Annotated in this window: 62 protein-coding genes and 1 other RNA gene (2 of these 63 only partly in view); 52 read left to right on the forward strand and 11 right to left on the reverse strand. The window is 37.9% G+C overall.

The window, feature by feature from the left end:
• From aroC to ACRX5O_RS03370, 16 genes are all read left to right on the forward strand, one after another.
• A protein-coding gene (gene aroC / locus ACRX5O_RS03295; protein ID WP_433904593.1) for a chorismate synthase crosses the window boundary here: on the forward strand, positions 1-182 show its final stretch. Its footprint begins 982 nt before the window's first position; 182 of the gene's 1,164 nt are visible here — the last part of the coding sequence; its start codon lies off the left edge, out of view; it ends in the stop codon at positions 180-182.
• Complete coding sequence (gene aroB, locus ACRX5O_RS03300) at positions 182-1,270, forward strand: 3-dehydroquinate synthase (protein ID WP_433904594.1); 1,089 nt, start codon at positions 182-184, stop codon at positions 1,268-1,270. The genes aroC and aroB overlap by 1 nt, the downstream gene beginning before the upstream one ends.
• Positions 1,267-1,629 (forward strand): chorismate mutase, encoded by a 363-nt coding sequence (gene aroH / locus ACRX5O_RS03305; protein ID WP_433904595.1) that lies wholly within the window; start codon positions 1,267-1,269, stop codon positions 1,627-1,629. The genes aroB and aroH overlap by 4 nt, the downstream gene beginning before the upstream one ends.
• A 28-nt stretch (positions 1,630-1,657) precedes the next feature.
• Positions 1,658-2,752 (forward strand): histidinol-phosphate transaminase, encoded by a 1,095-nt coding sequence (gene hisC, locus ACRX5O_RS03310; RefSeq protein WP_433904762.1) that lies wholly within the window; start codon positions 1,658-1,660, stop codon positions 2,750-2,752.
• Positions 2,753-2,773: 21 nt separating this feature from the next.
• Positions 2,774-3,880 carry a prephenate dehydrogenase gene (locus ACRX5O_RS03315; protein ID WP_433904596.1) on the forward strand — a complete coding sequence of 369 codons (1,107 nt, stop codon included), beginning with the start codon at positions 2,774-2,776 and terminating at the stop codon, positions 3,878-3,880.
• 181 nt (positions 3,881-4,061) lie between these two features.
• Positions 4,062-5,348, forward strand: coding sequence for a 3-phosphoshikimate 1-carboxyvinyltransferase (gene aroA / locus ACRX5O_RS03320; protein WP_433904597.1), 1,287 nt, complete (start codon positions 4,062-4,064; stop codon positions 5,346-5,348).
• 113 nt (positions 5,349-5,461) lie between these two features.
• The gene (locus ACRX5O_RS03325; RefSeq protein WP_433904598.1) at positions 5,462-6,364 is read left to right on the forward strand and encodes a hypothetical protein; all 903 of its coding nucleotides are present in this window, start codon (positions 5,462-5,464) and stop codon (positions 6,362-6,364) included.
• Between the two features lie 23 nt (positions 6,365-6,387).
• Complete coding sequence (locus ACRX5O_RS03330) at positions 6,388-7,650, forward strand: tetratricopeptide repeat protein (protein WP_433904599.1); 1,263 nt, start codon at positions 6,388-6,390, stop codon at positions 7,648-7,650.
• 56 nt (positions 7,651-7,706) lie between these two features.
• Positions 7,707-8,255, forward strand: a complete 549-nt coding sequence (locus tag ACRX5O_RS03335) for a ReoY family proteolytic degradation factor (RefSeq protein ID WP_119708939.1) — start codon at positions 7,707-7,709, stop codon at positions 8,253-8,255.
• Positions 8,256-8,345: 90 nt separating this feature from the next.
• Complete coding sequence (locus ACRX5O_RS03340; protein ID WP_433904600.1) at positions 8,346-8,810, forward strand: YpiF family protein; 465 nt, start codon at positions 8,346-8,348, stop codon at positions 8,808-8,810.
• 150 nt (positions 8,811-8,960) lie between these two features.
• Positions 8,961-9,467: a QcrA and Rieske domain-containing protein gene (locus ACRX5O_RS03345; protein ID WP_119708937.1), complete on the forward strand. Its 507-nt coding sequence runs from the start codon at positions 8,961-8,963 to the stop codon at positions 9,465-9,467.
• 3 nt (positions 9,468-9,470) lie between these two features.
• A complete protein-coding gene (gene qcrB / locus ACRX5O_RS03350) occupies positions 9,471-10,145 on the forward strand; it encodes a menaquinol-cytochrome c reductase cytochrome b subunit (protein ID WP_119708936.1) in 675 nt (224 codons plus the stop codon).
• Between the two features lie 54 nt (positions 10,146-10,199).
• On the forward strand, positions 10,200-10,967 hold the full coding sequence (locus ACRX5O_RS03355) for a menaquinol-cytochrome c reductase cytochrome b/c subunit (RefSeq protein ID WP_119708935.1): 768 nt from the start codon (positions 10,200-10,202) through the stop codon (positions 10,965-10,967).
• 62 nt (positions 10,968-11,029) lie between these two features.
• Complete coding sequence (lhaT, locus tag ACRX5O_RS03360) at positions 11,030-11,626, forward strand: lipoprotein heptaprenylglyceryl N-acetyltransferase LhaT (RefSeq protein WP_433904601.1); 597 nt, start codon at positions 11,030-11,032, stop codon at positions 11,624-11,626.
• A gap of 79 nt (positions 11,627-11,705) precedes the next feature.
• Complete coding sequence (gene ypjB, locus ACRX5O_RS03365; protein WP_391559012.1) at positions 11,706-12,500, forward strand: sporulation protein YpjB; 795 nt, start codon at positions 11,706-11,708, stop codon at positions 12,498-12,500.
• A gap of 60 nt (positions 12,501-12,560) precedes the next feature.
• Positions 12,561-13,241 (forward strand): zinc metallopeptidase, encoded by a 681-nt coding sequence (locus ACRX5O_RS03370; RefSeq protein WP_433904602.1) that lies wholly within the window; start codon positions 12,561-12,563, stop codon positions 13,239-13,241.
• A 29-nt stretch (positions 13,242-13,270) separates the two neighbouring features.
• Here ACRX5O_RS03370 and ACRX5O_RS03375 read toward each other — a convergent pair whose 3' ends face one another.
• Positions 13,271-14,143, reverse strand: a complete 873-nt coding sequence (locus tag ACRX5O_RS03375) for a YitT family protein (protein ID WP_433904603.1) — start codon at positions 14,141-14,143, stop codon at positions 13,271-13,273.
• Between the two features lie 247 nt (positions 14,144-14,390).
• Between ACRX5O_RS03375 and ACRX5O_RS03380 the strand changes: the two genes are divergently transcribed.
• The 19 genes from ACRX5O_RS03380 (at position 14,391) to ACRX5O_RS03470 (ending at position 31,578) form a co-directional block, all read left to right on the forward strand.
• Positions 14,391-14,714, forward strand: a complete 324-nt coding sequence (locus ACRX5O_RS03380) for a nucleotide pyrophosphohydrolase (protein WP_433904763.1) — start codon at positions 14,391-14,393, stop codon at positions 14,712-14,714.
• 2 nt (positions 14,715-14,716) lie between these two features.
• On the forward strand, positions 14,717-15,514 hold the full coding sequence (gene dapB, locus ACRX5O_RS03385) for a 4-hydroxy-tetrahydrodipicolinate reductase (protein WP_433904604.1): 798 nt from the start codon (positions 14,717-14,719) through the stop codon (positions 15,512-15,514).
• A 17-nt stretch (positions 15,515-15,531) separates the two neighbouring features.
• The gene (mgsA, locus tag ACRX5O_RS03390; protein ID WP_433904605.1) at positions 15,532-15,954 is read left to right on the forward strand and encodes a methylglyoxal synthase; all 423 of its coding nucleotides are present in this window, start codon (positions 15,532-15,534) and stop codon (positions 15,952-15,954) included.
• Complete coding sequence (gene bshB1 / locus ACRX5O_RS03395) at positions 15,944-16,651, forward strand: bacillithiol biosynthesis deacetylase BshB1 (protein WP_433904606.1); 708 nt, start codon at positions 15,944-15,946, stop codon at positions 16,649-16,651. Before mgsA ends, bshB1 begins: the two co-directional genes overlap by 11 nt.
• Positions 16,652-16,653: 2 nt before the next feature.
• The gene (gene bshA, locus ACRX5O_RS03400; protein WP_433904607.1) at positions 16,654-17,814 is read left to right on the forward strand and encodes an N-acetyl-alpha-D-glucosaminyl L-malate synthase BshA; all 1,161 of its coding nucleotides are present in this window, start codon (positions 16,654-16,656) and stop codon (positions 17,812-17,814) included.
• On the forward strand, positions 17,798-18,997 hold the full coding sequence (locus ACRX5O_RS03405; protein WP_433904608.1) for a CCA tRNA nucleotidyltransferase: 1,200 nt from the start codon (positions 17,798-17,800) through the stop codon (positions 18,995-18,997). The genes bshA and ACRX5O_RS03405 overlap by 17 nt, the downstream gene beginning before the upstream one ends.
• Positions 18,982-19,962, forward strand: coding sequence for a biotin--[acetyl-CoA-carboxylase] ligase (locus tag ACRX5O_RS03410; RefSeq protein WP_433904609.1), 981 nt, complete (start codon positions 18,982-18,984; stop codon positions 19,960-19,962). Before ACRX5O_RS03405 ends, ACRX5O_RS03410 begins: the two co-directional genes overlap by 16 nt.
• 243 nt (positions 19,963-20,205) lie before the next feature.
• Entirely contained in the window at positions 20,206-21,042 is an 837-nt protein-coding gene (gene panB / locus ACRX5O_RS03415; RefSeq protein ID WP_433904610.1) for a 3-methyl-2-oxobutanoate hydroxymethyltransferase, read from the forward strand.
• Entirely contained in the window at positions 21,039-21,884 is an 846-nt protein-coding gene (gene panC, locus ACRX5O_RS03420; RefSeq protein WP_433904611.1) for a pantoate--beta-alanine ligase, read from the forward strand. The genes panB and panC overlap by 4 nt, the downstream gene beginning before the upstream one ends.
• Positions 21,885-21,914: 30 nt before the next feature.
• Positions 21,915-22,298, forward strand: a complete 384-nt coding sequence (panD, locus tag ACRX5O_RS03425; RefSeq protein WP_119708924.1) for an aspartate 1-decarboxylase — start codon at positions 21,915-21,917, stop codon at positions 22,296-22,298.
• Between the two features lie 118 nt (positions 22,299-22,416).
• Positions 22,417-25,215 (forward strand): ATP-dependent DNA helicase DinG, encoded by a 2,799-nt coding sequence (gene dinG / locus ACRX5O_RS03430; protein ID WP_433904612.1) that lies wholly within the window; start codon positions 22,417-22,419, stop codon positions 25,213-25,215.
• A 76-nt stretch (positions 25,216-25,291) separates the two neighbouring features.
• Positions 25,292-26,146 (forward strand): ComEC/Rec2 family competence protein, encoded by an 855-nt coding sequence (locus ACRX5O_RS03435; protein WP_433904613.1) that lies wholly within the window; start codon positions 25,292-25,294, stop codon positions 26,144-26,146.
• 179 nt (positions 26,147-26,325) lie between these two features.
• Complete coding sequence (locus ACRX5O_RS03440; protein WP_119708921.1) at positions 26,326-26,496, forward strand: YpmA family protein; 171 nt, start codon at positions 26,326-26,328, stop codon at positions 26,494-26,496.
• A gap of 15 nt (positions 26,497-26,511) precedes the next feature.
• Entirely contained in the window at positions 26,512-26,985 is a 474-nt protein-coding gene (locus ACRX5O_RS03445; RefSeq protein WP_433904614.1) for a cell wall elongation regulator TseB-like domain-containing protein, read from the forward strand.
• A gap of 18 nt (positions 26,986-27,003) precedes the next feature.
• Positions 27,004-28,194: a pyridoxal phosphate-dependent aminotransferase gene (locus tag ACRX5O_RS03450; RefSeq protein ID WP_433904615.1), complete on the forward strand. Its 1,191-nt coding sequence runs from the start codon at positions 27,004-27,006 to the stop codon at positions 28,192-28,194.
• 208 nt (positions 28,195-28,402) lie between these two features.
• The gene (gene asnS / locus ACRX5O_RS03455; RefSeq protein ID WP_433904616.1) at positions 28,403-29,698 is read left to right on the forward strand and encodes an asparagine--tRNA ligase; all 1,296 of its coding nucleotides are present in this window, start codon (positions 28,403-28,405) and stop codon (positions 29,696-29,698) included.
• A 119-nt stretch (positions 29,699-29,817) separates the two neighbouring features.
• Positions 29,818-30,525, forward strand: coding sequence for a DnaD domain-containing protein (locus ACRX5O_RS03460; protein ID WP_433904617.1), 708 nt, complete (start codon positions 29,818-29,820; stop codon positions 30,523-30,525).
• Between the two features lie 62 nt (positions 30,526-30,587).
• Positions 30,588-31,250 carry an endonuclease III gene (gene nth, locus ACRX5O_RS03465; RefSeq protein ID WP_433904618.1) on the forward strand — a complete coding sequence of 221 codons (663 nt, stop codon included), beginning with the start codon at positions 30,588-30,590 and terminating at the stop codon, positions 31,248-31,250.
• Positions 31,240-31,578: a YpoC family protein gene (locus tag ACRX5O_RS03470; protein WP_433904619.1), complete on the forward strand. Its 339-nt coding sequence runs from the start codon at positions 31,240-31,242 to the stop codon at positions 31,576-31,578. Before nth ends, ACRX5O_RS03470 begins: the two co-directional genes overlap by 11 nt.
• Before the next feature lie 13 nt (positions 31,579-31,591).
• On the opposite strand, the gene ACRX5O_RS03475 is transcribed toward ACRX5O_RS03470, so the two are convergent.
• Together ACRX5O_RS03475 and recU are read right to left on the reverse strand one after the other, a co-directional pair.
• Entirely contained in the window at positions 31,592-34,186 is a 2,595-nt protein-coding gene (locus tag ACRX5O_RS03475; protein WP_433904620.1) for a PBP1A family penicillin-binding protein, read from the reverse strand.
• 30 nt (positions 34,187-34,216) lie between these two features.
• The gene (gene recU / locus ACRX5O_RS03480) at positions 34,217-34,825 is read right to left on the reverse strand and encodes a Holliday junction resolvase RecU (RefSeq protein WP_433904621.1); all 609 of its coding nucleotides are present in this window, start codon (positions 34,823-34,825) and stop codon (positions 34,217-34,219) included.
• 167 nt (positions 34,826-34,992) lie between these two features.
• Here recU and ACRX5O_RS03485 point away from each other — a divergent pair, with 167 nt between their 5' ends.
• From ACRX5O_RS03485 to ACRX5O_RS03495, 3 genes are all read left to right on the forward strand, one after another.
• A complete protein-coding gene (locus ACRX5O_RS03485) occupies positions 34,993-35,922 on the forward strand; it encodes a DUF2515 domain-containing protein (protein ID WP_433904622.1) in 930 nt (309 codons plus the stop codon).
• Positions 35,923-36,279: 357 nt separating this feature from the next.
• Positions 36,280-36,510 (forward strand): hypothetical protein, encoded by a 231-nt coding sequence (locus tag ACRX5O_RS03490; protein ID WP_433904623.1) that lies wholly within the window; start codon positions 36,280-36,282, stop codon positions 36,508-36,510.
• Between the two features lie 63 nt (positions 36,511-36,573).
• Complete coding sequence (locus ACRX5O_RS03495) at positions 36,574-36,945, forward strand: YppE family protein (RefSeq protein WP_240390593.1); 372 nt, start codon at positions 36,574-36,576, stop codon at positions 36,943-36,945.
• Positions 36,946-37,006: 61 nt separating this feature from the next.
• On the opposite strand, the gene yppF is transcribed toward ACRX5O_RS03495, so the two are convergent.
• On the reverse strand, positions 37,007-37,198 hold the full coding sequence (gene yppF / locus ACRX5O_RS03500) for a YppF family protein (RefSeq protein ID WP_433904624.1): 192 nt from the start codon (positions 37,196-37,198) through the stop codon (positions 37,007-37,009).
• 204 nt (positions 37,199-37,402) lie between these two features.
• Here yppF and ACRX5O_RS03505 point away from each other — a divergent pair, with 204 nt between their 5' ends.
• Positions 37,403-38,005, forward strand: coding sequence for a YppG family protein (locus ACRX5O_RS03505; RefSeq protein WP_433904625.1), 603 nt, complete (start codon positions 37,403-37,405; stop codon positions 38,003-38,005).
• 52 nt (positions 38,006-38,057) lie between these two features.
• On the opposite strand, the gene ACRX5O_RS03510 is transcribed toward ACRX5O_RS03505, so the two are convergent.
• Positions 38,058-38,528, reverse strand: a complete 471-nt coding sequence (locus ACRX5O_RS03510; protein WP_433904626.1) for an Hsp20/alpha crystallin family protein — start codon at positions 38,526-38,528, stop codon at positions 38,058-38,060.
• 190 nt (positions 38,529-38,718) lie between these two features.
• On the opposite strand from ACRX5O_RS03510, the gene hcp reads away from it, so the two are divergent.
• The gene (gene hcp, locus ACRX5O_RS03515; RefSeq protein ID WP_433904627.1) at positions 38,719-40,020 is read left to right on the forward strand and encodes a hydroxylamine reductase; all 1,302 of its coding nucleotides are present in this window, start codon (positions 38,719-38,721) and stop codon (positions 40,018-40,020) included.
• 47 nt (positions 40,021-40,067) lie between these two features.
• On the opposite strand, the gene ACRX5O_RS03520 is transcribed toward hcp, so the two are convergent.
• A complete protein-coding gene (locus ACRX5O_RS03520; RefSeq protein ID WP_433904628.1) occupies positions 40,068-40,757 on the reverse strand; it encodes a Crp/Fnr family transcriptional regulator in 690 nt (229 codons plus the stop codon).
• Positions 40,758-40,912: 155 nt separating this feature from the next.
• Between ACRX5O_RS03520 and ACRX5O_RS03525 the strand changes: the two genes are divergently transcribed.
• From ACRX5O_RS03525 to ACRX5O_RS03570, 10 genes are all read left to right on the forward strand, one after another.
• Positions 40,913-43,204, forward strand: coding sequence for a DEAD/DEAH box helicase (locus tag ACRX5O_RS03525; protein WP_433904629.1), 2,292 nt, complete (start codon positions 40,913-40,915; stop codon positions 43,202-43,204).
• Positions 43,201-44,463 carry a ribonuclease H-like domain-containing protein gene (locus ACRX5O_RS03530; RefSeq protein ID WP_433904630.1) on the forward strand — a complete coding sequence of 421 codons (1,263 nt, stop codon included), beginning with the start codon at positions 43,201-43,203 and terminating at the stop codon, positions 44,461-44,463. Before ACRX5O_RS03525 ends, ACRX5O_RS03530 begins: the two co-directional genes overlap by 4 nt.
• 326 nt (positions 44,464-44,789) lie before the next feature.
• Positions 44,790-45,203: a CotD family spore coat protein gene (locus ACRX5O_RS03535; protein ID WP_433904631.1), complete on the forward strand. Its 414-nt coding sequence runs from the start codon at positions 44,790-44,792 to the stop codon at positions 45,201-45,203.
• Between the two features lie 79 nt (positions 45,204-45,282).
• Complete coding sequence (locus ACRX5O_RS03540; protein WP_433904764.1) at positions 45,283-45,846, forward strand: SLOG family protein; 564 nt, start codon at positions 45,283-45,285, stop codon at positions 45,844-45,846.
• Positions 45,847-45,938: 92 nt separating this feature from the next.
• The gene (gene gpsB, locus ACRX5O_RS03545; protein ID WP_433904632.1) at positions 45,939-46,244 is read left to right on the forward strand and encodes a cell division regulator GpsB; all 306 of its coding nucleotides are present in this window, start codon (positions 45,939-45,941) and stop codon (positions 46,242-46,244) included.
• Between the two features lie 71 nt (positions 46,245-46,315).
• An RNA gene (gene rnpB, locus ACRX5O_RS03550) (RNase P RNA component class B) lies at positions 46,316-46,712 on the forward strand.
• A gap of 117 nt (positions 46,713-46,829) precedes the next feature.
• The gene (locus ACRX5O_RS03555; RefSeq protein ID WP_433904633.1) at positions 46,830-47,972 is read left to right on the forward strand and encodes a THUMP domain-containing class I SAM-dependent RNA methyltransferase; all 1,143 of its coding nucleotides are present in this window, start codon (positions 46,830-46,832) and stop codon (positions 47,970-47,972) included.
• Positions 47,973-48,047: 75 nt separating this feature from the next.
• Positions 48,048-49,958: an ATP-dependent DNA helicase gene (locus ACRX5O_RS03560; protein ID WP_433904634.1), complete on the forward strand. Its 1,911-nt coding sequence runs from the start codon at positions 48,048-48,050 to the stop codon at positions 49,956-49,958.
• 100 nt (positions 49,959-50,058) lie between these two features.
• A complete protein-coding gene (locus ACRX5O_RS03565; RefSeq protein ID WP_433904635.1) occupies positions 50,059-51,582 on the forward strand; it encodes a carboxypeptidase M32 in 1,524 nt (507 codons plus the stop codon).
• A gap of 46 nt (positions 51,583-51,628) precedes the next feature.
• Positions 51,629-52,537, forward strand: a complete 909-nt coding sequence (locus tag ACRX5O_RS03570; protein WP_433904636.1) for a DMT family transporter — start codon at positions 51,629-51,631, stop codon at positions 52,535-52,537.
• Positions 52,538-52,553: 16 nt separating this feature from the next.
• On the opposite strand, the gene ACRX5O_RS03575 is transcribed toward ACRX5O_RS03570, so the two are convergent.
• The 4 genes from ACRX5O_RS03575 to ACRX5O_RS03590 all read right to left on the reverse strand — a co-directional run bounded on the left by ACRX5O_RS03575 (position 52,554) and on the right by ACRX5O_RS03590 (position 55,384).
• Positions 52,554-54,203, reverse strand: coding sequence for a b(o/a)3-type cytochrome-c oxidase subunit 1 (locus ACRX5O_RS03575; protein WP_433904637.1), 1,650 nt, complete (start codon positions 54,201-54,203; stop codon positions 52,554-52,556).
• On the reverse strand, positions 54,203-54,679 hold the full coding sequence (locus tag ACRX5O_RS03580) for a cytochrome c oxidase subunit II (RefSeq protein WP_391557429.1): 477 nt from the start codon (positions 54,677-54,679) through the stop codon (positions 54,203-54,205). Before ACRX5O_RS03580 ends, ACRX5O_RS03575 begins: the two co-directional genes overlap by 1 nt.
• Positions 54,680-54,704: 25 nt before the next feature.
• Entirely contained in the window at positions 54,705-54,854 is a 150-nt protein-coding gene (locus tag ACRX5O_RS03585) for a cytochrome c oxidase subunit 2A (protein ID WP_119708897.1), read from the reverse strand.
• A 314-nt stretch (positions 54,855-55,168) separates the two neighbouring features.
• Positions 55,169-55,384: a methionine aminopeptidase gene (locus ACRX5O_RS03590; protein ID WP_433904638.1), complete on the reverse strand. Its 216-nt coding sequence runs from the start codon at positions 55,382-55,384 to the stop codon at positions 55,169-55,171.
• A gap of 468 nt (positions 55,385-55,852) precedes the next feature.
• On the opposite strand from ACRX5O_RS03590, the gene ACRX5O_RS03595 reads away from it, so the two are divergent.
• Complete coding sequence (locus ACRX5O_RS03595) at positions 55,853-56,626, forward strand: SDR family NAD(P)-dependent oxidoreductase (RefSeq protein WP_433904639.1); 774 nt, start codon at positions 55,853-55,855, stop codon at positions 56,624-56,626.
• A 25-nt stretch (positions 56,627-56,651) separates the two neighbouring features.
• Here ACRX5O_RS03595 and ACRX5O_RS03600 read toward each other — a convergent pair whose 3' ends face one another.
• Positions 56,652-57,107 carry a chemotaxis protein CheX gene (locus ACRX5O_RS03600; protein ID WP_251514798.1) on the reverse strand — a complete coding sequence of 152 codons (456 nt, stop codon included), beginning with the start codon at positions 57,105-57,107 and terminating at the stop codon, positions 56,652-56,654.
• A 303-nt stretch (positions 57,108-57,410) separates the two neighbouring features.
• Between ACRX5O_RS03600 and ACRX5O_RS03605 the strand changes: the two genes are divergently transcribed.
• Positions 57,411-57,671 carry the 5' portion of a type III polyketide synthase gene (locus ACRX5O_RS03605; protein WP_433904640.1) on the forward strand. The gene runs 831 nt beyond the window's last position, so only the first 261 of its 1,092 coding nucleotides appear in the window; its start codon is at positions 57,411-57,413; its stop codon lies off the right edge, out of view.

Below are 57,671 nucleotides of genomic sequence, written 5' to 3' on the forward strand. Positions count from 1 at the left end.
AAGCATTTACTGCTAGTATTGAAAGATCAGATAGCTGTGCAGTACCTGCAGCTGCTGTTGTTGCTGAAAATGCGATTGCATGGGAGCTTGCTTCAGCAATTACTGAACAATTCTACGCAGATCGCTTAGATACATTAATTAAATCAATTGAAGATCAACGAGCATATGCGAGGGAGTTTTAATGGAGACGATTCAAATCCATACCACTTCTAAGGAGTATCCTGTAGTTTTAGGGGCTGAGGCAGTAACAGCCATAGCCCCTTTTTTAAAGGAAAATCTTTCGAACGTTACAAAGATCATGATTATAACTGATAGTAATGTTGGTGATAAGTATTTATATAAAGTGAAAGAACAATTACGTGAATTCGAAGTTGTTTCACATATTGTTCCTAATGGAGAAAAAGCAAAGACTTTTGACGTTTTTTATGATTGTTTAACAGCGGCATTACAGGAGAAACTTGACCGTAAATCATTGTTTATCGCTCTTGGTGGAGGGGCGATTGGTGATTTATGTGGGTTTGTTGCTGCTTCTTTTATGAGAGGCGTCCCTTTTATTCAGCTGCCTACTACCATTCTGGCACACGATAGTGCAGTTGGCGGAAAGGTTGCAATTAATCATCCCCTAGGTAAAAACATGATAGGTGCATTCTATCAACCTGAAGCTGTTATATACGATATTGATTTTCTACAAAGTCTTCCAGCAATGGAACGTCGTTCAGGCTTTGCGGAAGTAATGAAGCATGCTCTAATTGATAATCTTTATTTTTATCAATGGCTGTTATCAGATGTAGAAAATCTTCAAACGATAACAACCGAGCAATTACAAGAGTGTTTGTCAAAGGGAATAAAGGTAAAAGAATCTGTTGTTTCAAAAGATGAAAAAGAGCTTGGTATACGAGCATTTCTGAATTTTGGACATACACTTGGTCACGCTATTGAAGCGGAGGCTGGGTATGGCTCCATAACACATGGGGAAGCAGTTGTAGTCGGGATGGTATACGCATTACGGTTAAGTAAAAAACTTTTACATTTACAGTTTGATCTCCAAGAGTTTGTCGATTGGCTACATATACTTGGTTACTCAACAAAAGTTCCTTCTCAGCTATGTGAAGAAAAGCTAATCGATCGAATGAAGCAGGATAAGAAGACCATTGGTCAAGTGATACAATTTGTTCTATTAGAGGAAGTTGGGAAACCAGTCCTTTATAAAATCGACGAAAATGTCCTATTAGAAGAACTAAAACAATTTATGAAGGAGGAGAGCCGATGATTAGAGGAGTTAGAGGTGCTATTACGATCCAAGAAAATAAAGAGGAAGAAATTATAGCATCCACCAAGAGGCTACTCGATGAAATGATTCAAGCTAATCAAATCTCTCCAGAGTCAGTCGCATCCGTATTTATTTCTGTTACTGATGATGTTACAGCAACATTTCCAGCTAAAGCTATGCGTCAATTAGAGGATTGGACATATGTTCCTGTCATGTGTATGAAGGAAATCTCTGTTCCGACTGGAATCAAATTATGTATCAGGGTCATGATGCACGTAAATACTGAAGTAGCACAAACGGATATTGAACATGTTTATTTGGAGGAAGCAGTTCTTTTACGACCGGATTTAAAGAAATAGGATATTTATACGTAAGAGGTGATGGATGATGAGATGGAAGGATCAAATTAAGTCGTTAGCCCCTTATCAGCCGGGGAAATCAAAGGATGAAGTAAAAAGGCAGTATGGGTTGGAAGAAATCATTAAATTAGCATCCAATGAAAATCCTTTTGGTTGTTCAAAAAAAGTGAGTGAAGTAATGTCTAAAGAATCAGGCTATTTCGCTCTTTATCCAGATGGCTATGCCACTAACTTACGCGATGTGTTAGCAAAGCATGTGGGAGTGACAAAAGATCAATTAATCTTTGGAAACGGTTCAGATGAATTGATTCTAATTATTGCCCGTGCCCTTCTACGACCAGGCTATAATACTGTAATGGCTACGCCAACCTTCCCGCAGTATAAGCACAATGCCATTATTGAAGGTGCAGAAACTCGCGAGATTCCTTTGGTAGATGGTCACCATGATTTAGATCAAATGCTTGCTGCGATTGATGAGAAAACAAATGTGGTTTGGGTGTGTAGTCCGAATAATCCAACAGGTACATATATTCCAAAAGAAAAGTTGGAAAGTTTTCTTGCTAGAGTTCCAAAAGAAACACTTGTTGTATTGGACGAAGCCTACTACGAGTATGTAGTAGCGGATGATTACTATAATTCTGTGGAACTGGTAGAGCAGTATTCAAATTTGATTGTTCTTAGAACCTTCTCAAAAATATATGGGCTAGCCAGCTTGCGCGTGGGATATGGATTTGCTTCCAAAGAAATAATTCGTGCGCTGGAGCCGGTGAGAGAGCCATTTAACGTGAATAGCTTCGCACAATTAGCGGCTATTGAAGCTTTAGGTGATCAAGAGTATGTGGAAAACTGTCGTACCTTAAACCATCAAGGATTAGAACAGTTTTACAAGTTCTGTGAGGAGCGTAATCTTTCTTATATGCCTTCCCAAGGGAATTTTATCTTAATAGATTTTAAGACTGATGGCAATGAAGTATTCCAGTTCTTATTAGAGAGAGGGTATATCGTTCGGTCAGGAAATGCCCTTGGTTTTCCGACATCCGTCCGAGTTACGGTTGGCTCGAAGGAACAAAATGCTGGCATTATTGAAAAAATGTCACAATACATGAAAGTTAAAGCTCATTAAGTAACTTTAGGCGGTGATTTCTTGAAAGGGCGTGTGCTAGTCATTGGACTAGGGCTAATTGGGGGGTCATTAGCTCTTTGCATAAAGAAAAGACACCCAGAGGCAACACTAATAGGTTTAGACATAAATTTAGAACAATGCCGTCTCGGAAAGATGCTTGGCGTAATAGATGAGATTTGTGTCAATCTGGAAGAAGAAGCAGTAAACGCAGATCTAATTCTTATTTCAACTCCAGTTATAGAAACAGAAAAAATGATCGAGAAGCTTTGTGAACTTCCGCTAAAGCAAGATGTCATCATTAGTGATGCGGGAAGTACAAAAGAAGCAATTGTGTTAAAAGCTCGGTGTTTAAAGGAGAAAAACATTACGTTTATTGGTGGGCATCCGATGGCAGGCTCACACAAAAGTGGGGTTGCTGCAGCCAAGGAAATCCTATTTGAAAATGCTTTTTACTTATTTACACCGGAGCCACATATCTCACATGATAAGGTGGATTTATTAAAGAGTTGGCTTGAAGGAACTAGAGCGAAATTTATTACTATATCACCTGAAGAACATGATTACTTAACAGGTGTTATTAGTCATTTTCCACATGTGATTGCGGCCTCTCTCGTACATCAAGCTGAGCAAACAAGTAGAGACCATCAGCTTATTACAAGGTTGGCTGCCGGTGGTTTTAGAGATATTACTAGAATTGCCTCAAGCAGCCCAGCGATGTGGAAGGATATTTCCCTTCATAACAAGAAGGTACTTCTATCTTTGTTAGATCGTTGGAAGGATGAGATGGATAAGTTCTCAAAAATATTATCAGATAACAATGAGGAACAGCTGTTTGATTATTTTGCCGAAGCCAAAAATTTTCGGGATGATCTTCCTAGTAAGGAAAAGGGTGCTATCCCTGCATTTTACGATCTATTTGTTGATGTTCCGGATTATCCAGGTGTAATCTCGGAAATTACAGGTTATTTAGCAAAAGAGCGTATTTCCATTACCAATATCCGTATTTTAGAAACTAGAGAAGATATAAACGGTGTACTTGTTATCAGTTTTCAAACAGAGGCCGATATGGCGAAAGCAGAGGAATGCATACAGCGTTATACCAATTATGGCACCTCAACCGGCCTATAGGTTTTGTTAAAAGATAAGAAGTATTACTAAATGAACTTTGAACAGTGTCTAGCTGCAGCGCCTAGCTCCTCGGGTCATAAGCCAAAGCCCTACAGAGGTCAGGACCTCTCTCGGTCTCCGTCTTATGCCTGTCGGAGCTTACCAAGGCGCTTATGCTTTTCTATTCGAAAGGAAGGATACAATGACAACGGTGTTAACGTCACAAGTAAAGAGACTGGTAGGCGAACTCTCTATCCCAGGAGATAAGTCTATTTCTCATCGTTCTGTTATGTTTGGAGCGATTGCTCATGGTACGACCACAGTATCTAATTTTCTAACAGGTGAAGACTGTCTTAGTACGATTGCTTGTTTTCGAAAATTAGGGGTATCGATTCACCAGCATGAAGATACAGTTGAAATCGTTGGGAATGGCTTTGAAGGATTAGTAGAACCTAATGAACGACTAGATGTTGGAAACTCGGGAACAACGATTCGATTAATGCTTGGTATTTTATCAGGCAGACCTTTTTATGCAGCATTGGAAGGAGATTCTTCAATCGCCAAACGTCCTATGACAAGGGTTACGAATCCACTGAGCCAAATGGGGGCAATTATTGACGGCAGAGAAAATGGGAAGTTCACTCCTATTTCTATTAGAGGTGGAAATTTAGAAGGATTTACGTACGAGCTTCCAATGGCAAGTGCGCAAGTAAAATCAGCAATTATACTTGCAGGCTTACAAGCAAATGGAACAACAACGGTCATTGAGCCATCGAAAACAAGAGATCATACGGAAAGAATGATTCGCCAATTTGGCGGGGAAGTGTCTGTTGATGGTTTAAAGGTTTCTGTAACTGGTGGACAAACACTTCAGGCAACTCATGTTCATGTTCCGGGTGATATCTCTTCTGCTGCCTTCTTTTTAGTAGCAGGTGCGATTGTACCTAATAGTGAAGTGACATTGCGCAATGTTGGTATTAACCCTTCTCGGACGGGGATTATTGACGTGATGCTTCAAATGGGTGCCTCTCTTCATGTTTCTGATGAAGGTAAGGATGCGGCAGAGCCTGTAGCAGACTTAACTATTACAACCTCAAGTCTAAAGGGAATAACGATTGAGGGGGATATGATTCCTCGCTTAATCGATGAAATTCCTATCATTGCCTTATTAGCTACACAGGCTAAAGGAACAACGGTTATTAAGGACGCTGAGGAATTAAAGGTAAAAGAAACAAACCGAATTGACACAGTTGTAAATGAGTTGAAGAAATTAGGAGCGTCGATTGAAGCAACGGACGATGGTATGATTATTCACGGTGGAAGCAAACTTCATGGAGGCCAAGTGAATAGCCATGGAGACCATCGAATCGGAATGATGCTAGCCATTGCAAGTTTAATCAGCAGTGGGGAAGTAACCTTAGAAAATGAAGAAGCCATTTCTGTTTCTTATCCAATGTTCTTCTCTCACTTAAATAAATTAATTAAGTAATAAATGACACTGGCACGTATTTGATACGTGTCAGTTTTATATTTTCTATAAATATGTATGAATGTCCATTTTGTCTCATAGTTTGTCATAAGACCCTAAGAAGAGGTGGTTTTATGGCGTATATTATAGAGAATATAAACCTTTTAAAGAAGGACAAGCTGGAGAAAATATCGATTCTTGTGAAAAATGAGCGTATTTCCTCGATCACTAGTGAAATGAAAAACTATTCTTATGTAAAAATGAATGCCAGCGGCTATATTACGACAAATCCCCATGTCATCTTTGACCCGAAAGTACCAGCACTCACAACCTTTTCAGAAATGAAGTCATATATGACGGAAAGGTTTCTTAAAAAGGGCTGTACCACATTTTTAACTTATGTGTCAGTATCTCAAGAAAAGAATTTAAAAACAAGCTTGAAACAGGTGAAAATGGGGTTATTAAGCAGTCCAATTGACTATGTTATTGGAGTAAAGATTCCTATCTCAGCATTGACTCCATCCTTTATACGAACGGCCAAACGAGAAAAGGTACCTGCTGTTTTTATTGAGTTTTCTTCAGTAGATGAATTGAAAGAGAAGCCTTGGGGATGGATTAAGGAAGCCATGTTTCCATATAATAGTCCTTTAATTCCATGTATTCTTATGGACGGAGAACGCGAGAAGAAGCGTGCCAGACAAGTATGGAATGAAATCATGGGTAAACATAACATCGCAAGTATAAGAGAAGAGCTGATGGAAGGGGAACCTATCACACAGGAAGCCCTGCATAAAATGGGAATCCTACCTGTTAAATCTCATTTACATCCAGGAAGTGAAGTGAGTTATAATTTCTATTTGAAATCATCTGAAATCATAAATATTGATGAAAAGAGCCTATTTTTATATCATAGTGATAGACTACTAGTAACCGTTCATAAAGGCGAAGTGATTCGTGCAGGCGATAAGGTATGGTTTCGGTCCGGATATGGAGAACATGTCATAATAAAGACTCCTAGTTTTTTTGCAGGGGAATAGATTAAAGTAAGAAGGGATACAAGATGGATAAAGTAGAAAAGATCCTTTCTCTATTAGAAAGTGGTCAACATGAGGAAGCAATAAAAAGTTATAAAGATATTTTATTAAATGGATCAAATGAAGAAAGATTTGTTCTTGGTGAGGAACTTCTTCAGCTAGGTTTTCTTGAGGAAGCAAAAGAACTTTTTGAAACGCTATTAATTGCGTACCCGGAAGAAGGGGAATTGCTTGTGTTATTAGCAGAGGCTTGTATCGAGCTTGGGAATGAGGAGGAGGCAATGCTAGCTCTCGAAAAAATTCACTCTTCTGACCAGAGCTATCCTCAGGCCTTGCTTCTTGCAGCTGATTTATACCAAATGCAGGGCTTATTTGAAGTAAGTGAACAGAAGCTTTTAACAGCTAAAAAAGTTCTCCCTGATGAAGTATTGATAGACTTTGCTTTGGCTGAGCTTTATATGGAACAAGGAAGATTTACAAACGCGATTCAATTGTACGAGGGTGTGCTTAAAAAGGAAAAAGAACTTGCTGGGACAAGTATTCACCAACGTTTAGCAGAGGCGTACAGTGCAGGTGGAGCGTTTGAAGAGGCATTACCCCATTATGAACAAGCACTAGAGGACAGATTTGAAGTGAATACATTGTTTGGGTATGGTTTTACAGCCCTTCATGCGGGATACTACCAAACGGCGATCGAGAAACTTACAGAATTGAAGAATATTGACCGTGAGTATAACTCTCTTTACTTATCTCTAGCTAAGGCGTATGAGCATGAAGAAGAGCTATCGAATAGTCTCGAGGTTATTAAAGAAGGCATTCAATATGACGAGTTTAATAAAGACCTCTTCTTCTACGGTGGAAAAATTGCATTAAAATTAAATCTTGAGGATGAAGCAGAGAGGCTGATTAGGGAAGCGTTAGCGCTTGATCCGGAGTTCGTTGAAGCCGCACTTACCTTAAATAAGCTGTTTTTTCACCAAGAAAAATATGATGATGTGTTAGAGATTATTGATATTATGAATGAGCATGGAGTAGAAGAACCGCAGTTATTGTGGGATGAAGCGAATGCTTTGGCGAATGTTGAAAGATATTCAGAGGCATTAAACAAATATCAACTTGCATATAATTTCTTTAAGAATCAACAAGAATTTTTAACAGACTACGGTTATTTTTTAATTGAAGAAGGAAAAACGCATGACGCTGCAGAAATTTTTAGTATACTTCTTCAAATGGATCCAAGTAATGAAGAGTTTGCAGAATTGGTGCAAAGATTTTCTGAAGACGTGTAAGTGAAAAAAACAGGTGTTTAATCGAAATTAGTTGTATGCAGAGGAGGGAAGCAACGATGACGACCCCTGTATCTGTCAACGAGAAAAAAGATTTTATTCGCTGGTTTTTAAATCATTATCAACTAAAAAGACGAGAATGTGTATGGATTTTAAATTACTTAATGAGCCATGATCAATTAATGGAGAAAGTGCACTTTGTTGATCAAGCGCAATATTGCCCACGTGGTCTCGTTATGTCTACACATTGCGTTGATGAAGTACCATTTCGTTTTTATAAGGAAAATGTGATGACAACGGATGCTGAAAAATCATTCCATGACATTCGCCTTAACCGAGATGAAGAGATTTATATTCAGTTGAATTTTCACGCATCAAATCAAGCGCATCAATATGTGATTGTGCTAGAGGACAATCCATTTATGCCAAACAGTCTGCAAATTAATGAAAAGGATCGTATCCTTGCTGAAAGATTTTTAACAACTAGTTTATCAAAATTCCAGCGTGATAAGCTTCTTACGTTGATTGATGATGCACTTGACAGACAGGATCAAGAAGCCTTTCAGGAACTAACAAGACAGCTAAAACTGCTCGGAAACAGTGAATAAAGAAGAAGCCTGCTAGTACATAGCAGGTTTTTTTTGTTTCTAAAAAATGGTATGATAGGAATGATTTAATAGAAAATTGGAGTGGTTCTTGTGAAATGGGTTTCTCAGGATATGGACATGTTTTTGGGAGCAAGAGAGTATGTAGACACAGCTGTGTTGCCTTTGTTTCCAGTGTCATTTGGAAATGATATTAAGCAGTCGGTTGCGATGACGGAATTTATCCAACTGCTTACAATTCCTCTAGAAAGGCAGTTTAAGGGAAGAATGATTATGCTTCCAGGACATAGTTATCTAAAAAATAAGAGCAAAGAGAAGCTTTTAGAAGAAGTCAGTGTTTGGGAGAAAGAGCTTTTCGATAACGGATTTAAACATGTTTTCTTTGTCACATCAGATAGTATTTGGAAATCCCTAGAAGGGGAACTAAAGGGAGGTCTAATTTGGCTACCGTCCATCCCGTTAGCAGCTATGGATGAGGGTGCTAGAAACAATATTTTAGAGGACCAAGTAAAACAGCTTTTACAATTGTTCATGCAAAAATGGCAAGAAGATGTATAAAAAGAGATAATAGTCACACAGTTGACATCGTTTGGTCAAAGTATTATATTGACCTCGCTTACATCTTGATATATCATGGTTATGTCCTAGTTTTATAATGTGTTGAATTATGTCCGTTGGACTCAACTTCATAATAGAGGGGGGAAAAGTATGAGCAAACATCGTGTTTCTAGACGTCAATTCTTAAACTACACTCTCACTGGTGTAGGCGGTTTCATGGCTGCTGGAATGCTTATGCCAATGGTGCGCTTTGCTGTAGATCCAGTATTGAAAGCGAGTGCAAGTGGGGATTTTATTCCTACTCCGCAAAAAATCAGTGAAATTACTGAAGAACCAACTCGAGTTGACTTTTCATTTGAACAACAAGATGCTTGGTACACTTCAGAAGTAACAAATACGGCATGGGTGTACAAGGATGAAAATGGGGAGATCGTCGCTTTATCACCTGTGTGTAAGCATTTAGGCTGTGTAGTTGACTGGAACACTGACAAAGCAAATCAAAATCGTTTTTATTGCCCTTGTCATGGTGGGTTGTATGAAAAGGACGGGACGAACGTACCTGGTACACCACCGATTGCAAAACTTGATGTATATCCAACACAAGAAAAAGACGGCTTCCTACTTTTAGGAAAAGCCAAGCCAAGAGAGGAGGCGTAATAGATGTTAAACAAAATTTATGATTGGGTAGATGAACGTTTAGATATTACGCCTTTGTGGCGCGACATTGCTGACCATGAAGTACCCGAGCACGTAAACCCTGCTCATCACTTTTCAGCGTTCGTGTACTGTTTTGGTGGTTTAACGTTCTTTGTTACTGTTATTCAAATTTTATCTGGTATGTTTCTAACGATGTATTATGTGCCAGATATTAAAAACGCTTGGGAATCTGTTTATTACCTTCAAAATGAAGTGGCATTTGGACAAATTGTTCGCGGCATGCATCACTGGGGTGCTAGTCTTGTTATCGTTATGATGTTCTTACATACATTGCGAGTATTTTTCCAAGGTGCGTATAAAAAGCCTCGTGAATTGAACTGGATTGTCGGAGTATTAATTTTCTTCGTTATGCTTGGTTTAGGATTCACTGGATATTTATTACCATGGGATATGAAAGCTCTATTTGCTACTCAGGTAGGGATAAAAATTGCTGAATCAACACCACTTATCGGGGAACAAGTGAAGATCTTACTTGCTGGACACTCTGACATCGTTGGTGCTCAAACATTAACTCGTTTCTTTGCAATTCATGTATTCTTCTTACCTGGTGCTCTATTAGGATTAATGGGAGCTCACTTCTTAATGATTCGTAAGCAAGGTATCTCTGGTCCATTGTAAGATCTGAATGTAATCTATTGAAAGAGATTGATAAAAAAGGAGGGGGATTGTTGTATGCATCGTGGAAAAGGTATGAAGTTCGTAGGTGATTCTCGTGTGCCTGCAGAACGCAAACCGAATATTCCGAAAGACTACTCGGAATTTCCTGGCAAAACGGAAGCATTCTGGCCTAACTTCCTTCTCAAAGAATGGATGGTAGGGGCAGTTTTCCTTATTGGATATTTATGTTTAACTATTGCTCATCCATCTCCTCTAGAGAAAATGGCTGATCCAACAGATACGGCATATATTCCACTGCCAGACTGGTATTTCTTATTCTTATACCAATTGTTAAAGTATAGCTACGCTTCGGGACCATACAATGCTATTGGGGCATTTATTATTCCTGGTCTAGCATTTGGTGGTTTATTGTTAGCACCTTTTATTGACCGAGGACCTGAACGTCGTCCTTCTAAGCGCCCATTAGCAACTGGCTTTATGTTATTAGCTCTTGCAGCTATTACATTCTTAACTTGGGAATCTGTTGCAACTCATGACTGGGAAGCTGCTAAAGCTCAAGGTCAAATTGTTGCTGAGGTCGAGTTTGATCAAGAGTCTGACGGCTATAAGCTACTCGATCAAAATGGTTGCTTAGCATGTCATGGTGGCGATCTCCAAGGTGGGGGGCCAAATCCAGCTTTAGTTGGTAATGAATTAACTGCTGATGAAGTTAAAGATATTGCTAAAAATGGTAGAGGATCCATGCCTGCTGGAATGTTTAAAGGAACTGATGAAGAGTTAGAAGTTCTTGCAGAGTTCGTTTCTTCTCTTAAAAGTGAATAATAATTGAGAGCTGGCATAGTAGTATATGCCAGCTTTTTTCAAATGATAGCGAGGTGTGAAGGATGAAGTGGATTTACTTTTTTTTAACCAATCGAATGATTCTTTGGCTTTTACTCGTTGTTAATGTTCTTGGAACAATCTATGCTTATTATTGGTACAGATATCAGCTAGCAGAAACACCACCGATTTTCTTATTATTTGTTCCAGACAGCCCAACAGCGTGTTTATTCTTTGTATTTGTTTTAGTTGCCTTTATACTAGGCAGAAATTGGCCTTTATTTGAGGCGTTAGCTATGGTGACCTTGTTTAAGTATGGAATATGGGCAGTCGTAATGAACTATCTTGTTTTAGTTGTTTCTGGAGAGTTAGATATGATTGGTTATATGCTCATGCTATCGCATGGTGCAATGGCCATACAGGGTTTATTATATGCGCCATTTTACCGATTTAAGGCGTGGCATTTAGTTGTAACTGGTATTTGGACACTACATAATGATGTGATAGATTATGTGTTTAAAATGCTTCCTAGATATCATATGCTTGATGATTATATTCCTCAAATAGGTTATTTTACCTTTTGGTTAAGTATTGTATCATTAACGCTTGCTTATTGGTTTGTAGTAAGAGCGAACAGCAAGAAAATGGAACTTACATTTTGATCCTACCTATTGGATAATTTCTGGTCTAACCTTGTCCTCCCATACATAACATTTAATAGTATAAAGAGGGGGGACAAGTATGAAAGCAAGAGTTGTTATATTTATATGTATTTTGATTCTACTATTTCCTATAACGATACATGCAGATGAAACGTCGCCTATCGATAAGCTAAACTCAATCTCAGATGAGGCCTTACAAATGGTGAGATCATCTCGATACGATGATGCACATAAGCTTCTCTTGTATTTCTCTGAAGAATTCATTAGCATGGATCAAAGACCGTTTTCTATGGATGAATTACGGATTGTTACGGTCGCACATAATGAGGCGTTAGAGGCAACAGCTAATGATTCAATGGAACATTCGGAGATCGTAAATAAAGTAACAAAGTTCCGCCTAGTTATGGACGCCATTAATACAGGTCGTCAGCCTCTTTGGACTGAGATGGAAGGACAAGTGCTCATGGTATTTGGTGGTGTAAAAGAAGCGGTCAAAAGTGGGCATACGGAGAGGTTTCATGAGCAATTAAACTCTTTCCTGTCTTTATATCAAATGATCTACCCTAGTTTAAAACTTGATATTAGATCCGAGAAAGTCCAAAGACTTGATACAAAAATCAATTATATTGATCATTATCGACCGAAAATACTTTCCGAGGAAAGTAGTATGAAGGATTTAGATTCGATAGAAAGTGATTTAAAGAGTATTTTTGAAGGAATGACTGAAGATGAAGCGGATCCTTCCCTTTGGTGGGTTATTTTTACAACAGGTAGTATCATTGTTGCAACTTTATCTTATGTAGGGTTTAGAAAGTATGCCGGTGAAAAAAATCAAAGGCGGGAGCAAAACCGCTCAAGAGAGCTAAAAGATTGACATCAATTGTTGTCAACTATAAAATTGGGGTAACAACTTGTTTTGAATTGGAGGAACATAATGACAACCCTTATTTACTTTGCTTTAATTATTTTGGTTCCACTTTGGGCTCAATTTAAAGTGAAGAGTGCTTACGCAAAATACTCTAAAGTAGCTTCTTCCTCCCATATACGTGGAGCAGAGGTAGCTCGTAAAATTTTAGATGCCAACGGTTTATATCATGTCGGTGTAGAGGAAACTCGAGGACATTTAACAGACCATTATGATCCAAGAGTAAAAACAGTAAGACTTTCTTCCGAGAATTATCACGGTCACTCTGTTGCAGCTGCTGCGATCGCTGCACACGAGGTTGGACACGCGATTCAAGACGACCAGGATTATGCGTTCTTACGCTTTAGACATGCATTAGTTCCTGTTGCCAATTTAGGTTCAAACCTATCTTGGATATTGATTATGGTGGGTATTTTTGCTCAAATTAGTGGATTACTTTTACTGGGAATCGTCTTCATGGCAGCCGCTGTTGTTTTTCAGGTTGTTACTCTGCCAGTAGAATTCAATGCTTCCAATCGTGCCATGGACCAAGTGGTTTCAATGGGGATCATTCGTAATGATGAGGAAAGAGAGACAAAACGCGTGCTAAATGCAGCGGCATTAACGTATGTTGCAGCAGCAGCAGTTGCTGTTCTTGAGCTAGTTCGTTTAGTCTTGATATATACGGGTATGGCAAGAAGTGAAGATTAAACAAAAAAAACAGCCTTAGGGCTGTTTTTTTAATGCTCAATGGGGCGTTTGTTTTCATCTAGAGTAAATCCCTCTCCTAATACATCATGCACCATTGTAACAGAAACAAATGCGTGAGGATCCACTGAAGTAATGACCCGCTTTAATAGAACGATCTCGTTTCGGCCTACAACGCAATAAAGAACTTCCTTTTCTTGCTTAGAATAAGAACCGTGGCCTTTAAGAACGGTAACACCTCGTTCCATTTCGGTCATAATTTTGTCTGCAATTTCTTGGTTTTTCTCAGAAATAATGATAGCCCCTCTTGCAGAATAAGCCCCTTCTTGCATGAAATCAATGACTCTAGCACCAACAAATACGGCAACAAGCGTGTACATCGCTTCTTGATAGGTTAAGTAGAAAATTAGGGATAGTGTAATAACAACCACATCAAATAAAAACATCGTCTTCCCCATGCTCCAGCCTATGTATTTATGTACGAGTCGAGCAATTATATCAACACCACCGGTAGTTCCCCCATAACGGAAAATAATTCCTAGGCCAACACCGATAAATACACCAGCGAATAGTGCCGCAAGAGTTAAATCATCTTTGAGAGGCATATTGATTTGATAACGCTGAAAAATCCATAAAAACACAGAGACTGCAAGTGTACCAATAAGTGTATAATAAAAGACATTTCTTCCTAATAATCGCCAGCCAATAATGAATAAAGGAATGTTTAAGAGGAGATTTGTGTAGGAAGGATCTAAATTAAATAAAAAATATAGTAATAAGGTTATACCTGTAAAACCACCTTCAGCTAGATTGTTTTGCATATTAAAATGAACAATACCAAAGGAAAAGATAGCGGAACCAAGTAGAATAAAGAAGATATTCTTTAGTTTAAGCGTAAAAAGCATGCTTTGACCTCACTTTATAAACGGAAATTTTTAGCTATTTCTATTAGTGCGTTTCTAATTATAAGGGAAATCAAAGTTTAAACGCAATATCATAGCTGTTATTCATTAGAATCTGATAGAGCGATCCCTATCAAAATATTTGTAAATAGTGGTCCTTTTAGCTAACATTGTAATAATAGGTGTAGAGAAAAATGGCTGCACACGATATGATATGAGGTGAATACCTTTGGAAAACAGTAATAAGACAATGAAGCAATTGCAAGAAGAGGTAAATACATACATTAGCCAGTTTAAAGAAGGTTATTTTAGTCCACTTGCTATGCTTGCAAGAATGACAGAAGAGCTTGGTGAACTAGCTCGAGAAGTAAATCATTATTACGGTGAGAAACCAAAAAAGTCATCTGAGAAGGAAAATACCATTGAAGAAGAACTTGGAGACATGTTATTTGTTCTCATTTGCTTTGCAAATTCACTCAATATTGATTTAGAAGAAGCCCATAACCGTGTAATGGAGAAGTTTAATACACGAGATAAAAATCGATGGACAAGAATTGAAACGGAAGGGGAATAATTGTGGAAAAGATTAAAGTAGTAGTTGCAGGACCCCGTGGAAGAATGGGTGCTGAGGCAGTAAAGCTTGTTATGAATACTGAGGAATATGAGCTTGTTGGAGCACTAGACTATAAGAATAATGGGTTGAAGCTTAGTGATATTGGGTTTCCCTCTGCAGATGCACCTATATTTACGGATATCGAAGAATGTTTCAATACAGTAAAACCTGATGTATTAATTGATTTAACAACACCTGAATTTGGAATGTACCATGCAAAAACCGCTCTTCTACATGGAGTTAGACCGGTTGTTGGTACGACCGGTTTTTCTGATGATAACTTAAAAGAGCTAGAACGTCTTTGTGATGACCAAAAAAGAGGCTGCATTATAGCCCCAAACTTTGCTCTAGGGGCTGTATTAATGATGAAATTTGCGCGTCTAGCAGGTAGATACTTTCAAGATGTTGAGATTATCGAGTTACACCATGATCAAAAACTAGATGCACCATCGGGAACGGCTTTGAAAACTGCCCAGATGATTGCAGAAGTAAGGGATTATAAAGAGCAAGGGCATCCAAACGAAAAAGAAACGTTGTCTGGTGCTAGAGGAGCAAATTTTGAAGGGATGCATATTCATTCTGTTCGTCTGCCAGGGTTAATTGCCCATCAACAGGTCATGTTTGGTTCATCAGGTCAAACCCTTTCTATTCGCCATGACTCATATAATCGTGAGTCGTTTATGTCAGGTGTAAAGCTGGCAGTTGACTCAGTGATGAAGCTTAGTGTGTTTGTTTATGGTTTAGAAAATATAATCGAATAACTAGGAGGGGAATTATCTTGAACATTGCCTTAATTGCTCATGATAATAAAAAGGACGAGTTAGTACGTTTTGCAATTGCTTATAAGGATATTATTGAAGAGCATACCTTGTTTGCCACAGGAACGACTGGCCTAAGAATTATGGAAGCAACGGGATTGTCGATTCAGCGATTCCAGTCAGGACCACTTGGTGGGGACCAAGAGATCGGGGCAATGATCGCTAAAAATTCAATGGATATGGTGTTTTTCTTTAGAGATCCTCTTACGGCGCAACCGCATGAACCGGACGTGACCGCGTTAGTACGCCTCTGTGATGTGTACGCCATTCCGTTAGCAACGAATATCGGGACGGCGGAAGTACTAATAAAAGGACTCGAGCGTGGTGATCTTGCCTGGAGAGAGATCATCCATCAAGAACAAGGTGAGGGCAATGACAAATAATATACATATCCTATCATTTGGAGCACATGCAGATGATGTTGAAATTGGCATGGGTGGAACAATTGCGAAATACACATCTGAAGGGAAAACTGTGGTAATTTGTGATTTAACAAAAGCTGAGCTTTCAAGTAACGGAACAGTAGAACTTCGCCAAGAAGAAGCGATGAAAGCGGCTGAAATTCTCGGTGTAAATGAACGAATCACATTAAATCTTCCTGATCGAGGTTTATTATTAACAAAGGAAGCGATTCGTCAAGTCGCTCATATCATTCGGAAATATCGACCGGAGATTGTTTTTGTTCCTTATGAAAAAGATCGTCACCCTGATCATGGAAACTGCGCCAGAATTGTGGAAGAAGCCTTTTTTTCTGCCGGTATTCAAAAGTTTCAGACAGGGTTTGATGATATGGCCTTCCGTCCTAAGCAGATTTACTACTATATGATTAACGGATTTTCTACTCCTGATTTCGTAGTCGATGTGTCGAATATGTATGAAAGGAAAAAAGAAAGTCTAGAGGCATATAAAAGTCAGTTTACAAAGCAAGCGGATAGTGTAGACACACCGCTCACGAATAATTATATTCCAGCTTTGGAGGCAAGGGAGCGTTTATTTGGTAAAGAAGTTGGAACTCTTTACGCGGAAGGTTTTAAAGTAAGAGCTCCGATTTTACTCAATCGTGATTTACTAGGAGAATAACAATGAATAAAAAAATGAAAATAGGTATTACCTGTTATCCAACAGTAGGGGGCTCTGGAGTCATTGCTACCGAGCTTGGGAAGATGTTGGCAGAAAATGGGCACGAGATTCATTTCATTTCTTCGAGCCTCCCATTTCGGTTAAATAGGATGTACCATAATGTGTATTACCATCAAGTAGAGGTAAATCAATACTCGGTCTTTCAATATCCGCCCTATGATATTGCTCTAGCTAGTAAAATGGCGGAGGTTATTAACCGTGAAGAGTTGGACCTTCTTCATGTTCATTATGCGATTCCGCACGCTGTTTGTGCCATTTTAGCAAAGCAAATGAGTGGAAGAGATGTTAAGATTGTAACCACGCTACACGGTACCGATATTACTGTTTTGGGGTATGATCCTTCATTAACGGATGCCATTCGATTTGGAATTGAAAAATCAGATATTGTTACAGCTGTGTCTAAATCCTTAATTAGTCAGACATACGACCTGATAAATCCTGATAAAATAATCGAAACGGTTTATAACTTTATTGATGAACGAGTCTATAAAAGATCAGACTCCTCTCATCTAAAAGACGAGTATGGAATACTTCCAGAAGAAAAGGTAATCATTCATGTATCTAATTTTAGACCAGTGAAAAGGGTCCAGGATGTTGTTCGTACATTTGAGAAGATTACAAAAGGAATTCCAGCTAAGCTATTGCTTGTAGGCGATGGACCAGAAATGACAGTCGTTTGTAAACTAGTTAAAAAGCTAAATATCGAAGACAAAGTGTTGTTTCTAGGGAAACAAGATAGCGTAGAGGAGCTATATTCAATTAGTGACCTCATGCTTTTATTATCTGAAAAAGAAAGCTTTGGATTAGTTGCATTAGAAGCAATGGCTTGCGGCGTCCCATGTATCGGAACTAATGTAGGGGGCATCCCTGAAGTTATCGACCATGGTCTAAGTGGATATATTTGTGAACTTGGAGACATTGAGGATATGTCTGAAAAAGCAATTGATCTTTTACAAAATTCGGTGAAGCATCAGCAATTCTCAGAAGCTTCTGTGAAGCTTGTAAGAGAGAAATTCCAAGCGACGACAATCGTTAAGCAATACGAAGACTTATATAAAAGTTTATTGCAAAGCGGTGAACAACCATATGAAAGAACCATTTAAGTCAGCGATTCCAGTCCTTGAGTTAATTGAAAAGGCTGGGTTTAAAGCATACTTTGTGGGAGGCTCTGTGCGTGATTATTTACTTGGTCTTCCAATCAATGATATTGATATTGCATCATCTGCGACACCAAGTGAAATTAAAGAGATATTTCCAAAAACAATTGACCTTGGGATTGAACATGGAACGGTCATGGTTCTATACAATAACCATTCGTATGAAATTACGACCTTTCGCTCTGAGTCAGATTATGTAGATTTTCGGAGGCCAGCTTCCGTAACTTTTATTCGATCCATTGAAGAAGACCTTGCAAGGCGTGATTTTACGATGAATGCTGTGGCGATGAATCGTTTTGGGGAGATACTTGATCCTTTTGGAGGAAAAATAGATATCGAAGCTAAAACAATTCGTACCGTAGGAATGGCCAGTGAGCGCTTTTCAGAGGATGCGCTTCGCATGCTAAGAGGAATCAGATTTGTTAGCAAGCTTGCTTTTGTATTAGATCCTGATACATATCAAGGAATAAAGGATAATAAACACTTACTTTCTCATATTGCGGTTGAAAGGATTGCAGCTGAATTAGATAAACTGCTTAGTGGAGCTCATACGTCTCAAGGAATTCAATTGCTTATAGAAACGGAAATACATAAATACATACCGGGGTTACTTGATAAAAAAGAAGCATTGTTGCAGCTATCCCAACTGCCGATTCAATCATTATTCATTGATGAAAAATGGGCTTTATTTTCACATCTTATACAAAAAGGTGAAAAAGAAATTAAACAATTCTTTATCGGATTGAGATTCTCAAATAAAAGAGTTCAACAGATTGCTTATTTGTCGAAATGGTTAAGTGAACGCTCAAGAAATAGGTGGTCAATCGAGTCCGTATATGCTTCTGGAAAAGAGACGGCGCTTCAAGTGGAGAAGATTTACCAAGCTTACCAAAGTAAGGTTGATCCCCTTGCATTTGACAACCTCCAGACAATCATTAAAGCTCTGCCTATTCATTCTTTAGCGGATGTAAATGTATCAGGATCGGACCTAATTGAATGGAAACAGAAAAATGCAGGACCATGGGTGAAGGATGTACTTAAGGAAATTGAAGCAGAAATTCTACATGGTAAACTTGAGAATAAAAATGAGGTTATAAAAGAGTGGGTGACAAAATGCAGTCTGAATTAAGAAAAAAGCTTCTTGAGGCATTTACGAACTCCGAGCAAGAGTATGTTTCTGGACAGTACTTAGCAGATGTAATGGGTTGTTCTAGAACAGCTGTATGGAAGCATATTGAGGATCTAAGAAAAGAAGGCTTTGAATTAGAGGCGGTTAGGAAAAAGGGATATAAAATCTTAAACTTGCCAAAGAGTATTTCAGCTGATCGCGTACAATTAGGGTTAAAGACAGAGTTTATCGGTAAAGTCATTCATTATGAAGAAACGGTTGATTCTACTCAAAAGATAGCTCATTTGTTATCACATGAAGGGGCGGTAGAAGGGACCGTTGTGATTGCTGAGGAACAAAAAGGCGGAAGAGGAAGAATGGATCGTGTGTGGCATTCACCAAAATCTACGGGAATTTGGATGAGCCTTATTTTAAGACCGAAAATACCCATTCAAAGAGCACCACAGCTTACTTTACTTACTGCTGTAGCAATTGTACAAGCAATTGAAGAAACAACTACTTTAACTCCGCAAATTAAATGGCCGAATGATATATTAATTGAGCAAAAAAAAGTGACAGGGATTTTAACTGAACTTCAGGCAGACGCGGACCGAATTATTTCGGTTATTATCGGAATGGGTTTGAACATTAATCAAACGGAAGATGATTTTCCACCTGAACTTCGTGAAATTGCTACTTCCTTACGTGTAAAGGAAGGGAAGGAACTTGACAGAGCTGAATTAATAAAAGTTATTTTCCAAAAGTTTGAAACGCTATACATGATTTTTTTGGATAAAGGATTTTATCCTATTAAGTTATTATGGGAAAGCTATGCAATAAGCATCGGAAAAGAAATCACAGCAAGAACCTTGAATGGTTCGATTAGTGGAAAAGCACTTGGAATTACCGATGAGGGTGTGCTGAAGGTAGAAGATGATTTAGGTGAAATACATCATATTTATTCCGCAGACATAGAACTTCACTAATTTGTAAATAGATAATTTAAATGGATTTTGCTATAATTTGAAGCGTCGGGCAGTATCCACGGTGAACTGCACCATTTGTGTATATACAAAATTGTATAAGTAGTCTGCCTAGATCCAAAAATGGACCGGGACAGAGGGATAAACAAAACATCAACATTTCCAGGGATCCTTCTGTGTATTTTTAGGATTCCTTTTTATATTGTAATCAAATGTTTTGTTCCTCTCCGGGAAAGGAGAATGTATATGAAACAGTTGAATGATTTTAGAAGTATGAAAAAAAATGGTGAGAAAATCGTTATGTTAACCGCGTACGATTATCCTTCAGCCAAGCAAGCAGAAGGTTGCGAAGTAGACATGATTCTTGTTGGTGATTCATTAGGGATGGTTGTGTTAGGGTATGATTCAACGATTCCAGTGACAACGGCTGATATGATTCACCACAGTAAAGCGGTAAGACGAGGAGCTTCCAATACTTTTACAGTTGTCGACATGCCTTTTATGAGCTATCATTTATCCGTCCGAGATACATTAATAACTGGCGCAAAAATGATTCAAGAAACCGGAGCACAGGCTCTAAAGCTTGAAGGTGCAGATGGGGTACTTGAGCATATTCAAGCCTTAACTAATGCAGGGATTCCTGTTTGTGCACATTTGGGTCTAACTCCTCAGTCAGTAGCTGTGTTAGGTGGTTACAAGGTTCAAGGGAAGGATGCTCAAGCAGCACAAAAATTAATTCAAGACGCGAAGCTTTGTGAAGAAGCTGGTGCATTCATGCTTGTTTTAGAGTGTGTGCCAAAGCAACTGGCACGGGAAATCACGAAGCAATTATCTATACCGGTCATTGGGATTGGTGCAGGTGTGGAGGTAGATGGTCAAGTTCTTGTCTATCATGATGTAGTCACTTACGGTGTGAATAGAGTTCCGAAATTTGTAAAGACATATGGAAATATGGATGAGGTAGCTACTAAAGGAATTTCAGCTTATGTATCTGAGGTAAAGAGCAGTCAATTCCCTTCAGATGATCAAAGCTTTTCGATGAAAGAAGAAGAGTTAAAGGGTCTGTATGGAGGAGAAAGATGAAAGTAATCACTTCAATTTCACAAATGCAAAAAGAAGTTCAATCGCTAAAAAATGACAAGCTTTCAATCGGTTATGTCCCTACCATGGGCTACCTTCACGAGGGTCATGTCCGTTTAGTAAAGAAAGCAAGAGAAGAAAATGATATTGTAATTATGAGTATATTTGTCAATCCATTACAGTTTGGACCGAATGAGGACCTTGATGCTTATCCGCGGGATTTTGACCGCGATAGTGAAATAGCTAAAAATGAAAAGGTAGATTATATTTTTTACCCATCAGTTGAAGAAATGTATCCATCGAAGCCTTCTGTTACACTTGTTGTTCAAAAGAGGGTTGATGTACTTTGTGGAAGCTCAAGACCTGGCCATTTTGATGGAGTTGCAACCGTATTAGCTAAGCTTTTCCATATTATACAGCCAACTCGTGCGTATTTTGGTATGAAGGATGCACAGCAGGTAGCAGTTGTTGATGGGTTAATTACCGATTTGCATTTCCCAATTGAATTAATTCCTGTAGAAACTGTAAGGGAAGAGGACGGTTTAGCAAAGAGCTCCCGCAATGTTAGATTAACCTCTAAAGAGCGAGAGGAAGCATCTGTCCTTTATAAAAGCTTAAAAGAAGCGGAAAAACAAATCCGTGCAGGGGAAAGAGATATTGATGTAATTATTTCAAACATGAAAAATACGATAAGTAAGAATTCATCAGGAGCGGTTGATTATATAGAGATCTATTCTTATCCAGAACTGGAAAACCTAGAGGTTCTAGAAGGGAAAATCATCATCGCTCTTGCAGTGAAGTTTACGAATGCTCGCTTAATAGATAATCTTGTGTTCACTATATAGATAACGATAAGAAGGAGAGGAGAAATGACTATGTTTCGTACGATGATGAACGGGAAGATCCATCGCGCAAGAGTTACGGAAGCGAATTTAAATTATGTAGGAAGCATCACCATTGATACAGATATTTTAGATGCTGTAGGTATGGTTGCTAATGAAAAAGTACAAATTGTGAATAATAATAATGGAGCTAGATTTGAAACATATATTATTCCTGGGACAAGAGGTAGCGGTGTTGTTTGCTTAAATGGAGCAGCAGCCCGATTAGTCCAAGAAGGGGACGTAGTCATCATTATCTCATACGCATTAGTTGCAGAAGATAAGGTTGCCTCCCACGAACCGAAAGTAGCCATTATGAATGAGCAAAATCAAATTGTAGAATTACTTCATGCGGAACCAGAAAGAACGATTCGATAATTCCCCCTTCCACAGGGGGTTTTTTCATAGCCATATTCCATTCAATCAATGGCTTCTACTTTTTCTTTTGGCTAATTTGTGTTACCGTTTGATTGAATGAATGTTCGAGGTGTGACGAATGACAAATCGTTTTGTAGTAGTTGATTTAGAAACCACAGGAAATTCACCAAAAAAAGGGGATAAAATTATTCAATTTGCCGCTGTAGTGGTAGAAAACGGTGAAATTAAAGAAACGTTTTCTTCTTTGGTAAGTTCAGATAAACCCATCCCTCTTTTTATCGAGGAGCTGACTGGTCTTAATAATGACATGTTAAAGGATGCGCCAACCTTCTCTGAGATAGCACCGAAAATTTTACAATTACTAGATGGTGCTTTTTTTGTCGCTCATAATGTTTTATTTGACCTTTCTTTTCTACAGGAAGAGTTAATTCATTCGGGGTATGAAGGATTTTTTGGACCAGTTATTGACACAGTTGAGCTTTCGAGAATTGTCTTTCCTACTGCTGATAGCTTTAAATTAACCGACCTTTCGATTCAAGAGGGGCTAGCACATGATCGCCCACATCAGGCTGATAGTGATGCATATGTAACGGCTGAGCTATTTCTCATTTTAATTAATTTGTTAAAGGATCTTCCTGAACTCACTTTAAGACAACTCTTAAAGCTCGCTGGGGGCTTAAAAAGTGATATCTCCTTGTTACTAGATGAGTATGTACTAGGAAAGTCTAGCGCGAGAGACGTAATCCCTGAAGGACTGGAAATATTTCAAGGTCTTGTTTTGAGGAAGAAAGAAGAGTTAGAAGGTACAGAACATCCTGCAGAGGGAATCTATCCTAGCACGACCGAAGAAAAAGAAACAATGTTTCAAAAGGCATTTAAGGATTATGAGAAGCGAGATGGACAGGTTCAAATGCTCGACCATGTGTATTCAGCTTTCAAAGAGGAGCATCATGCCCTGATCGAAGCTGGAACAGGGGTCGGTAAATCATTGGCTTATTTGTTACCAGCAGCGATATTTGCCAACAACACAAATCATAAAATTGTGGTAAGTACGTACACAACACAGCTTCAAGAACAGTTGCTAACAAAAGATATTCCATTGCTAAAAAAAATGGTAGACTTCCCTCTAGAAGTTGTACTCTTAAAGGGGAGACACCATTATATAAGCTTAGAAAAGTTTCACCAATCCTTATACGAAGAGGAAGATAATTACGACACAAGCTTAACAAAGATGCAAATTTTAGTTTGGCTCACACAAACAATAACAGGTGATTACGAGGAACTGAACTTATCAAGTGGAGGTCTTCTTTACTGGAATCGTATAAAAAATGATAGTTCGTCCTTCGTGAAGGATCGTTCATGGCTTTCTCACGATTTCTATTTTCTCACTAGACAACGAGTAAATGATGCAAAAATTATTATTACAAATCACTCATTGTTAATGGCTGACTTGAATGCAGAAAATAGTATTCTTCCTCCTTTTGAATTTGTCATTATCGATGAAGCCCATCATTTCGAAAAAGCTGTTGGCAAGAGTTTTAATCAATCCATCGATTATTTATCAATAAGAATGCTTTTAAGTCAGTTTGGTAGTACCGATCAAAGGCAAACCTTCTATGAGTTAGAGCAAATCTTTACGAAATTGCATATTGAAGACGACGATCAACTCTTACACTCTTTTCAAATAAATGAAATAATCGTTGAACTTCAGTTTGAATTAGACGACTTATTTAGAGCCATTGCGTTGTTTGTAAAAAAGAACGCAAAAAAAGGAAACCAAAGATTGATTAAAAGAGTGACCCATGATGAATCAGCTAAAGAGTGGCTCTCGACGATTGCTTCTGCGGAGCGATGTCAGTTTTTATTGAAGGATTTACATGAGACCGTATGTAAATGGGTGGATTTTGTAAAAAGCCAACAAATTACGCTTGATTACCATCAAAAAATAACAATGAATGAGGTAATTTCGTTCTTAGATGAGATTGAACAGATTCGAAATCAAATGAAGAATCTTATTATTCATCCTCTACCTTCACATGTTACCTGGATTGAAATGGATGGAAGAGCAACGCAAAATTTAACGTCTATTTATTCTCAACCTGTAATTATTTCTGAGTTTTTAAAGGAACATTTTTTTGATAAGAAAAAAAGTGCGATACTTACTTCTGCTACTATGACAATAAATCAATCATTTGATTATGTTTTGGATTCATTAGGGCTTGGGAAAGAGAATTGTAGTACCCTTCATATTCCTTCTCCTTTTGCCTATAAGGAGCAGGTCCAAGTATTAATTCCGGAAGATTTACCGGAAATAAATAAGGTACCTTTATCAGATTATGTGGCAGCCATTACTGAACATATCATCTCTATTGCAGAAGCAACAAAGGGAAGAATGCTGATACTCTTTACTTCGTATGATATGTTAAAGAAGACATATGATCTAATAAAAGAAAGTGGTCTATTAGATGACTATGTTCTATTTGCTCAAGGAATTACAAGCGGAAGTAGATCGAGACTGACGAGAAATTTTCAGCGGTTTGAAAAATCAATCTTATTAGGAACAAGCAGTTTCTGGGAAGGGATTGATATACCAGGGGAAGCTCTAAGTTGTCTAATTATCGTTCGATTGCCTTTCACACCTCCAGACGACCCAATTGCGGAAGCAAGAGGAGAATTAATACAAGCAAAAGGTCAAAATCCTTTTTCAAAGCATTCATTACCTGAAGCAGTATTACGATTTAAACAAGGTTTTGGAAGGCTAATCAGAAAGAAGACGGATAGAGGGTTTGTGATTATTTTCGATCGAAGAATTGTGACAACCACATACGGGAAAGCCTTTCTAAAATCGATTCCCACCGTTCCAGTAAAAACATTAGACATTAATGAAATGTTAACCATAATAGAAGAATGGCTTTAAATAACATGTCCCCTCTAAATGGATAAATTTTCTTAAACATCACAAACTAAAATTCAGAGTATTAGGGGGGACGAATATGAGTTTTATTTTTACGATCTGCATGATTTTAGCGAATTGGTATTACATACCAGCGGATTCTCCGTTTGTACCTGCTGAAGTAGAAAGCATTGACTTGAACTTAAAAGATGATGAATTAGCCGTTACATTTTTGCCTTTAACAAATGGGGAAGCAACACTTATCCAAAATAGGCAAGGAGAACATATCTTAGTTAATACAGGTCATCAAGATACAGAGGAAGAATTAAAGCGCGTATTAAAGCTATATAAGGTCAGTCATATTTCAACCATCATCTTAACGAGCCCGGAAGAAGGGTATGTTGGTAACTTGAATATGCTTGCTGAATTTTATGATGTAAAGCAGGTCATCACAAGCAAGTCTATAGCAGAAAAAATAGAAACGATAAAAACGGGAAGTAACGAGATTCAGGATATTGGAATACATCTTTGGACTCAGGGTACAAAGCAAATGCTTGTCCAAAATCTTGAAGCAGAAGTTTTATACAATGGTGCTTCTAAAGCAGAAGGCTTGGACCTTTCTTTTACATATAAGAGTAGCCGATTTCTCATTCTTACATCAATGACCGAGGAATCATATCGTAAGTTGTTAAAGTATGATCTTTCAAATGTAAATATCGTCAAAATCCCACAATTTGCGATGGAGAATTCCATAAATGAAAAATTATTAAGACATATGGATCCTCAATTGGCTGTTATATTTCAATCTAAGCATATAGCTCCCCATCAGGATATATTAAAGCTACTTCAAGATATATGGCTTGATGTTCATTACACAAAAATGCACGGAATTCTAACAATTAAATTCACTCCTACGAACTATGAAATCATATCTATTTCCAAGTCAGAGGAATAAAAAAAGTCCGCGCTCATACAGCGCGGGAAAATTGTGTGTGAACTAGAAAAAAATTTAATATCAATCGCTCAAAAGCTGTTATAATGTTTGATAAGAAATAAGCAGTTGCTTAAATATATTGTAACCTTTTCTGAAAAAGCTATTGCTAACAAATATTAGAGAATGGAGTGAAAAATGTAGTGGAAAGTAAAATAGAGGTATTGTCAACTGTAAAGGTTGAGTATACATCAGACCTTTATAAGGTGGTCGATGCCTTAAATCGGACGTTAAAAAGAGAGAATTTAATGTTCGGTTTAGCTCTAGATCAACAAGATAACTCAAAAGCAGTATTTACTATTTATCGTACATAAAGTGGTGCTAAATTTATGAAGAAGTGGTTTTGGATTGCAATAATTGGAGTAATTATCCTCATCGGAATTACGATTAAAATATATTTAAACGCAACTGAGCCAATTGCTGACGCGGAAAGTCGCGCAACAGCAATCGCTAAGGAAGAAACGGAAATAACTGATATTGCGGAATTTTCGCTATACCACGGATCGGATGCGTATTATGTTGTTCAAGGCAGCAACAAAGAAGGGGAAAAGCTGATTGCTTGGATTCCTGAAAAAGGTGGAAAAATAGTGGTCTTACCCGCAGAAGATGGAATCACAAAGTCTGAAGCTATTAATACTTTATCTAATGAAGTATCTCCCGACCAAATTATAGATGTTCGTTTAGGGATGGAAAGGAACAACCCACTATGGGAAATTTACTATCGCTCAAACAACGATAAGATTAACTACTTCTACATTGATTTTGAAACAGGGGAAGAAGTTAGAGAAATAAAGAACTTATAAATTTTGGAGGCAAAGAAAATGGGATTTGCATTAGCGAAAAGAGTAAAGGCATTAACACCATCGACAACTTTAGCAATTACTGCAAAGGCAAAAGCATTAAAGGAAGAAGGCCATGATGTGATTGGATTAGGTGCTGGTGAGCCAGATTTTAATACGCCACAACATATCATTGATGCAGCTGTAGCATCAATGAATGAGGGTCACACAAAGTATACACCTTCTGCAGGATTGCCAAAGCTTTTATCTGCGATTGCGACAAAGTTTAAAGAAGATCAAGGCATTGACTATTCAGCAAAAGAAATCATTGTTACAAATGGAGCAAAACACGCTCTTTATACACTTTTTCAAGTAATCTTAGATGAGGGTGATGAAGTCATCATCCCAACTCCTTATTGGGTAAGCTACCCTGAACAAGTAAAGTTAGCTGGAGGACAACCAGTTTATATCGATGGACTCGAAGAAAATGAGTTTAAAATTACACCTGCTCAATTGTCTGATGCCATTACAGAAAAGACAAAGGCGGTAATTATCAATTCTCCAAGTAATCCAACGGGAATGTTGTATACAGAAAAGGAACTATTCGAGCTAGGTCAAATTTGTTTGCAAAAAAATGTATTAATCGTTTCTGACGAGATTTATGAAAAGCTTGTTTATGGAGAAAATAAACATGTTTCTATTGCTCAACTATCTCCTGAATTAAAAGAACAAACGATCATCATTAATGGCGTGTCGAAGTCACATTCCATGACAGGATGGAGAATTGGATACGCAGCAGGAAATCGTGAAATTATTGCTGCTATGACTAATCTTGCTAGTCATAGTACTTCAAACCCTACGACCACTGCTCAATTTGGTGCAATTGCGGCTTATAACGGTTCTCAGGAACCTGTTGCTGAAATGAAAAAGGCTTTTGAAGAGCGCTTGAACATTATTTTTGAACAGCTATTACAAATCCCAGGCTTTACATGTGTGAAGCCGCAAGGTGCATTTTATCTATACCCAAATGCAAGCAAAGCGGCTCAAGCCTGTGGGTATGATTCTGTAGATGGATTTGTAGAAGGCTTACTTGAGGAGGCAAAGGTTGCCGTTGTTCCAGGTTCTGGCTTCGGAACACCTGATAATATTCGACTCTCTTATGCGACGTCATTAAACCAGTTAGAAGAAGCCATTAAACGTATGAAAACCTTCGTAGAAAGTAAAATGGTCTAATATAGTGAAAACAGAGTGCCTAGGCATTCTGTTTTTTCTTTGATATAAACTTGATAGTCTATATTTCGAAATGTATAATGAGATGGGACTTTATGCATTCAAACGAAGTTTAAACTGTTAAAGAGAAGTTGATACTTACTTATAGGTGTTATAAACAAATATTTTATACATACTTTAGCTTCTTTTTAGATTTTTGGAGGGAATTGTCGTGAATAAAACAACTATTTCACAAGTTCACAAATATGTTGGAGAAGATGTTAAAATTGGTGCTTGGATTGCTAATAAGCGTTCTAGTGGTAAAATAGCTTTCCTTCAGCTTCGCGATGGGACAGGCTTTATACAAGGTGTTGTTGTAAAAGCAGAAGTAGCTGAAGAAGTATTTCAGCAAGCAAAAGGAATCACGCAAGAATCTTCTGTATATGTAACAGGAACGGTACAAAAAGATGAGCGTTCTCCATTCGGGTACGAGCTGCAAGTAAAAGGAATTGATGTGATTCATCAATCGGTTGACTATCCAATTACACCAAAGGAACATGGAACAGAGTTCTTAATGGATAATAGACATCTTTGGTTACGTTCTAAACGTCAGCATGCGGTGATGAAGATTCGTAATGAAATTATTCGAGCTACGTATGAGTTTTTTAATGAGCAAGGATTTGCAAAGGTGGATCCTCCGATTCTAACAGGTAGTGCACCTGAGGGAACAACCGAATTATTTGCAACAAAGTACTTTGACGAGGATGCATATCTTTCACAAAGTGGACAGTTATACATGGAAGCAGCAGCCATGGCGTTAGGAAAGGTATTTTCATTTGGACCTACTTTCCGAGCAGAAAAATCAAAGACTCGCCGACATTTAATTGAGTTTTGGATGATTGAACCTGAAATGGCATTTGTGGAGTTTGAAGAAAACTTAGAAGTTCAAGAACAGTATGTGTCACATATTGTTCAATCTGTTTTGAAAAACTGCCAATTAGAATTGAAGACATTAGGTAGAGATACGGAGAAGCTTGAGAAAATTCAAGCACCTTTCCCTAGAATCAGTTATGATGATGCCATTAAGTTCTTACATGATAAGGGCTTCACAGATATTTCTTGGGGTGATGATTTTGGTGCACCTCATGAAACGGCGATTGCAGAGAGCTATGATAAGCCTGTGTTTATTACCCATTACCCGACAACTTTAAAGCCATTTTATATGCAGCCGCATCCAAACCGTGATGATGTTGTTTTATGTGCAGATTTAATTGCTCCAGAAGGATATGGAGAAATTATCGGTGGGTCAGAGCGTATTCATGATTATGAGCTTTTAAAGCACCGCTTAACGGATCATGGATTAGCTTTAGAAGCTTATGAATGGTACTTACAGTTAAGAGAATTTGGTTCTGTTCCGCATTCAGGATTCGGTCTTGGTTTAGAAAGAACCGTAGCGTGGATAAGTGGCGTCGAGCATGTCAGAGAAACCATTCCATTCCCACGTTTATTAAACCGCTTATACCCTTAATCAAATAAAAAGCTCGCTTATGCGAGCTTTTTATTATGGTCTAGTATATATTTGGCAATCACTGAAAGTTCCTTACTGATCATCATACTTCATGTTATACTAAAGGGGAGGTGTCTTGAATGAAAGAAAATATGCTTGATTGGATGAAACTAGGGAATACTACGATCCCTAATGCACTGTTAACTTCTTATAAACTTCTTAATATTGATGAACTTGAATTATTATTATTAATTCACGTATATAGTTTTACCGAGAGAGGCAATACTTTCCCAACCCCGAATGAGATATCTTCTCTAATGACAATTACCAGCACTCAGTGTTCTGATATGCTTCGCCGACTTATCCAAAAGGGACTAATTGAGATTCAAGATGGGCATTCAAGCGATGGAATTCGATTTGAGAAATACTCACTGGATCCGCTATGGGATAAGCTTTTGGATGTTTTTTTACAACAGAAAAAAGCCAAAGGCGTTATGGAGCAACAAACAATAGAAACGGATGTGTATACTTGCTTTGAACAGGAATTTGGTAGACCATTATCGCCATTTGAGTGCGAGACCCTTGCTCTCTGGATGGATGATGATCGGCATGACCCTGTGATTATCAAGGCAGCATTAAAGGAAGCCGTTATTTCAGGTAAGTTGAATTTCAGATATATTGATCGCATTCTTTTTGAGTGGAAAAAGAACGGAATCAAAACCGTTGAGCAGGCAATAAATTATGGAAAAAGATTTAGGCCGCATCAATCACAAGCGAAAAATAAACAAATTGAGCGACCAGAAAATAAAACCGAGCCTATTCCATTTTATAATTGGCTCGAACAATAAATCGTGCAAGAGAGCATAGTCTCTCATTTTTTTTACATTTTTTTGAAAGTTGAGTGGATGAAATGCTGAATAAAGAGCAAATAAGATTTTGTTTGGATACGATGGGAGAAATGTTTCCTGAAGCGCATTGTGAATTAAATCATTCAAATCCTTTTGAACTCGTGGTAGCAGTGGCATTATCTGCCCAATGTACCGACGTACTTGTAAACAAGGTAACAAAAACATTGTTTGAAAAATATAAAACTCCAGAAGATTATTTGAAAGTTTCACTTGAAGAACTGCAAAACGACATCCGGTCAATTGGTCTTTTTCGAAACAAAGCAAAAAATATTCAAAAGCTTTCCCAGCTTCTACTAGATGAGTACAATGGGGAAGTACCTATGGATCGCGATGAGCTAACCAAGCTTCCTGGTGTTGGTAGAAAAACAGCCAACGTAGTCGTGTCAGTTGCTTTTGGTATACCAGCCATTGCGGTGGATACTCATGTTGAAAGAGTGAGTAAAAGACTGGCCATATGTCGTTGGAAGGACTCCGTATTAGAAGTTGAGAAAACACTAATGAAAAAGGTACCGAGGGATGAGTGGTCAGTAACCCACCACCGAATGATTTTCTTTGGTCGATATCATTGCAAAGCACAAAATCCTCAGTGTCCAAGCTGTCCTTTATTAGATTTATGCCGTGAAGGAAAAAAGAGAATGAAAGGTCAACTGGTTCATGCGCAATAATGATATTCAAAATGGATTTCTAGAATGGAAAAACATAGAGAGACAGATTGAGGAGCTTATTAAAATTAGAGAAAAACAAGAAACTGCTATGCTAATGGATAAAGGCTTATCTTTATTTCATAAAGTGTTATGGTTAGTAAATAACATGGAACACATACCTGAAAATGTTTCATTTAAAGAATTAAAACTTAAGCCTATTAATGTCGAGGAAAGATTGAGTTTTATCAGGGGAAGACAGGGTTCTTTCCATTCTTTTAAGCAATTAGTAGAGCTCTTTAAAGAACTGGAAAAGCAATACGCAAAAAAGGCATCTTTAGAAAAAATCTAAAGATGCCTTTTTATTAATTATTTCCTGTTCCTTGATTGCCAGTATTTCCGTTACCATTTCCAGTTGTGGAATCTGTGTTTCCAGTTCCGGTACCTGCATTTCCATTATTTGTATTACCGTCTGTTTCTCCCGTCTCGGTGGTTCCCTCATCGGTCCCATCCTCATTTTCGGTTTCGTCCTCTTCCACTTCTTGTTCTTCTTCTTGTGGAATCATTACTTCTATTGTTGTAGTTGCTGCTTCACTTAGCTGAGTATCACGAACGGCAATTACCTTAAAGGTATAATAGCCTGGTGTTTCTGCTTTTAAGCGAACCTGCTTCTCTGTAGTGGTGTTTAGAAGTTGTTCTCCACCATCATTTAAGGATCCATATAACTGGAATTGAACGCCTTCCGCATTGTCACCGTTGTATTCCCAAGTAACAAGTAGTTCCTTCGTCGCTTCATCAAGAGTGACTTTTAAATTACCAGGTGCTGCAGGCTTATCGTATTTGTTAGATACTTGTTTTGGTGCACTTCCTTTAACTGCATACTCAATGATTACTTGATCATTAGGAGTGTATTCACTTGCCAGTTTTGCAGGGAATGTACCTTTTTCAATTCGTACTTTTTCAACACTATTAGGTACTGCAAAGTCAGCAGTTTCTTTCCCTTGAGATACATGGGTCATAAGGTTTTTAAAGATATATTGTGAGATTTTCTGTTCATCACTTGTTAGCCAATTTTGCGTACGATCATCATATCCTGTCCAGACAGCTGCTGTGTAGTTGGTTGTGTAACCAACAAACCAAGAATCAGGAACGGCACTATTAGGGATTCCATATTTTTCTCGTTCAGCAGTTGGATAGTTTGTCGTTCCTGTTTTACCAGCGACTGCAAGGCCGTCTACTCTTGCACGGGAACCCGTACCGTAAGTTAAAACATCCTTTAACATATCAGTGATCATAAAGGCAGTATAATCTTTCATAACCACTTCAGTTTCAGGTTTTAAATCAAGCTTTGTTCCATCACGAAGTTCGATCGTAACGACGGAATATGGTTCTGTATAAAAGCCGTTATTTCCGAATGCGCTATATGCTCCTGCCATTTGGAGGGAGGAAACGCCTTTATCGGCTCCACCTAATCCACCAATGGAATATGACTCCGTTAACTCACTAACAGGTATTCCAAGTTTCGCACCAAATTCTTTTGATTTATCAAGCCCTACCTCTTGCATCGCTTTTAATGCAGGTATGTTACGAGAAAGAGCAAGAGCTGTTCTCATCGTCATCGAGCCCATATGCTTGTTATCCCAGTTATTAATTTCTTGCCCACCTGAATATGTGTATGGTTCATCAACTAATGTCTGATAAGTTCCCCAATTCAAGTATTCAATGGCAGGACCGTAGTCTAAAACCGGTTTAATAGTCGATCCAGGTTGACGTCTAGGGTCAGTCGCGTAGTTAAATCCGAATGTTTGTGTTTGGTTTCTTCCACCACCGAGTGCACGAATAGCACCTGTTTTTGTATCTAGTAAGGTAATCCCTGCTTGGAATTTTTCATCAGGGAATTCAACTATTTCATTGCCATCTAGAATTTGTTCTACATAGTCTTGAGCACTTGTATCTAATGTTGTGTAAATTTTTAATCCTTCAGAAAAAGGATCAAGATCAGGATACTTTTCTTCAATTTCTTTAATAACCTGTCCGACAAAGGAGTCATAGGCAATTTCCCCATTGGTCTCCCGTTGGTCTTCTGGTACAAGAGCAGCAGACACATCAACCGATTGTGCAGCTACCATTTCTTCCTCTGTAATATAGCCGTGTTGATTCATTAATGAGAGAACAATATCCCTGCGTTTTTTTGCATTTTCAGGATATTTAAAAGGGTCATAATTTGCTGGACTCTGTGGCAAACCAGCTAATAATGCAGCTTCATCTAATGTAAGCTCATCTAAGGTTTTTTTGTAATAGGTATCCGCAGCTGTAGCGACACCATGTCCACCACTACCCATCCAGTTTTTATTCACGTAAATTTCAAAGATTTCTTCCTTGGTATACTTTTGTTCTAGCTGAAAAGAAAGCCATGCTTCTTGTGCTTTACGTGAAAGAGTTTTTTCATGAGTTAAGAATGAATTTTTAACGACCTGCTGTGTAATCGTACTAGCTCCTTCAGAGCCGAAGCCGTCGGTAACGTTCGCGATAACCGCGCCACCTAAACGAATCAAGTCAATTCCATTATGTTCAAAAAAGCGAGAGTCCTCCGTTGCGATGAAGGCGTCTCTGACCGTTTCCGGAATATCTTCATAATTTACATAGTCCCTTTTTACAGACCCTATTTCCGTGAAAGGCTCCCCGTTCATATCAAAGACTTGGGAGGAAATCGGATCCTTTAAAAGCGTTTCATCAAGCTCTGGAGTGTCTTTAATCATATATGCAAATGTAGCAGCACCGACAACAATCCCTGTAATTCCAAGTGCGACAAGGATAAGAAAAATCTTCATGAACAATCCTTTTGCAGGCTTTTTGCCTTTTTTCTTATTAGATTGTTTCTGTTTTTCTAACTGTTTGCGGCGCTCCTCTCTAGATTGATATTGCTCTGCCATATTGATTCCTTCCTTTCTTACTAACAAGCTTCCTTCCCCTTAAGAAAAAGATAAAAATTAGAGATTATATAAATAATCTATTTTCTTAATATAGTCAATTCTAGGGCGAAAGCCAAGTGAAATAAGATGTGCTGTCGAAAGTAGCTCTTCTTTTGTAATAGACTTTCGACCTCCTTCTTTCATACGCTCCCAATACGATAACAATTGCTTTGCTTCTAACAGAAATACTTCTTCTGTACTCGAAAACCGAAGAATAACAAAGCAAATTCCATCTTGTTGAATGACTTTTTCCATGTGCTGAATTTGGTGCTCATGAAAATTTTGTAGGGGAAAAGAAGTTGAATTTTTTGTTTCCTTTGCTTCAAAATCAATGTATTTTCCCTTATATACGCCGTTGTAATCAGTTGTAGAGGCTTGTTTGAAGTAGGCTTCTTTTATTACAGCAGCACTTCTTTTTGGATAATTTACCTCTACAATTTGAACCGGTGTCGGTTTTTTGTGAATAACGGCAATATTATTTAATAAGTAAAATTCATTTGTTTCGTTTAAATCCTCCTCTAACGTCATTCCGCGGTTGCTATAGGTTGGGTCCTTTCGCGCTTTCACTGTTTGACTGGTGCTTAACTGATTCATAAACTTTCTTCCATTAGGGTAATGAATATTCATTTTCTAACACCTCTTTAACTACACTATCATACCAAAATTGACCCCAGATAGGGTGAATAAAAACTACCGATTAACGAATTATAACGTAAGATAGCATTGGAAGGGAGTAAAAAGACATCAAAAATACCTTTAATCATTTAGATAAGCAGCAAATGGTTACAGAAATTATGCATAAAGTTGAGTCGAGTAATATAGACAATATTTCAAGAACCGATGCGTATTTTACGTATTTTTTAAATCATTCGGATATTCTTTGGTCCTTTTTGGCAAGTATGGTGTCAAGAAATGCTGGTTGGAACATGTGTGACTTAGAAGGAAAGTGGTTTCCTCAGGCTTTAAAAGCAGAAACAAGAAAACAACTGTATTTAACCTATGAGCGAGCGAATTGGTTAATTTTTCAGGATGCCTACCCCCAATTGTTGCTGTATGAATATTCGACGAAACTAAATACTCCGATGTTTCACTTATTACGATATTTTCATGTTTCGTCTTTTATGATTAATGAATGGGAGTATTATTGGAGGGAGAAAGATAAAAGAAGACTGATGACGGCACTCATCATCAATGAGCAAAATGTCATTCAAAAACCAGTGATTGAGCATCCAATCTATTATAAAAAAGTGTTTCACTCGCTTCTTTTTGCTTTACAGGATTATCTTCATTTTAGTGCTGTTTTATTTCCTACTCATCATGGAGAGCTTTATGGAGCAAGTGTATATGGTTTTCAAGAGGTGGATAACCGAATTGATTTAGGGAAAAGATTGGCTGATATTCTGTTTGATCCCGAAATATTCACGAAGGTCTTTCATTTTGCGAAAACAACGGCTCACACTGGGTCGAGGCATGATTACGAACAATTTATGAAAAACAAGGAAGAAACTACCCCCGTCTTAAGAGAAACCTACCCAGTAATTAAACACCATATCCATCTTCCGAATGAGTGGACAAATCACCCTCGTGTGAAAAATAAATGGTTCAATACGGCGATTACTCACAGACACCCATGGGAAATGACTCATTGGTACTTGAATAAACAGAAACATATTCGTTTTTGTATTATGTGTTATAAGTTACTTCAGATGAAGAAACGTATATAAAAAGCAAGAATCTTCATAGATTCTTGCTTTTTATATCATTATGTTGAAGGACGATCGATACCTTCAAGCTTTTTATCTCCGTACCCAGGTTTTGTTTCTTCCAGCTTTTTTGGTTGAGTATTTTCTTTTTCATTGTTTTGATTTCTCTTTTTCATTCTTTACCACCTCCGAGATTAGTTTGTTTCATCCTTTATTTTTTCATTCATGTCGAAACCTAGTTGGGAGAACAAAAATTTTACACTTCTTTTGGCGAATTGCTTCTAGTTTTGTCATAAGGGAAGGAGGTTAGAAGAAGACAAAGAATAAGTACAAAAGAGATTTACTTAGAGCTGAAAAATATTCTTGGAGGGATGTTCGATGATTCTAAAATCAGATATTTTACAATTGCTTTCTGAAATACACAATGATCTTGAGGAACTAGAGAAATCCATGGATTTTAAACTGCCTGATGTAGAAGCAGATATGTTAAAGCAACAACAAAAAAGCTTATGGAAAACGGAAAACCGCTATTATATACTAGAGGGGAAATTCAACTTAGCCCAAAATAAGTCTACAAATGATAGACAACACAAGAGAACGACTGCTTAAACTTTTCAATTTTCTCGTTTATCCTTTATAGTAGGGGTATATGTGATAAAGGAGCATTGCAACTTGGATAATCATTCAATGTTAGGACATTTAAATGAACGTTTGTACGAATATACAAAGGAAATAGAAGATACATTTCTTTCCGTGAAGATGTCAGGTGAGAAGGGTGACTTTTTTACAAAAGTTAAACCATTTGCTGACGAAGTAAAAGAGGTGGTAGATCGCTGGAAAAAGGAATCTGCGTCTTGGATTGAGGAAAATCGACCGAAAAATCTTCATGCTACTCAAATTGAATCAGCAGCCGAACAAATGGAAATGATTTCTGTACAAGCCTTTTTTCCTGAAACAAGTCGAACAAGATTCATAAACTACCTTCAGTCTGTAAGATATGTGTTAACCATATTACGAGCAAATATAAATAAATATGAAACATAAAAAGTAGCACACTCGCCATTTAGGAGAGGTGCTACTTTTTTAACATTTATACGAATGTATTTTACATAGATGATTCAAGTTCAGGGGTTTTTGCACCTAGTGTTTCAAGTTCATAAACAAGATTACGGTATTCACAAGTAGTTATTTCATTAAAAATATAACATTTCTTAACAAAGTCTAATAACTCGTTTACATCTTGTGCTTCGTATTTTTTAATTAATTGGAAATGATTTTTTAATTCTTGAATATTCACCTAAATTCCCCCTTTATATAGGTTGTTTCTTCTCTATTATCGTATCATGTGGAGGCACAAACTGATGTTTTTTTAAATATTGAGACTTCCGACACCGTTAGACAAAAATGGTGATATATAACAGATATTTTATTCTTTATTCACCATCTAGGCGGATGAAACATAAATTATAGCAGTGAATATAAGAAAGGAGGTTGTGTGCCCTTGTTCGGTCAAAGATATAAACGATCAAGATATAATCGTCCACAACTACAACCGATGATGAATGAAGCCTATCCTTATATTTGGGGAAATGAAGCAGTCCATACTCGGCCAGAGGCATACGCCAACTACTTTGAACAACCTATGAATGTTCCTATGTACAATATGAACTACGCAGGACCGGTACAAAACGGTTATAATTATTTTCCTAATGAATCTTTTTATGGCCCAGCATATCCATACGGTGGGGGAGGATTTCAGGGACAGGGTTTTGATTATCCATATCAGGGAAATCAGCCATACCAACAAGAAAAGAAGCATAAGCTTTCGGAAGCCGTTCTTCATAATCCTCTTCAACAACCTGAAATATCGTATCACAATCAATTTGCATATGGTCAATATAACCAACCATTTTCGCACCCTTATCCTAAGCAATCTGTTATATCCCGACCGCCAACTGGTATGAAATCAATAATGAACTCTTTTAAAGCACAGGATGGAACCTTTGACGTAAACAAAATGGTTGATACAGCTGGACAGATGATGAATGCAGTCACACAAGTTTCTTCGATGGTAAAGGGTCTTGGAGGAATGTTTAAGGTATAGGGCAGCCCTATACCTTTTTACACGGTAAAAAAATAAGCAGAAAAAAGTCTGCTTAATCGTTAATAATATGAATTTTCTTTCCAGGCAGCTTCGGCACAATAATTGTTAGCAAGCCATCATGGTAAGAGGCCTTCACCTTTTTTTCGTTTATAGGCTGGGGGAGCGTAATTGTTCTACTCATTTGCTGCATTTTATTTTTTCTACTATAGACCTTATGAACATCATCTTCTTCTATAATCACTTCTCCATTTTTCACTGTAATCGTCAGTGTGTTATTAAGGACATCAATACTAATTTGTTCCTTTTTAACTCCAGGAAGTTCTGCAACGATATGATGCTCCCTGTCGTAACTTTTCACAGAAACGGGAAAGGTGGCAAACGGAAGGTTGAAGAACTCATCAATGCTTTGTAAAAGACCTCTGACTGGTCTTTCATGAAAAAAGTCATTCATCGCTTTGGCAATCTCTCCGAACGGTTCAGGACGATCGTTACGATTTGGTTTATTTGGCAAATTATTAGACATGATCCTACCCCTCTCTATATGTTTTCTCCTTTACAGATTATGCAATTTCTATATAGGCGGTTCATCGTTTTGTAACTGCTAAAAATATGAATATTTTTTGACAATAGATCTAGATGTGATGTACATAACACTAAAATTTGAAGGAAGCCTTTAATCTAGTACAGTAAATTGAGTCGAGAGGGGAAACACTATGTTTTGTTATCAATGTGAACAAACACCTTCAGGGGGATGTAAGGTAATAGGTGTTTGTGGAAAAGATGAAACCATTGCTAGTCTGCAAGATACGATGATTTTTGGATTAAAGGGGATTGCTGCGTATCGTACACACGCGAACCAACTTGGTTTTACCGACCCATTTGTCGATGCTACTACACACGAAGCACTATACATGACATTAACGAATTCCAATTTTAATGTACAGGAACATATCGATATGGCGATGAAAGTCGGTCAATCAGCTGTAAGAATCATGGAAGTACTTGACGAGGCTCACACGAAGCGTTTAGGAATACCTCAACCTATTCGTGTATCTCAAAATAAGATTGAGGGAAAATGCATCATTGTTACAGGACATAATTTATTTGCACTTGAAGAGCTATTAAAGCAAACAGATGGTTTAGGAATTAATGTTTATACCCATTCAGAAATGCTACCTGCTCACGGTTATCCAGCACTTAAAAAATACTCACACTTGAAAGGAAATATCGGTAAGGCTTGGTATGACCAACGTCGTTTATTCGAAAAGTTTCCAGGGGCTATTTTAGCAACTACAAATTGTGTAATGCCGATTAAAGGAACATATGCAGACCGGATGTTCTCGTATGAAGTCGCAGGATTAGAAAATGTTCAAAAAATTGTGGGTGATGATTTTTCACCGTTGATTAACCGAGCTTTAGAGGTTCCTGAAGCAAATATAGAGTCTGAAGAAACATTATTAACAGGCTTCCATCATGAAACGGTTCTAGGCCTTGCACCTGAAGTGATCGCTGCAGTAAAAGAAGGGAAAATTAAGAGATTCTTTGTTATAGCTGGCTGTGATGCACCAGGAAAGGGTGGGGAATATTACCGTGAACTAGCCACGTCCTTACCACCTGAAACGGTAATCTTAACGACATCGTGTGGGAAATTCCGATTTAACGATGTGGATTATGGTGTTGTTCCAGGAACAGAAATTCCACGTTACATAGATTTAGGGCAATGTAATAACTCAGGCTCTACAGTAAAAATCGCAAAAGCTCTAGCAGAAGCTTTTGAATGTGACATCAATGAACTTCCAGTAAGTATTGTACTGTCTTGGTTTGAACAAAAGGCAGTTGCGATTCTCCTTGGATTATTTAGCTTAGGAATAAAGGATATCCGCATAGGTCCTAAGCCTCCAGAATTTATTTCTGAAGGTGTAATGAATGTGCTAACGGAAACTTTTGGCTTGAAGCTAATTGGTACCGCTGCTGAAGATATGCAAGAAATGCTACAGCTTTCAGAGGTAAAGTAAATGGATAGAAAAAATGGACGCATACAACAAGTATGCGCCCTTTTTTATTATATTAATTCTTCAAGTAGATCATCGAGGACAAAAGTCATGGTACCGCTGCTATCTACTTCAATAAGTGCCTCTTTTTTCATTTTGGTGAGAGTGCGGCTAACGGTTTCACGTGTCGTTCCAATCATATTGGCCAAATCTTTATTAGTAAATTCACCATTTAACGTGAAGGTTCCATTTGTTTCTTTTCCGTGTAATTTTGCTAACCTAATCAGCAGCTTAATTATTTGTTCATATGTATTATTAAGGATTTGTGCTTCTAACCGGTCTTGAAGGTCGACAATTTTCTCGCTTAATACGTTAAATACTTTAATACAAAGCGTAGGATTCTCAATAAGGACCTTTTCAAATGGTAAGATAGGAACCACTACTAAGGTTGTAGCCTCCAATACTTCTGCATACGCAGGGTATCCCCCTTTTCGAAAGAAACCAACATGGGGGAACATTTCACCCTTTTTTAAAATCGCAACGATTTGTTCTTTCCCGTTTATATCACTTTTGTATATCTTTACCTTTCCAGAGTGGATAAAATATACGTTTTCAAGAGGATCATCCTGCATAAAAACATGACTACCACGATTCCAATCTCTTGAAATAGATATATCAATAATTTTTTGAAGCTCATCTTCGTCTAAGCTTCGAAATAAAGAGAACTCAGATAATACTTTTTTAATTTCAGTACTTTTCATTCCTACACACCTCAATCTTTGCAATAACCTAGTTTCTATTTTACCAAAAATACATAGCTGAAAGAATAGATTGGCGGGAAACATTGTTATTTTTAAACAGTACTTTAATTACGAACGTTTATTCGGTATGATAGAGCTATAGAGGTGATCTGTATATGAAGGTAAGAAAAAGTTTACAAGATCTTATTGTTGAGTTGAAGAAAAATGAAGAATTTAAAGACCAAATCGTGCATTGGCATACAATAGAAGAAAGAGAAGCAAAAACATCGGAATTGCCTAATGACCTCCATCCTAACTTACAAAGGGCAATGCAGGAGAGAGGAATTGGAAGGCTGTTTACTCATCAGAAATCATCTTATGAAGCGATTAGACGGGGAGAAAGTGTTGTTGCAGTGACACCTACGGCTTCTGGTAAGACGCTTTGTTACAATCTCCCTGTTATTCAAACGGTCATCGAATCGATGGATTCAAGAGCCTTGTATATCTTTCCTACTAAGGCGCTAGCGCAGGACCAAAAAAGTGAGCTTAATGAGCTAATACAAGCGACAGAGCTTCAAATTAATAGCTATACATATGATGGAGATACTCCTGCCAATATAAGAGAAAAAGTACGGAAAGCTGGACATGTCGTCATAACGAACCCAGATATGCTTCATTCGGCAATTCTCCCTCATCATACAAAGTGGGTATCTTTATTTGAAAATTTAAAGTTTGTTGTCATTGATGAGCTTCATATTTATCGTGGTGTATTTGGGAGTCATGTCGCAAATGTGATTAGGCGTTTGAAAAGAATCTGTGGATTTTACGGAAGCAACCCTATTTTTATCTGTACTTCTGCGACGATTGCTAATCCACTTGAGTTAGCCGAACATTTAACAGAAACAAACATGAGGTTAATTGATAAAAATGGTGCACCAAGTGGCAGGAAGCATTTCCTTTTTTATAACCCTCCCATTGTAAACAAGCCTTTAAATATCCGAAGGAGCGCAACGCTTGAGGTTAGAAATATTGCGCGTACGTTATTAAAAAATAAAATTCAAACAATTGTTTTTGCGAAAAGCAGAGTGAGAGTCGAAATTTTACTAACCTATCTCCAAGAGCTTGTAAAGTATCAACTTGGTCCAAAGGCAATAAGAGGATACCGCGGTGGATATTTGCCCACGGAGCGACGAGAAATTGAAAAAGGGCTAAGGAACGGGGACATCTATGGTGTCGTAAGTACAAACGCTTTAGAATTAGGAGTGGATATTGGTCAGTTGCAGGTATGTATTATGACGGGTTATCCAGGTTCGATCGCAAGTTCATGGCAACAAGCGGGAAGAGCTGGGAGAAGGCATGGGGAATCGTTAGTCATACTCGTGGCAAGCTCTAGTCCGCTCGATCAATACATTATTCAGCATCCTGATTATTTTTTTACAAGCAGTCCAGAAACAGCGAGAATTAATAAAGATAACTTGATTATTCTTATTGATCATTTGAAGTGTGCTGCATATGAGTTACCGTTTAAGAAAGGTGACTATTTTGGAGAAACGGAAATCGAAGAACTTCTAGAATACTTAGTAGAAGAACGGGTGCTTTTTGAAAATGGCGAGAAATACTACTGGATGAATGATTCGTTCCCTGCTCACAATATTAGCTTACGTTCTGCCTCACAAGATAATGTTGTCATAATAGATCAATCAGATGTTTCTAAAGCGCGTGTGATAGGTGAAATGGATCTTTTCTCAAGTATGACCTTACTGCATGAAGAGGCTATTTATTTGCATCAAGGAACACAATTTCAAGTGGAAAAGCTTGATTGGGAGGAAAAGAAGGCATTCGTTCGAGAGGTAGCCGTTGATTATTTTACGGACGCCAATTTAGCGGTCGAATTAAAAGTATTAGAGGTTGATAAGAATAGGGAAAATACAATGGTAGAAGTTGCTTATGGGGATGTTAGCGTATTAGCTAAAGCAACGATCTTTAAAAAAATCAAATTTGAAACACATGAAAATATAGGGTCGGGACCAATTCATTTACCTGAAGTTGAACTTCATACGAGCTCTGCGTGGATTTCGATTGATAAAGCCTCCACTGAATTAACAGAGGAACGTTTGGATCAAGGCCTAATTGGAATTTCTCATGCGTTTAAACATATTGCTCCTTTATTTGTCATGTGTGACCCACAGGATATTCATGTCGTTCCACAAGTGAAAGCTGTGCACAATGAAAAGCCGACGTTATTCTTCTATGACCGCTACCCTGGTGGAATTGGACTTAGCGAAAAGATCTATGATGGAATGGAAATAATTATTAAAGAGGCGAAAGAGATGATTACCCGTTGTAATTGTCATCAGGGTTGTCCGTCTTGTATTGGCACTGATCCTACGGCGGAAACGGCAAAGATTGACTGTTTGAAAATTTTAAATATGTTTCAATATGAAGTGGGAAAGGGTAGAGTCAGTTGAGTTTGAAAAATAAGCTAAATCGATTAAAACCTCATCTATCTATTCCAGAGAGCTCGAAACAAAGTTCGATCTCTCTGCCTGTAAAGTCAAATAAGGAAATGCCTTTTTTAGATGAGTGGAAGGAGAATGGAGTTACTCCGTACTTTTTAGAAGACGATTATTGCCTTGTAAGAGAAGTAAAGTATCCGTTTGATTACCAACATGGCAGATATCAGTTAGGCGAATTTATTGACGCTGTGAAAGCTTGGAATGAGTCAAATATCTCTCATCCGCTGTCAGCAAAGGGGTTTCTACCAGAGCAGTTGTTTTTTTTCGATACAGAAACAACAGGACTGGGTGGGGGAGTAGGGAATACGATTTTTCTTCTTGGACATGCCACGTTGGAAGACAATCATTTTGTTGTGAGACAGCATATTCTTCCACGACCAGGAAGCGAAATTCCTCTGTATACTAGTTTTCTTGAAAAGGTTGATTATTCGACGCTAGTGACGTATAACGGAAAAGCCTTTGATTGGCCACAAGTAAAAACAAGGCATACATTGCTAAAAGACCATGTTCCAAAGTTGCCTTCATTTGGTCATTTCGATTTGTTTCATGCCTCTCGAAGAATATGGAAGCATAAGCTAGACCGATTAAAGCTATCGATCGTCGAGAAGGAAATTCTTGATATTCAAAGAGTCGATGACGTTCCAGGATTTTTAGCACCGATGATTTATTTTGACTACGTTGAAACGCAAAAACCAGAAGGGATGCTCGGAATTATCAAACATAACGAGATAGATATTCTGTCTCTTATTAGTTTGTATACCCATTTAACATTTCAGATTTTACGAATGGATCAAAACCAAACGGTGAAAGAAGCTTTTGAGGTGGGCCGATGGTTTTCTTACCTTGGGGAAGATTCGGCTGCTGAAAATACATTTATAGAATTAGCGTCAGGGGAAAGTATGGAAGCCTATCATTCTCAATGGCAACTATCTCTACAATTAAAAAAGAAGAAAGATTATGAAGCGGCTAGTGAAATTTGGTTGAATTTGTCGAATGTATCTGATGATGTGATTGCCTTTGACTCCTCACTTGAACTTTCCAAATGGTATGAACATAAAAAAAGGGATTACGAGAAGGCACTTCTTTTTGGTCAGAAAGCGAAATTATTACTTGAAAAATGTAGTGATAATAAGATAGATCCGACGATTGATCTCGAGAAACGGTTGGAAAGAATTACAAGAAAATCTTGTAACAAAAATGTAAAAAAATAATCGACAAAATCCGCCTTTTTGGTGTTGTCTCCCCTTAAAATAGAGGGTAAAATGTATCATTGAGTGATAGAAAGCTAGAATAAAAAGTGGAGATGGATGAATTCGATGTATAAAGCAATTTTGTTTATGTTTTTTCTTGTTGTCTGTTTAACTGCGATTATTTTTACGAACTTAAAAGAAAGTTTTTATACATTAATGTAACCTTTGGGTTTAATAACAAAGAAATTAGCGAAAATAGGTATTTGCATTAGTACAAGATGGACTCCTTTATCATAGGCTGTTATTGTAAAACACAAAAAACACTATTCGAAAGGAGAAGCTCAAATATGTTTAAAAAACATTGCGGACCTACTAATGTATTACCTGCTGTTGTTCACCCAACAAAATGCTGTGTAAATCATACTTTCTCAAATAATGTGGTGCCACATATTCACCCTCAGCACACAACAACTGTAAATCACATCAATTATGATCACCAACACTACTTCCCACAAACACAGTCTGTTGTTAATGAAGTGACTCATACTCAAAGCTTTGCACCACCTCGTCCTGTACCTGGACCATTTCCAGCGCCAGGATTTGGAGGAGGCCCAGGATTTGGAGGAGGCCCAGGATTTGGAGCAGGCCCAGGATTTGGAGCAGGCCCAGGATTTGGAGCAGGCCCAGGATTCGGAGCAGCACCAGGATTCGGAGCAGCACCAGGCTTTGGAGCAGCACCTGGACCATCATTTGGAAGATAATAGTACTTCTTACAAGGGCTTATTGTTAAGCCCTTGTTTATTCATATATAAGGGCTTGAGAGAGGGAGCAAATCGATTGATTAAAATGGTATATATATCGGGTTATAAGGCCAGTGAGTTAGGGATTTTTAAAGAAAATGATCCTGGCGTTGTGTACATAAAACTGGCTATAAAAAAAGCCCTTCTACAGCTGTTAGACCAGGGGCTTGAATGGGTAATGGTATCAGGTCAACTCGGAGTAGAAATGTGGGCGGCAGAAGTCGTCATAGAACTGCGGAAAAAGGACTATCCGGACTTAAAACTAGCAATAATTACCCCATTTTTAGAGCAAGAAGGTAACTGGAGCGATAAAAATAAGGAGTGGTATCACTCGATTATCCAAAGGGCCGACTATGTAGACTCAGTCACAAAAAGGAAGTACGATAGTCCAGCCCAATTTCGGCTAAAAAACCAATTTGCCATCCAAAAAACGGATGCATTGCTGCTTGTATATGACGAAGAAAGAGACGGAAGCCCGAAATACTTACTTCAAACCGCCAAACATTATCAAGAGAATAATCAATATCCCATCACACAAATTACCTTCTACGATCTACAATTATTAGTCGAAGAAGAACAGCAAAAGCAAAATGATTTTTTTTAAAAGTTACCCATATAAAAGAAAAATTGACAAAAGTGCATATTTTTGAAAAAATATAGATAATGTTTCTTTGAGTGACCGAGGTGAAATTATAAATGCAAATAGATAAAGTGAAGTTAACTGCGAAAGACATATTGGAAAAAGAATTTAAAACAGGCATGAGAGGCTACAAGCCAGAGGATGTTGACAAATTTCTTGATGTAGTAATTAAAGATTATGAGATTCTTCAGCAAGAAATTGAAGAACTTCAACAGGAAAACGCACGTTTGAAGAAACAATTAGAAGAAGCTGTAAGAAGACCTTCCGTTCAGCAACCATCCGCTGGTACAACAAATTTTGATATCCTCAAAAGATTATCAAATCTAGAAAAGCATGTTTTCGGTAGCAAATTATACGATTAACAGAAATTACCATGTAAGAAGGCATTGATATTTCATTCACAATTACATATAATATGTATTGTTCGTTAATAACGTTCGGGTAATCGCTGCAAGGATCGTAAGTGAATTGTAGAGGAAAGTCCATGCTCGCACGGTCTGAGATGTCCGTAGTGTTCGTGCCTAGCCAATTCATAAGCTAGGGCAGCTAGGTTTTTACTTGGCTGACGGCAGGGAAAATGCCTAAGTCGATTTCGATATGGCATGAATACCTTGAAAGTGCCACAGTGACGGAGCCCATTTAGAAATGAATGGGGTGGAACGAGGTAAACCCCACGAGCGAGAAACCCAAATTATGGTAGGGGCACCTTCTCTTAGGAAATGAACGAGGAGAAGGACAGGTTCAGCTGAATCTGTAGATAGATGATTGCCACCTGAGTACGAGACGATCAGTCGATGGTAGTACAAAGGAACAAAACATGGCTTATAGAACGTTATTAATGGAATTGTATGAGTGTTTTCTAATGATAGCTCTCCTCTGTTGGAGAGCTTTTCTTGTATTATACATATAATAAACAAGGCAAGTTACATTCTGTCTGAGGTGAAACGATGACGAAATTTGAATTAATAGCTACCGCAGCGATGGGGCTTGAGGCGGTAGTTGCGAAGGAAGTAAGAGATTTAGGGTATGAGTGTACTGTTGAAAATGGCCGTGTCCGCTTTCAAGGGGACGAGCTTGCCATTTGTAAGAGCAATTTATGGTTACGTACAGCCGATCGAGTGAAAATTAAAGTAGGAGAATTTAAAGCCAAAACCTTTGATGAATTGTTTGAAAAAACAAAGGCATTACCTTGGGAAAAATACCTACCGGAAAATGCTGAGTTTCCTGTTTCAGGGAAGTCAGTAAAATCAACTTTATTCAGTGTTTCTGATTGCCAAGCGATCGTCAAAAAAGCGATTGTTAATCGTTTAAGTACCCATTATCGTAGAACAAGCTGGTTTGAAGAAAATGGTCCTCTGTTTAAAATTGAAGTATCCCTCTTGAAGGATACAGCCATGATAACCATTGATACTAGTGGAGCAGGCTTACACAAAAGAGGATACCGTGCGGAACAAGGGGAAGCACCAATTAAGGAAACGTTAGCAGCGGCACTAGTACTGTTAACAAATTGGACACCAGACCGCCCGTTTGTTGACCCTTTTTGTGGTTCAGGAACGATTCCAATAGAGGCTGCTTTGATAGGGCAAAATATTGCGCCAGGCTTTAACCGAGAGTTCGTTTCCGAAGGATGGAACTGGATTCCTGATAAGCTATGGGAAGATGCGAGAAATGAAGCGGAAGATCTTGCGAGGTATGATCAAGAAATAGATATCTTTGGTTCAGATGTTGACCATAAAATGGTGAATATCGCTAAGGCTAATGCATTTGAAGCCGGTTTAGGAGATTTAATTCAATTCAAACAAATGCAAGTAAAAGATTTTACGACCACAAAGGAATATGGCGTAATTGTTGGGAACCCCCCATACGGAGAGAGACTAGGGGATAAGCCAACGGTAGAAAAAATGTATTCAGACATGGGACAAGCTTTCTCTCCTTACGAAACATGGTCGGTATACATGCTAACGTCAAATGAACGATTTGAAGAATGTTACGGAAAACCAGCAACCAAAAAACGAAAATTATTTAATGGGTTTATCCAAACGAATTATTATCAATACTGGGGTAAGAGACCACCTAGAGAAGAGAAATAAAATGATTTAAAACTGACTCGCTTACGAGTCAGTTTTTTATCGCTTAGTTCTGAATATAGTACAGGAGGGGTTACTTTGCAAAAACAGCTACCATTTACCCTATCTAAATCTGAATCCTTCTTTGAGAAATTAGGGGATTGGATCGGGGATGTGTTCTACGATTTACTGCCAGAAGAGGGCTTTGAAGTTCGTGACGAACAAATCTACATGGCATTTCAACTAGAAAAAGCCTTTCAAGAAAATAAAGTGATGTTTGCAGAAGCTGGTGTAGGTACGGGAAAGACGATTGTATATCTCTTATATGCGATCTGTTATGCTCGTTACAAAAACAGACCGGCAATTATTGCCTGTGCAGATGAAACACTTATCGAACAGCTTGTCAAAAAAGAAGGAGATATAGCCAAGCTTGAAAAAGCGTTACAGCTCAATATTGACGTTCGTTTAGCTAAATCAAGAGATCAGTATTTGTGTTTGAATAAACTAGATCAATCCGTTGCGTCTTCCGATGTACATATGGATGTTTTCCATCAATTACCTGATTTTGTACATACAGGAATATCGATGCAATCCTTTGAACGATACGGAGATCGTAAGGATTTTCCACAACTGTCTAACGAGCAGTGGAACGAAATAGCGTGGGATAGTTTACAGGACTGCTTTTCTTGTGATCAGCGACATAGATGTGGACAAACATTGCATCGTGATTACTACAGAAACTCACAGGACTTAATTATTTGTTCTCATGATTTTTATATGGAGCATATTTGGACTAAGGAAGCAAGAAAACGCGAAGGCCAGCTTCCGCTACTACCTGAAAGCTCATGCGTCGTGTTCGATGAGGGTCATCTTTTAGAATATGCCAGTCAAAAGGCTCTAACGTATAAGTTAACAGAACAAACACTTGAAACATTACTAGAGCGTCTAACCGCTAATGATGTAAGGGATAAGACCCTTAACCTAATAGACGAATCCATTATTGCTAGTGAACGATTTTTTGAAGTATTACATGACGCATCTGAAAAGTCAGTAGGCTCTGATAAACAGATGATTAAAAAAACACCGGACGTGTTAGCGAAGGGAAAAAAACTTGCCTCTTTATTATCGGATCTGGAGGAAGAACTTGTCTTTGAAAGTGAATTATATGTGATTAATGAATATGACCTGAAGATTGTCGAAGGCTATCTGGAGCAGATAACGTATTCATTAAGTTTATTTTTAAAGGAGCTTAAAGGAATTATTTGGTTTGAAGAACATGAAGGAAAACGAACGCTTGTGATTATGCCGAGAATGGTGGAAGATATCATGCGTGAAGAGGTATTTTCACAGAAAAAGCCATTCATTTTTTCTTCTGCAACTCTATCCGAAAATGGCTCATTTTCATATATTGCAAAAAGTCTTGGAATAGATGAATTTTTATCTTTCCGTGTAAATTCACCGTTCAATTATGAAGAAGCGATGGAAATACAGATGCCCTACTTTACCTCTGTTGATGAAAAATGTATGTATACTGTTACCCAATTGATCGAAGCCGGAGGAAGAGGTCTAGTTCTGTTCTCCAATGATGAAGAACAACAATATTTCAAACGTCATCTCCGTGAAGAACTTCCTTTCCCTATCTATTTTGAGGGAGATGCAGAAATAAGTACATTAGTTTCGAAATTTCAACAGGAAGAGAGTGCTGTGCTTTGCTCCACCCATTTATGGGAAGGACTCGATATTCCAGGTTCTTCATTAGAGAATGTATTCATCTTTTCTCTTCCATTTCCACCTCATGATCCCGTATTTACCGCGAAAAGGGAGAGTACAGAAAATTCCTTTGAGGAAGTCGATATCCCGTATATGCTTCTCCGACTTCGCCAAGGAATCGGTCGTTTAATACGCTCACATGAAGACAAAGGAAAAGTGCATATTTTAATGAATCAAAACGAGTCTCAAAAAATAATTGATCTCGTTCATTCCGTCCTACCTGTATCGATATCAAATTAAGCTTGGAGCAGATAATCATCTGCTCCATTCTTATTTATTCAGGATTTTTCCTGAAAATTATGATAAAATTTTTGCGAGAGGTTTTAGAGGAGGGGACAGGATGGTTACTGCTATAAAGCAGATGGAACGAGAGTTTTTGGATTATGTTAAAAAGATGGGTGCGTATAAAGAAGCGCTTGGACTTATATATTGGGATCTTCGAACAGGAGCTCCGAAAAAAGGGATGGAGCAGCGTTCAGAAGTCATTGGTATGCTGTCTAGTGAAGTGTTTAAAATGTCAACTTCTGAGGAAATGGCTGCATACATAGCAAATCTAACTAATGTGGAACACAATAATGAACTGAGTGAAATAACAAAAAAAACGGTTGCTGAATGTAAAAAGGAATACGATCGTAACAAAAAAATTCCAGCTGAAGAATATAAAGAATTTGTTATCCTTCAGTCAAAATCAGAATCAGTATGGGAAGAGGCAAAGGATGCTTCAAACTTCTCCATGTTCCAACCTTACCTCGAGAAGATTGTTGAAATGACAAAAAAATTTATAACGTATTGGGGCTACACTGAAAACAAATATAATACTCTCCTAGATATGTATGAGCCTGGTATTACAGTAGACATTCTTGATCAAGTATTTAGTGAGCTTCGAGAAAAAATCGTTCCTCTTGTTCAACAAATAAAGGAATCAGAAAACAAGCCGAACACACAATTCTTGTATAAACATTTTCCTAAGGAAAAACAGAGAGAATTTAGCTTGGAGATACTAAAGAAAGTTGGCTATGATTTTGACTCTGGTAGATTAGATGAAACGGTACATCCATTTGCGACTGGATTAAATCCAGGGGATGTTCGTGTGACAACGAAGTATGATGAAAAAGACTTCCGTACAGCTATATTTGGTACGATACACGAAGCAGGACATGCATTATATGAACAGAATATTTCTCCTGAATTAATCGGAACTCCTTTATGTACGGGAACATCCATGGGGATACATGAATCACAATCTCTATTTTATGAAAATTTCATTGGTAGAAATCTTTCTTTTTGGAAAGGTAATTTAGACTTACTAAAAGAATACGCTCCTGTTCAGTTTCAGGATGTTTCGATTGAGCAATTTTACCGAGCAATCAATGAATCGAAGCCATCGCTTATTCGCATAGAAGCGGATGAACTAACTTATTCATTGCATATTATGATCAGGTATGAAATTGAAAAAGGGATTTTTAATGATGAGATTGAAGTTAAGGACTTGCCTAAAGTTTGGAATGAAAAATATGAACAATACCTAGGGATTACTCCAGATAATGATGCAAATGGAGTCCTTCAAGACGTTCATTGGTCTGATGGAAGCTTTGGGTACTTCCCGTCCTATGCGCTTGGTTATATTTATGCTGCTCAACTAAAATCTGCCATGCTGAGTGATATTCCCCATTATGACCAGTTACTTGAGGAAGGGAACCTTCTACCAATAAAAGAATGGTTAACCAATAACATTCATCAGCATGGAAAAATGAAGCTACCTCTTGAATTGATTAAAGATATTACTGGAGAAGGTCTGAATGCTTCCTGCTTAATTGACTATCTTTATAGTAAATACGAGAGATTTTATGAAATAAAAAAATAAAACGTAGGATGACAATTTTTGTCGTCCTTTTTTCAAGGAGGGAACCATGCATCTTCCTTCAAGTTTTTCTATAGGTCTAGCTGCATTTTTATGGGGACTAATAGCCCTTTTCGTAAGAGAATTAAAAGCGGTAGGCTTTTCAGCAATGGAGATCGTTACGATACGAGTAGGGGTTGCGTTCCTAATCCTTTTCGTTATTGGATCTGCAAAAAAACGGGAACAATTAAAAATTCAATTTAAAGATACCTATCTTTTTATTGGGACCGGAATATTAAGCATTGTTTTTTTTAATTGGTGCTATTTTACAACAATTAATGAAATGAATGTCTCTCTAGCTGTTATACTACTGTATACGTCACCTGCTTTTGTATCCATTCTCTCTTTTGTTTTTTTAAAGGAGAAGCTCGGTAGAAAAAAGATCCTAGCCGTGCTTGGTACGATCATTGGGTGTGTTCTCATTGCTGGTCTCAGAATGGAAGAAACGGCACAGATTTCAACGATAGGATTGTTTATCGGATTAGGCTCAGGGTTAGGTTATGCGCTATACAGTATATTTGGTAAGCTAGCACTTCAAAGATATGCTCCCTTTACTGTTACGTTTTATACATTTCTGATTGCTTCTTTATCCTTGGTTCCTTCTACGGCCCTGTGGACAAAGTCAAGTATACTGTTTGAGCCATCAGTAGTTTGGTATAGTATAGGTCTTGCTTTAATAACGACTGTAACAGCTTACTTTTTATACACATGGGGACTGAAGAAAACAGAGAGTAGCAAGGCGTCGATTATTGCTACAATCGAGCCGGTTGTAGCGACACTATTAGGATTGTTCTATTACAATGAGACATTAAGTATGATACAACTCATTGGAGGTATGATTATACTTGCTTCAGTCATTTTAGTGAGTTACGAAAAGAAAAATAAAATACCTGTACAAACCACAAACAGCGCCCATTAATAGGCGCTGTTTGTTATTACCATAATTTATAACCTTTTGATCCGATTGGAGCATTCTGAATCATATCAATAAATGGTATGGTGTAAGCGAACAAGATTAATAACGCAGTAATTCCTAACCAAAGTTTCCAGTTCTCAAATACCATTGGTGTTTTTTCAGCTTTATCACTAACTTCTCCAATTGGAAATTCTTCTTCGCCTTTTGGAGCAAAAAATGCTAAATTCACAAAAATGTAAAGCATAAGAATAATCGCAATAAAAAGGATTGTGCCACCCACAGCTTGAGCGATTTGATACGGTATCCATTCAGTAGCTTGAGCAGCTCCGCCATACTCTGAAAAAGAAGAACGACGTGGTGCACCTAGTAAACCAGCTGCGTGCATTGCACCAGACATAAAGGTCATACCGATTGCCCAAAGAACACCTTGGTAAATCGCAAGTTTATTCATCGCTTTTGTTAATACTCGGCCTGTTACATGTGGAACCAGCCAGTAAGAAATACCGAAGAAAGTTAAAACAACTGCGGTTGCAAGTGTTAAATGGAAGTGTCCAGTAACCCAAATCGTATTATGAATCACTTGGTTCAACTGATGAGAAGCATTAACCAGTCCACCTGCACCTGCAGGTATGAATGAAAGCATTCCGATAAAAGGAACCGTGAATCTTGCATCTCCCCAAGGAAGCTTCTTAAACCATCCGAAGAGTCCTGTTGCTCCTTTTGAGCGACCATAGCTTTCGAAAGTGGCAAAGAGGGAGAAGGCGGTCATTAATGATGGAATGACAACTAAAAAGGTTAAGATAACCTGTAAGAACTTCCAAGCAGGATCAATTCCTGGCTCCATTAACTGATGGTGAAAACCAACAGGGATAGAGAATAGTAAAAATAAGATAAAGGACAAACGAGCAAGCGAATCAGAGAAGATTTTTGCACCAATGACTTTTGGAATGACTACATACCATGCCATATAGGCAGGTAGTAACCAGAAATAAACAAGTGGATGTCCGAAATACCAGAATAGTGTACGGCTAACTAGAACGTCCACTCGATCAACAATCCCGAGTGACCATGGAAGTAATTGGAATAGTACGGTTGCAGCAACACCTATTGTTGCGACAATCCATAACATCGTATTGACAACAGCCATGAACGTAATTAATGGACTTGGCTGACCAGGGTTTTGCTTTCTCCAGCTAATATATTTACCTAGTACGGCAGCTCCATCTACCCAGCTGCCTACCACAACAAGTGTTAGACCCAGGTAGTAAATAAAATGTGCTTGTAATGGCGCATAAAAGGTATAAAGTACAGAAGCTTTATTTAGTAGAATCATTGTGGCTGCCATTAGCGTCCCAGTAGTCATTAACCAAAAGCCAATCCAACCTAATTTTCTTTGAAGATTGGATAATGTACCTGATGTACGGCTTGTGGCAGCAATTTGAAAGCCCATAATGAAGAATGTTGTTAAAACAAGCCCGAGCACAACACCGTGAACCGTTAATATTTGATAATAGCCAATTCCTGCAGGTAACACAAATTTTCCAGAACGTACTAACGTTTGCAGAAGTCCTGCCAGCCCACCGACAGCCAAAGCGATGAATGCTACATAAAAATGGGCCATAACTAATTTTCCATCACGAGGATCAATTTTTGCATTTAATGTATTCATTATTCCACCACCTTGATTTTAGACGTCATCATGTGGTGTCCAGAACCACAATATTCATTACATAAAATTAAGTATTCTCCAGCTTTGTCAAAGGTTGTGACATACTCGCTTATATAACCAGGCTCTAACATCATGTTAATATTTGTTCCAGCAACTTGAAATCCGTGAATTACGTCTTTTGTTGTTGCAATTACCTTTACTTTTGCTCCAAGTGGAACTTCAATCTCTCCTGGAGTATAAGCAAAAGCTTGAGCTACGTATACTAGTTCATAATCCCAGTCTTTGCCCTCAACTTTTTTAAGTCCTGGCTCGTTGAATGGTGCAGTTGTATCAACTTTTTCAGGATTGATTGTTGCTAAACAGCTTGGTGGTTGATTTCCGAGATAAAAGGCACTAACACCTAAAACGGTTAGGAAAACTAGAAGTGTCCCAATCCCAAATATCAGCCAAATTTTTTCAAACTTATGCATATGCATGGTAAAAATATCCCCTTTCGCTCAATTAAAAACGGTCTAAAAATAAGAAGTAAACGCTCACCCATGTCACTATTAGAAAGAATCCTAATAGGAAAACGGAAGCTAATGTGCCCTTTAAAGAAGAGCTATCCTCTATTTCCGTCTTTGTTTTTCGGTTGAGTTCCATTTTCGCCATAACCCTCACTCCCTCCCCAAGGTTTCACAATAAATAAATGATTACAATTTCATAATACAAGACAATTGTTCCAATTCCATTAGCTTTCATTGATTTCACAAATTGTTCAATTGTTATGTATTTACTATGATAGTAGTGAAAAGTTATTGTGACAGTGATTTAAATCACATTCAGTTGTCTCGAAATGTGAAATATTTGTGAAGAAGATAAATTTTGAAAATATATGATAACGGTTACGAATGTCGACATAAAAGCATTTGTAGGTGAGTGATATTTATTACACAATAAAACACACCCTAGAAACCTAGAGTGTGTTAGACGATTGTGCTATCCCACTTTGAATAAGATCCTGATCCTTCGCAGCCTGCACAATCAAAAATATGGTTATATGGGATAAATTCTCCTACTGGAGGATACACATGATACCCTTTCCCATGACATTGAGGGCACTTATCTTCCTCATACATTGCTTCTATATGCTCTTGATACTTTCCTTCTCGCCAATTGAAGAAGGCTTGAATGATTCCCAAGATTATTCACCACCTAAAAAACTTTGTTTGTTCCTATTATTTCTAATGGGGTTTCCTCTATACATATTATTAAGGTAGAGGTGTTAAGGTGATGTTAATAATTGGTATTTAAATATGGTTATGTTCATCATAGAATTTTCATATTTATTATTATTCTTAAGGCTTTTAGACTGCTTGAAGGAACCTCTTGTATCAAGTATAAATATACTGATAGTAATATTTGTCAGTAAGAAATAGTGAGGGATAATATATGGTGAAATACTATTGTGAACACTGCCGAACCCTTTATGATGGGAAGGTAGTTTGTCAGGTGTGCGGCGAATTGGTGTGTAAAGAGATTTATATAGAGGTGCAAAGACAACAAGATAAGAAGTAATAAGGTGATAGGAAAAAGAAACCCTTTTTCCTTTTCTTTTTGACTACCGTTTGATATGTTGATTCATATATGAATGATAAAGGGGGATCATTATGTACTTACCATCATTTCGAATAGATAGCAAACATGCGATAGTTACTGGGGCTGGCAGGGGAATTGGAAAAGCACTAGCCATTGGTCTTGCGGAAGCAGGGGCAGATGTTGCCTTACTTTCCCGTACCGAGGGCGATTTAAGGGAAACTGCTGAAATCATTCGTTCTCTTGGCAGGAGGGTGCTCGTTATACCGACAGATGTCACCTCAAAAGAGGAAGTGGTAAGGGCAGTTTCTAAGGTGGAGGATGAGTGGGGAGAAATACATATTCTTATCAATAATGCAGGAATGAATATTCGTTCTAAAGCTTTAGAGGTTACGGAGGAAGAGTGGCAGACGATTATGGATACCAATTTAAAGTCAGCCTTTATGATGTCACAACAAGTTGGTAAAGTGATGCAGAAGCACGGAACAGCGGGTAGAATCATATCTATTTCATCTGTTGCCGGACATGTCGCTTTACGAACAGGTGTCGTATACGCGGCAACAAAAGCGGCTATGATTCAAATGACCAAGGTGCTAGCCTTAGAATGGGGTCCTCATAATATTAATGTGAATAGCATAGGCCCGTGGTATTTCAAAACACCTTTAACGGAAACCTTACTTTCTAACAAAGAGTATGTAGAAGATATTTTAGCTGTCACTCCTTTAAACCGTGTCGGTGAATTACCAGAACTAGTAGGTCCTGTCGTCATGTTAGCTTCTGAAGCAGGAAATTATATTAGTGGTCAAACCATATTTGTTGACGGCGGTATGACAATTCACGGATTTTAAAAGAAAGTAGAGAGGTATCTCCTCTCTACTTATTTTCTACCATAATAATAAGTTCAATCGTTCCAAGGTCTTGAATATTGATTGGTAAACGGAATGCCTTATCAAATCCGTAAACCTTTGTTTCTCCAACCAACACAGTAGGTGGGGTAATATCCGTTTCATGGCCTTTTTGTGAAATCGTTGTAGATAGGTTCCCTGCAATCATATTTCCTAACTCTCCTGCAAAGGACTCTAGCATTTCTCCTTCTAAAGCCATACCGAACATTCCTTCTCCGATCTTACCAAACACCTGTTCATTTCCATCAATAATAATACGACCTCTTACATCTCCGGTCATTCCAATCAACACACCAATCGAATGCTGTGTAAAAGGCTGTGTAAAAAGAGATGGTTTTTCAACGGCTAGGTCAAATGGAAGAACTGATTTAACTGAATCGATAGTCCCGTTTAATATATCTGTCACTTGCTTTGATAAAGTCATTTGTATTCCTCCAACTAGTCGAATATCATTATATTATCATAGATGCTGAGAAAAATAACATGGTTTTCTCATTTTTAATAGTAAAAAATAATGGGAAATGAAATGGTTCTTTTGGTTCATTTCTATGGTAAAAATTATCTAGTGATTTGAAACGAAAATCATCATATAATGAAGAAGCACAGCAACTCCTTCAAGACATGGATGGCTCTCTACTTACTAAAGCAGGGAGTTTTTTTCATGAATAAAATCTCCTGTTTTTGGAAAAAGTATCCTTAATATGGTGATCATGGAAGGAGAAAAGCAATGCCAGCAATTCTATCAGTAGGTGAAGCACTCCCGCAATACGAAATAACACAAACTGAAGTGATGAATTTTTCTCGAAAGCTTTTTACAGATGCTTTTCACGATATCGAAAGATTGCTTAAGGCATTCCAGCACGGACAAATTATAAAACGACATTTTGCTAGAAGTATAGAATGGTTCGCCAAAGAGAGGTCGTTTAAGGAAAAAAATGATGCATATATAGAAACAGCTACCCAGTTAGGTACAAAAGCAATAAAAAAT

Source organism: Robertmurraya mesotrionivorans (genome assembly GCF_050971805.1).
Taxonomy (GTDB): Bacteria; Bacillota; Bacilli; order Bacillales; family Cytobacillaceae; genus Robertmurraya_A.

Excerpts from the sequence above, each read along its gene's own strand:
- aroB (WP_433904594.1), top strand. The coding sequence starts at position 182 with ATGGAGACGATTCAAATCCATACCACTTCTAAGGAGTATCCTGTAGTT.
- aroH (WP_433904595.1), top strand. The coding sequence starts at position 1,267 with ATGATTAGAGGAGTTAGAGGTGCTATTACGATCCAAGAAAATAAAGAG.
- hisC (WP_433904762.1), top strand. The coding sequence starts at position 1,658 with ATGAGATGGAAGGATCAAATTAAGTCGTTAGCCCCTTATCAGCCGGGG.
- aroA (WP_433904597.1), top strand. The coding sequence starts at position 4,062 with ATGACAACGGTGTTAACGTCACAAGTAAAGAGACTGGTAGGCGAACTC.
- ACRX5O_RS03325 (WP_433904598.1), top strand. The coding sequence starts at position 5,462 with ATGGCGTATATTATAGAGAATATAAACCTTTTAAAGAAGGACAAGCTG.
- ACRX5O_RS03330 (WP_433904599.1), top strand. The coding sequence starts at position 6,388 with ATGGATAAAGTAGAAAAGATCCTTTCTCTATTAGAAAGTGGTCAACAT.
- ACRX5O_RS03335 (WP_119708939.1), top strand. The coding sequence starts at position 7,707 with ATGACGACCCCTGTATCTGTCAACGAGAAAAAAGATTTTATTCGCTGG.
- ACRX5O_RS03345 (WP_119708937.1), top strand. The coding sequence starts at position 8,961 with ATGAGCAAACATCGTGTTTCTAGACGTCAATTCTTAAACTACACTCTC.
- qcrB (WP_119708936.1), top strand. The coding sequence starts at position 9,471 with ATGTTAAACAAAATTTATGATTGGGTAGATGAACGTTTAGATATTACG.
- ACRX5O_RS03355 (WP_119708935.1), top strand. The coding sequence starts at position 10,200 with ATGCATCGTGGAAAAGGTATGAAGTTCGTAGGTGATTCTCGTGTGCCT.
- lhaT (WP_433904601.1), top strand. The coding sequence starts at position 11,030 with ATGAAGTGGATTTACTTTTTTTTAACCAATCGAATGATTCTTTGGCTT.
- ypjB (WP_391559012.1), top strand. The coding sequence starts at position 11,706 with ATGAAAGCAAGAGTTGTTATATTTATATGTATTTTGATTCTACTATTT.
- ACRX5O_RS03370 (WP_433904602.1), top strand. The coding sequence starts at position 12,561 with ATGACAACCCTTATTTACTTTGCTTTAATTATTTTGGTTCCACTTTGG.
- ACRX5O_RS03375 (WP_433904603.1), bottom strand. The coding sequence starts at position 14,143 with ATGCTTTTTACGCTTAAACTAAAGAATATCTTCTTTATTCTACTTGGT.
- ACRX5O_RS03380 (WP_433904763.1), top strand. The coding sequence starts at position 14,391 with ATGAAGCAATTGCAAGAAGAGGTAAATACATACATTAGCCAGTTTAAA.
- bshB1 (WP_433904606.1), top strand. The coding sequence starts at position 15,944 with ATGACAAATAATATACATATCCTATCATTTGGAGCACATGCAGATGAT.
- bshA (WP_433904607.1), top strand. The coding sequence starts at position 16,654 with ATGAATAAAAAAATGAAAATAGGTATTACCTGTTATCCAACAGTAGGG.
- ACRX5O_RS03405 (WP_433904608.1), top strand. The coding sequence starts at position 17,798 with ATGAAAGAACCATTTAAGTCAGCGATTCCAGTCCTTGAGTTAATTGAA.
- ACRX5O_RS03410 (WP_433904609.1), top strand. The coding sequence starts at position 18,982 with ATGCAGTCTGAATTAAGAAAAAAGCTTCTTGAGGCATTTACGAACTCC.
- panB (WP_433904610.1), top strand. The coding sequence starts at position 20,206 with ATGAAACAGTTGAATGATTTTAGAAGTATGAAAAAAAATGGTGAGAAA.
- panC (WP_433904611.1), top strand. The coding sequence starts at position 21,039 with ATGAAAGTAATCACTTCAATTTCACAAATGCAAAAAGAAGTTCAATCG.
- panD (WP_119708924.1), top strand. The coding sequence starts at position 21,915 with ATGTTTCGTACGATGATGAACGGGAAGATCCATCGCGCAAGAGTTACG.
- dinG (WP_433904612.1), top strand. The coding sequence starts at position 22,417 with ATGACAAATCGTTTTGTAGTAGTTGATTTAGAAACCACAGGAAATTCA.
- ACRX5O_RS03435 (WP_433904613.1), top strand. The coding sequence starts at position 25,292 with ATGAGTTTTATTTTTACGATCTGCATGATTTTAGCGAATTGGTATTAC.
- ACRX5O_RS03445 (WP_433904614.1), top strand. The coding sequence starts at position 26,512 with ATGAAGAAGTGGTTTTGGATTGCAATAATTGGAGTAATTATCCTCATC.
- ACRX5O_RS03450 (WP_433904615.1), top strand. The coding sequence starts at position 27,004 with ATGGGATTTGCATTAGCGAAAAGAGTAAAGGCATTAACACCATCGACA.
- ACRX5O_RS03460 (WP_433904617.1), top strand. The coding sequence starts at position 29,818 with ATGAAAGAAAATATGCTTGATTGGATGAAACTAGGGAATACTACGATC.
- nth (WP_433904618.1), top strand. The coding sequence starts at position 30,588 with ATGCTGAATAAAGAGCAAATAAGATTTTGTTTGGATACGATGGGAGAA.
- ACRX5O_RS03470 (WP_433904619.1), top strand. The coding sequence starts at position 31,240 with ATGCGCAATAATGATATTCAAAATGGATTTCTAGAATGGAAAAACATA.
- recU (WP_433904621.1), bottom strand. The coding sequence starts at position 34,825 with ATGAATATTCATTACCCTAATGGAAGAAAGTTTATGAATCAGTTAAGC.
- ACRX5O_RS03485 (WP_433904622.1), top strand. The coding sequence starts at position 34,993 with ATGCATAAAGTTGAGTCGAGTAATATAGACAATATTTCAAGAACCGAT.
- ACRX5O_RS03490 (WP_433904623.1), top strand. The coding sequence starts at position 36,280 with ATGATTCTAAAATCAGATATTTTACAATTGCTTTCTGAAATACACAAT.
- ACRX5O_RS03510 (WP_433904626.1), bottom strand. The coding sequence starts at position 38,528 with ATGTCTAATAATTTGCCAAATAAACCAAATCGTAACGATCGTCCTGAA.
- hcp (WP_433904627.1), top strand. The coding sequence starts at position 38,719 with ATGTTTTGTTATCAATGTGAACAAACACCTTCAGGGGGATGTAAGGTA.
- ACRX5O_RS03520 (WP_433904628.1), bottom strand. The coding sequence starts at position 40,757 with ATGAAAAGTACTGAAATTAAAAAAGTATTATCTGAGTTCTCTTTATTT.
- ACRX5O_RS03525 (WP_433904629.1), top strand. The coding sequence starts at position 40,913 with ATGAAGGTAAGAAAAAGTTTACAAGATCTTATTGTTGAGTTGAAGAAA.
- ACRX5O_RS03535 (WP_433904631.1), top strand. The coding sequence starts at position 44,790 with ATGTTTAAAAAACATTGCGGACCTACTAATGTATTACCTGCTGTTGTT.
- gpsB (WP_433904632.1), top strand. The coding sequence starts at position 45,939 with ATGCAAATAGATAAAGTGAAGTTAACTGCGAAAGACATATTGGAAAAA.
- ACRX5O_RS03555 (WP_433904633.1), top strand. The coding sequence starts at position 46,830 with ATGACGAAATTTGAATTAATAGCTACCGCAGCGATGGGGCTTGAGGCG.
- ACRX5O_RS03565 (WP_433904635.1), top strand. The coding sequence starts at position 50,059 with ATGGTTACTGCTATAAAGCAGATGGAACGAGAGTTTTTGGATTATGTT.
- ACRX5O_RS03570 (WP_433904636.1), top strand. The coding sequence starts at position 51,629 with ATGCATCTTCCTTCAAGTTTTTCTATAGGTCTAGCTGCATTTTTATGG.
- ACRX5O_RS03575 (WP_433904637.1), bottom strand. The coding sequence starts at position 54,203 with ATGAATACATTAAATGCAAAAATTGATCCTCGTGATGGAAAATTAGTT.
- ACRX5O_RS03580 (WP_391557429.1), bottom strand. The coding sequence starts at position 54,679 with ATGCATATGCATAAGTTTGAAAAAATTTGGCTGATATTTGGGATTGGG.
- ACRX5O_RS03585 (WP_119708897.1), bottom strand. The coding sequence starts at position 54,854 with ATGGCGAAAATGGAACTCAACCGAAAAACAAAGACGGAAATAGAGGAT.
- ACRX5O_RS03595 (WP_433904639.1), top strand. The coding sequence starts at position 55,853 with ATGTACTTACCATCATTTCGAATAGATAGCAAACATGCGATAGTTACT.
- ACRX5O_RS03600 (WP_251514798.1), bottom strand. The coding sequence starts at position 57,107 with ATGACTTTATCAAAGCAAGTGACAGATATATTAAACGGGACTATCGAT.